Annotated in this window: 51 protein-coding genes; 37 read left to right on the top strand and 14 right to left on the bottom strand. The window is 71.3% G+C overall.

The window, feature by feature from the left end; translation table 11 throughout:
- Positions 1-42: 42 nt before the first annotated feature.
- The 23 genes from ABD691_RS10325 (at position 43) to ABD691_RS10215 (ending at position 25,805) form a co-directional block, all read left to right on the top strand.
- Positions 43-1,011, top strand: coding sequence for a 3-oxoacyl-ACP synthase III family protein (locus tag ABD691_RS10325; protein ID WP_344679338.1), 969 nt, complete (start codon positions 43-45; stop codon positions 1,009-1,011).
- A complete protein-coding gene (locus ABD691_RS10320) occupies positions 1,004-2,356 on the top strand; it encodes a preATP grasp domain-containing protein (protein ID WP_344679336.1) in 1,353 nt (450 codons plus the stop codon). The genes ABD691_RS10325 and ABD691_RS10320 overlap by 8 nt, the downstream gene beginning before the upstream one ends.
- Positions 2,353-3,678: a type III PLP-dependent enzyme gene (locus ABD691_RS10315; protein WP_344679334.1), complete on the top strand. Its 1,326-nt coding sequence runs from the start codon at positions 2,353-2,355 to the stop codon at positions 3,676-3,678. Before ABD691_RS10320 ends, ABD691_RS10315 begins: the two co-directional genes overlap by 4 nt.
- A 61-nt stretch (positions 3,679-3,739) precedes the next feature.
- A complete protein-coding gene (locus ABD691_RS10310; RefSeq protein WP_344679333.1) occupies positions 3,740-4,021 on the top strand; it encodes an acyl carrier protein in 282 nt (93 codons plus the stop codon).
- Positions 4,021-4,827: a hypothetical protein gene (locus ABD691_RS10305; protein WP_344679332.1), complete on the top strand. Its 807-nt coding sequence runs from the start codon at positions 4,021-4,023 to the stop codon at positions 4,825-4,827. The genes ABD691_RS10310 and ABD691_RS10305 overlap by 1 nt, the downstream gene beginning before the upstream one ends.
- A 5-nt stretch (positions 4,828-4,832) precedes the next feature.
- On the top strand, positions 4,833-5,309 hold the full coding sequence (acpS, locus tag ABD691_RS10300) for a holo-ACP synthase (RefSeq protein WP_344679772.1): 477 nt from the start codon (positions 4,833-4,835) through the stop codon (positions 5,307-5,309).
- Positions 5,302-5,736 (top strand): hotdog fold domain-containing protein, encoded by a 435-nt coding sequence (locus ABD691_RS10295; protein ID WP_344679331.1) that lies wholly within the window; start codon positions 5,302-5,304, stop codon positions 5,734-5,736. Before acpS ends, ABD691_RS10295 begins: the two co-directional genes overlap by 8 nt.
- Before the next feature lie 31 nt (positions 5,737-5,767).
- Positions 5,768-7,015 (top strand): MFS transporter, encoded by a 1,248-nt coding sequence (locus tag ABD691_RS10290; protein ID WP_344679330.1) that lies wholly within the window; start codon positions 5,768-5,770, stop codon positions 7,013-7,015.
- The gene (locus ABD691_RS10285) at positions 7,012-7,473 is read left to right on the top strand and encodes an ester cyclase (protein WP_344679328.1); all 462 of its coding nucleotides are present in this window, start codon (positions 7,012-7,014) and stop codon (positions 7,471-7,473) included. The genes ABD691_RS10290 and ABD691_RS10285 overlap by 4 nt, the downstream gene beginning before the upstream one ends.
- 161 nt (positions 7,474-7,634) lie before the next feature.
- Positions 7,635-8,555 (top strand): DUF4331 family protein, encoded by a 921-nt coding sequence (locus ABD691_RS10280; RefSeq protein ID WP_344679327.1) that lies wholly within the window; start codon positions 7,635-7,637, stop codon positions 8,553-8,555.
- Positions 8,556-8,628: 73 nt separating this feature from the next.
- Positions 8,629-9,051, top strand: a complete 423-nt coding sequence (locus ABD691_RS10275) for an SRPBCC domain-containing protein (RefSeq protein WP_344679326.1) — start codon at positions 8,629-8,631, stop codon at positions 9,049-9,051.
- Positions 9,041-9,382 carry an ArsR/SmtB family transcription factor gene (locus tag ABD691_RS10270; RefSeq protein ID WP_344679324.1) on the top strand — a complete coding sequence of 114 codons (342 nt, stop codon included), beginning with the start codon at positions 9,041-9,043 and terminating at the stop codon, positions 9,380-9,382. Before ABD691_RS10275 ends, ABD691_RS10270 begins: the two co-directional genes overlap by 11 nt.
- A complete protein-coding gene (locus ABD691_RS10265; RefSeq protein WP_344679323.1) occupies positions 9,379-10,092 on the top strand; it encodes a DUF899 family protein in 714 nt (237 codons plus the stop codon). Before ABD691_RS10270 ends, ABD691_RS10265 begins: the two co-directional genes overlap by 4 nt.
- A gap of 71 nt (positions 10,093-10,163) precedes the next feature.
- On the top strand, positions 10,164-11,255 hold the full coding sequence (locus tag ABD691_RS10260) for a hypothetical protein (RefSeq protein WP_344679322.1): 1,092 nt from the start codon (positions 10,164-10,166) through the stop codon (positions 11,253-11,255).
- A 230-nt stretch (positions 11,256-11,485) separates the two neighbouring features.
- A complete protein-coding gene (locus ABD691_RS10255) occupies positions 11,486-11,944 on the top strand; it encodes a hypothetical protein (RefSeq protein ID WP_344679321.1) in 459 nt (152 codons plus the stop codon).
- Between the two features lie 8 nt (positions 11,945-11,952).
- Positions 11,953-14,187: a hypothetical protein gene (locus ABD691_RS10250; protein WP_344679320.1), complete on the top strand. Its 2,235-nt coding sequence runs from the start codon at positions 11,953-11,955 to the stop codon at positions 14,185-14,187.
- Positions 14,188-14,189: 2 nt separating this feature from the next.
- Positions 14,190-19,055 carry a CHAT domain-containing protein gene (locus tag ABD691_RS10245; protein ID WP_344679319.1) on the top strand — a complete coding sequence of 1,622 codons (4,866 nt, stop codon included), beginning with the start codon at positions 14,190-14,192 and terminating at the stop codon, positions 19,053-19,055.
- Positions 19,052-19,423 (top strand): hypothetical protein, encoded by a 372-nt coding sequence (locus ABD691_RS10240; RefSeq protein ID WP_344679318.1) that lies wholly within the window; start codon positions 19,052-19,054, stop codon positions 19,421-19,423. Before ABD691_RS10245 ends, ABD691_RS10240 begins: the two co-directional genes overlap by 4 nt.
- A gap of 16 nt (positions 19,424-19,439) precedes the next feature.
- A complete protein-coding gene (locus ABD691_RS10235) occupies positions 19,440-19,952 on the top strand; it encodes a nucleotide exchange factor GrpE (RefSeq protein ID WP_344679317.1) in 513 nt (170 codons plus the stop codon).
- A complete protein-coding gene (locus ABD691_RS10230; RefSeq protein ID WP_344679316.1) occupies positions 19,949-22,072 on the top strand; it encodes an Hsp70 family protein in 2,124 nt (707 codons plus the stop codon). The genes ABD691_RS10235 and ABD691_RS10230 overlap by 4 nt, the downstream gene beginning before the upstream one ends.
- Positions 22,073-22,080: 8 nt before the next feature.
- Positions 22,081-23,784: an Hsp70 family protein gene (locus ABD691_RS10225; protein ID WP_344679315.1), complete on the top strand. Its 1,704-nt coding sequence runs from the start codon at positions 22,081-22,083 to the stop codon at positions 23,782-23,784.
- 125 nt (positions 23,785-23,909) lie between these two features.
- A complete protein-coding gene (locus ABD691_RS10220; protein ID WP_344679314.1) occupies positions 23,910-25,244 on the top strand; it encodes a hypothetical protein in 1,335 nt (444 codons plus the stop codon).
- Between the two features lie 27 nt (positions 25,245-25,271).
- Positions 25,272-25,805, top strand: coding sequence for a hypothetical protein (locus ABD691_RS10215; protein ID WP_344679313.1), 534 nt, complete (start codon positions 25,272-25,274; stop codon positions 25,803-25,805).
- 19 nt (positions 25,806-25,824) lie between these two features.
- Here ABD691_RS10215 and ABD691_RS10210 read toward each other — a convergent pair whose 3' ends face one another.
- The 4 genes from ABD691_RS10210 to ABD691_RS10195 all read right to left on the bottom strand — a co-directional run bounded on the left by ABD691_RS10210 (position 25,825) and on the right by ABD691_RS10195 (position 32,471).
- Positions 25,825-27,054, bottom strand: coding sequence for an epoxide hydrolase family protein (locus ABD691_RS10210; protein WP_344679312.1), 1,230 nt, complete (start codon positions 27,052-27,054; stop codon positions 25,825-25,827).
- On the bottom strand, positions 27,051-27,512 hold the full coding sequence (locus ABD691_RS10205; protein WP_344679311.1) for a MarR family winged helix-turn-helix transcriptional regulator: 462 nt from the start codon (positions 27,510-27,512) through the stop codon (positions 27,051-27,053). The genes ABD691_RS10210 and ABD691_RS10205 overlap by 4 nt, the downstream gene beginning before the upstream one ends.
- 72 nt (positions 27,513-27,584) lie before the next feature.
- Positions 27,585-30,323, bottom strand: a complete 2,739-nt coding sequence (locus tag ABD691_RS10200) for a hypothetical protein (RefSeq protein WP_344679310.1) — start codon at positions 30,321-30,323, stop codon at positions 27,585-27,587.
- A 12-nt stretch (positions 30,324-30,335) separates the two neighbouring features.
- Positions 30,336-32,471, bottom strand: coding sequence for an Hsp70 family protein (locus ABD691_RS10195; RefSeq protein WP_344679309.1), 2,136 nt, complete (start codon positions 32,469-32,471; stop codon positions 30,336-30,338).
- A 118-nt stretch (positions 32,472-32,589) separates the two neighbouring features.
- Between ABD691_RS10195 and ABD691_RS10190 the strand changes: the two genes are divergently transcribed.
- The 4 genes from ABD691_RS10190 to ABD691_RS10175 all read left to right on the top strand — a co-directional run bounded on the left by ABD691_RS10190 (position 32,590) and on the right by ABD691_RS10175 (position 36,110).
- Positions 32,590-33,159 carry a hypothetical protein gene (locus ABD691_RS10190; RefSeq protein WP_344679308.1) on the top strand — a complete coding sequence of 190 codons (570 nt, stop codon included), beginning with the start codon at positions 32,590-32,592 and terminating at the stop codon, positions 33,157-33,159.
- Positions 33,160-33,185: 26 nt separating this feature from the next.
- Positions 33,186-34,814, top strand: coding sequence for an Hsp70 family protein (locus ABD691_RS10185; protein ID WP_344679307.1), 1,629 nt, complete (start codon positions 33,186-33,188; stop codon positions 34,812-34,814).
- Between the two features lie 68 nt (positions 34,815-34,882).
- Entirely contained in the window at positions 34,883-35,239 is a 357-nt protein-coding gene (locus ABD691_RS10180) for a nucleoside triphosphate pyrophosphohydrolase family protein (RefSeq protein WP_344679306.1), read from the top strand.
- Between the two features lie 121 nt (positions 35,240-35,360).
- Entirely contained in the window at positions 35,361-36,110 is a 750-nt protein-coding gene (locus ABD691_RS10175; protein ID WP_344679305.1) for a metal-dependent transcriptional regulator, read from the top strand.
- 3 nt (positions 36,111-36,113) lie between these two features.
- Here ABD691_RS10175 and ABD691_RS10170 read toward each other — a convergent pair whose 3' ends face one another.
- Positions 36,114-36,608, bottom strand: a complete 495-nt coding sequence (locus tag ABD691_RS10170; RefSeq protein WP_344679304.1) for a MerR family transcriptional regulator — start codon at positions 36,606-36,608, stop codon at positions 36,114-36,116.
- A gap of 60 nt (positions 36,609-36,668) precedes the next feature.
- Between ABD691_RS10170 and ABD691_RS10165 the strand changes: the two genes are divergently transcribed.
- On the top strand, positions 36,669-37,493 hold the full coding sequence (locus ABD691_RS10165; protein WP_344679303.1) for a siderophore-interacting protein: 825 nt from the start codon (positions 36,669-36,671) through the stop codon (positions 37,491-37,493).
- A 270-nt stretch (positions 37,494-37,763) separates the two neighbouring features.
- On the opposite strand, the gene ABD691_RS10160 is transcribed toward ABD691_RS10165, so the two are convergent.
- The 6 genes from ABD691_RS10160 to ABD691_RS10135 all read right to left on the bottom strand — a co-directional run bounded on the left by ABD691_RS10160 (position 37,764) and on the right by ABD691_RS10135 (position 44,583).
- Entirely contained in the window at positions 37,764-38,291 is a 528-nt protein-coding gene (locus ABD691_RS10160; protein WP_344679302.1) for a DUF4232 domain-containing protein, read from the bottom strand.
- A gap of 146 nt (positions 38,292-38,437) precedes the next feature.
- Positions 38,438-39,292: a geranyl diphosphate 2-C-methyltransferase gene (locus ABD691_RS10155; RefSeq protein WP_344679301.1), complete on the bottom strand. Its 855-nt coding sequence runs from the start codon at positions 39,290-39,292 to the stop codon at positions 38,438-38,440.
- A gap of 83 nt (positions 39,293-39,375) precedes the next feature.
- The gene (locus ABD691_RS10150) at positions 39,376-40,632 is read right to left on the bottom strand and encodes a family 2 encapsulin nanocompartment cargo protein terpene cyclase (RefSeq protein WP_344679300.1); all 1,257 of its coding nucleotides are present in this window, start codon (positions 40,630-40,632) and stop codon (positions 39,376-39,378) included.
- Positions 40,633-40,669: 37 nt separating this feature from the next.
- Positions 40,670-41,710 carry a polyprenyl synthetase family protein gene (locus ABD691_RS10145; protein ID WP_344679299.1) on the bottom strand — a complete coding sequence of 347 codons (1,041 nt, stop codon included), beginning with the start codon at positions 41,708-41,710 and terminating at the stop codon, positions 40,670-40,672.
- A gap of 28 nt (positions 41,711-41,738) precedes the next feature.
- A complete protein-coding gene (locus ABD691_RS10140) occupies positions 41,739-43,136 on the bottom strand; it encodes a family 2B encapsulin nanocompartment shell protein (protein ID WP_344679298.1) in 1,398 nt (465 codons plus the stop codon).
- 25 nt (positions 43,137-43,161) lie between these two features.
- Positions 43,162-44,583, bottom strand: coding sequence for a family 2B encapsulin nanocompartment shell protein (locus ABD691_RS10135; protein WP_344679297.1), 1,422 nt, complete (start codon positions 44,581-44,583; stop codon positions 43,162-43,164).
- A 28-nt stretch (positions 44,584-44,611) separates the two neighbouring features.
- On the opposite strand from ABD691_RS10135, the gene ABD691_RS10130 reads away from it, so the two are divergent.
- The 4 genes from ABD691_RS10130 to ABD691_RS10115 all read left to right on the top strand — a co-directional run bounded on the left by ABD691_RS10130 (position 44,612) and on the right by ABD691_RS10115 (position 47,415).
- Complete coding sequence (locus ABD691_RS10130; RefSeq protein WP_344679296.1) at positions 44,612-44,905, top strand: hypothetical protein; 294 nt, start codon at positions 44,612-44,614, stop codon at positions 44,903-44,905.
- Between the two features lie 49 nt (positions 44,906-44,954).
- Complete coding sequence (locus tag ABD691_RS10125; RefSeq protein WP_344679295.1) at positions 44,955-45,860, top strand: MBL fold metallo-hydrolase; 906 nt, start codon at positions 44,955-44,957, stop codon at positions 45,858-45,860.
- 87 nt (positions 45,861-45,947) lie between these two features.
- Complete coding sequence (locus ABD691_RS10120) at positions 45,948-46,772, top strand: SDR family oxidoreductase (RefSeq protein WP_344679293.1); 825 nt, start codon at positions 45,948-45,950, stop codon at positions 46,770-46,772.
- Between the two features lie 169 nt (positions 46,773-46,941).
- A complete protein-coding gene (locus tag ABD691_RS10115; RefSeq protein ID WP_344679291.1) occupies positions 46,942-47,415 on the top strand; it encodes a hypothetical protein in 474 nt (157 codons plus the stop codon).
- 17 nt (positions 47,416-47,432) lie between these two features.
- Here ABD691_RS10115 and ABD691_RS10110 read toward each other — a convergent pair whose 3' ends face one another.
- Both ABD691_RS10110 and ABD691_RS10105 read right to left on the bottom strand, forming a co-directional pair.
- Entirely contained in the window at positions 47,433-48,842 is a 1,410-nt protein-coding gene (locus ABD691_RS10110; protein ID WP_344679289.1) for an endoglycoceramidase I, read from the bottom strand.
- 92 nt (positions 48,843-48,934) lie between these two features.
- Complete coding sequence (locus ABD691_RS10105) at positions 48,935-49,552, bottom strand: TetR/AcrR family transcriptional regulator (protein WP_344679287.1); 618 nt, start codon at positions 49,550-49,552, stop codon at positions 48,935-48,937.
- Positions 49,553-49,752: 200 nt separating this feature from the next.
- Between ABD691_RS10105 and ABD691_RS10100 the strand changes: the two genes are divergently transcribed.
- From ABD691_RS10100 to ABD691_RS10090, 3 genes are all read left to right on the top strand, one after another.
- A complete protein-coding gene (locus tag ABD691_RS10100) occupies positions 49,753-50,649 on the top strand; it encodes a TIGR03619 family F420-dependent LLM class oxidoreductase (protein ID WP_344679286.1) in 897 nt (298 codons plus the stop codon).
- Positions 50,650-50,833: 184 nt separating this feature from the next.
- Complete coding sequence (locus ABD691_RS10095; RefSeq protein WP_344679285.1) at positions 50,834-51,259, top strand: DoxX family protein; 426 nt, start codon at positions 50,834-50,836, stop codon at positions 51,257-51,259.
- Positions 51,260-51,388: 129 nt separating this feature from the next.
- Entirely contained in the window at positions 51,389-52,171 is a 783-nt protein-coding gene (locus ABD691_RS10090) for an enoyl-CoA hydratase/isomerase family protein (RefSeq protein ID WP_344679284.1), read from the top strand.
- 10 nt (positions 52,172-52,181) lie between these two features.
- Here ABD691_RS10090 and ABD691_RS10085 read toward each other — a convergent pair whose 3' ends face one another.
- On the bottom strand, positions 52,182-53,393 hold the full coding sequence (locus ABD691_RS10085; protein ID WP_344679282.1) for an MFS transporter: 1,212 nt from the start codon (positions 53,391-53,393) through the stop codon (positions 52,182-52,184).
- Positions 53,394-53,680: 287 nt separating this feature from the next.
- Here ABD691_RS10085 and ABD691_RS10080 point away from each other — a divergent pair, with 287 nt between their 5' ends.
- Both ABD691_RS10080 and ABD691_RS10075 read left to right on the top strand, forming a co-directional pair.
- Complete coding sequence (locus ABD691_RS10080) at positions 53,681-56,617, top strand: AfsR/SARP family transcriptional regulator (protein WP_344679281.1); 2,937 nt, start codon at positions 53,681-53,683, stop codon at positions 56,615-56,617.
- Positions 56,618-56,698: 81 nt separating this feature from the next.
- Positions 56,699-57,269 (top strand): WXG100 family type VII secretion target (locus ABD691_RS10075; RefSeq protein ID WP_486374892.1); only part of this gene is annotated, 571 nt, incomplete at its 3' end.

The following is a 57,269-nucleotide window of genomic DNA, read 5'->3' as shown; positions in this document are numbered from 1 at the left end:
CTGCCCAGCCCCCATCCACCCACGAGCCGAGGAGTTTGTGCGATGAGTTCGTCCGTGACGACGCTGGAGAGGATCGAGTCCTTCGCGCCGGACCGGCGGGTGCCCATCGAGGACCTGGCCGACCGGCTCGGGCTGAACCGGTCGAAGGTCCGGCTGTTCCAACGGGTGCACGGCCTCAAGGAGATCCGGTTCGACCCGGAGCTGAGCCTGTTCGACGTCGTGCTGCCCGCCGCCCGCCGGATCGTCGAGGCGGAGCCCGACGTGTCGCGGATCGCCTACGTCATCTTCGCGCACACGACGCAGGCGCTGACCCCGCCGCACATCGATCCCGCGCTGGAGATCCGCGACCGGCTCGGCCTGCGGCACGCCGAGGCGTTCGCGGTCAGCCAGCAGAACTGCGCCAGCGGGATGGCCGCGGTCGACATCGCCGCGGAGCTGCTGCGCGCGGAGGGCGCCCCGGGCGCCCGCGCGCTGGTGGTCACCGGTGAGCAGGCGTTCTCGCCGAAGGTCCAGCTGATCGCCGACACCGCGATCATGGGCGACGCGGCGGCGGCCTGCCTGGTCGCGGTGGACGGCGGCGGCGACACCGTCCGCTCCTACGTGACCAGGACGATGGGCGACTTCTCCGCGTCGATGCTGCTCGACGAGGAGCGCAACCTCCAGTTCGGCAAGGCCTACGCGCCGGTGCTGGCGGAGGTGGTGCGGGAGGCGCTGGAAGCGGCCGGGATGGACTTCGACGACATCGACCTGGTCATCCCGCACAACGTCAACATGCAGTCCTGGCGGCAGACCATCGGCGAGCTGGGCATCGACCGGGAAAAGGTGTTCCTGGACAACATCGCCCGCTTCAGCCACTGCTTCGCCTCGGACGTGTTCCACAACTACGCCACGCTGCGCGCGCAGGACCGCCTGGTCCCCGGCAGGAACTACCTGTTCGCCACGGTCGGGCTGGGCGCGACGTTCGCGGCGATGGTCATCACTCATCAGGGGGTTGGTGAAAGCGATGCATGACGCTTCCTACACGCGCAGGCTGAAGGAAGCCCTGGTCGGCGACCCGGACGCGCGGTTCGTGTGGCTGTGCAACTTCGAGGTCGAGAACGAGTGGGCGCGCAACTACGTCGGCCTGCCAGCCGCACCGCTGTCGGTGACGACCGCGACCGTGCAGCGCATGGAGGAACTAGGCGCGATGCTGGCCGAGCCGGGTGATCACCTGGTGCTGAGCCAGGGCCTGGACGCCGGTTACCGCGACTACGCCGGGAGCATCGGTTTTCCGCTGCCCACCGAGCTGGTCGCCGAAGCCGAGGGCTCGACCAGCGAAGCCGTCCTGGACTCGCCGGAGGTGATCGCCCGGCTGACCGAGCTCGCGGGCACCGGGGCGTACCTGATGCCGATGGGCAACTCGATGGTCGAGCAGCGGATCTCCGAGCGCACCGGGCTGCCGCTGGCGGTGCCCGACACCGAGGTCTACGAGCGGGTCAACAGCAAGATCTACAGCCGCAGGCTGGTCGAGGAGCTGGGCCTGCGCGCGATCCCCGGGTTCTGCTGCGAGAGCACCGTGGAGCTGCACACCGCCCTGGAGTCGGTGTCCGAAGCGGACCCGGTGATCGTCAAGGACGCCTACGGGGTCTCCGGCAAGGGCCTGGTCGTGGTCGACAGCAGGCGCAAGGCCGACCGGCTGCTGCGCATGGTCGACCAGCGCGCCCGGCGCAAGGACGACCAGACCCTGCACGTGGTCGCCGAGCGCTTCCTGGCCAAGCGCTTCGACCTGAACTACCAGATCACGATCTCGCGCGAGGGCGCGGTCACGCTCGACTTCGTCAAGGAGGCGATGGTCTCCGGCGGTGTCCACATGGGACACATCATGCCGCCGGACCTGTCAGCCGAGCAGCTCGACGAGATCGCCGAGGCGGCCGAGCGCATCGGCGCGCGGCTGCACGCCGACGGCTTCCACGGCGTGGTCGGCGTGGACGCGCTGGTCTCGGCCGACGACGTGGTCTACCCGGTGCTGGAGCTCAACGCGCGGCTGAACATGTCCACCTACCAGGGGCAGGTGACCGAGCGGTTCCAGGCTCCGGACGGGGTCGCGCTGGCCAAGCACTACCCGCTGCGGCTGGCCGAACCCGTGCCGTTCGAGGAGATCCGCGACGGCCTCGGGGCGCTCGCGCAGGCGCCCGCCGACGGGCGCGGCCTGGTGCTGACCTGCTTCGGCACGGTCAACGCGCAGGCCGGTTCCGGGCCGTTCGAGGGACGGCTCTACACGGTGCTGTTCGGGCACGACCGCGACGAGCTGCACGAGCTCGACCGCGCGGTCACCGACGCGCTGGCCAAGATCGAAGCAGAGAGGGGAGCAGCATGACCAGCAGTGAGTTCCGGGTGCCCGGCGAGTCCCGGCTATCTGGCGAGTTCGGGGTCTCCGGCGAGTTCCAGGTCCAGGGTATCGGAGTCTCGGAGATCGCCCGGGAGTTCGGCACGCCGCTCTACCTCTACGACGCCGAGGTGCTGCGGTCGACCTACCAGGAGCTGCGCGACCTGCTGCACCCCGCGGTGGACATCTTCCTGTCGCTGAAGGCGAACCCGAACATCAGCGTGTGCGGCTACCTCGGCTCGCTCGGCGCGGGCGCGGAGGTCTCCTCGCTGGTCGAGCTGCACACCGCGCGGCAGGCGGGGATCAGGCCGGAGGACACCATCTTCCTGGGGCCGGGCAAGAACACCGCCGAGCTGGAGGAGCTGGTCGGCGCCGGCCTGCACGCCATCGTGGTCGAGTCGCTGGAGGAGCTGCGCATCATCGACGAGCTCGCGGTGGAGCGCGGTGTCTCGGACCTGCCGGTGATCCTGCGGATCAACCCCGACTTCCACACCAAGGGCTCGGGGCTGGCGATGGGCGGCAAGCCCCGCCAGTTCGGCATCGACGTGGAGATCCTGCGGCAGAACCAGCGGTTCCTGAAGGGACTGCGCCGGGTGCAGCTCACCGGCCTGCACGCCTACATGGGCACGAGGTTCCTCAAGCACACCGACATCGTCCACAACACCGAGCAGATCCTGGAGACCGCGGACCAGCTCTCCGACGACCTCGGGATTCCACTGGGGACGGTCGACTTCGGCGGCGGGTTCGGGATCGCCTACTTCGACAACGAGACCGACCTGGACGTGCGCGCGCTGGCCGCCGGCATCAACGACGCGGTGGCGAAGTTCCACGACAAGCACCCCGACACCCGGCTCATCAACGAGCTGGGCCGCTACCTCACGGCGATGGCCGGGACGTACGTGACGAAGGTCCTCTACGTCAAGGAATCCATGGGTGAGCAGTTCGTCGTCGCCGACGGCGGGACCAACCACCACATGGCCGCGGTCGGCGTCGGCAGCTTCGTCAAGCGCAACTTCCCGATCCGCTCGCTGACCCGCTACACCGACGAGGCCGAGACGGTGTGCACGCTCACCGGCCCGCTCTGCACGCCCAACGACGTCATCGGCAAGAAGGTGCGGCTCCCGCGGGTGGAGCCGGGCGACCTGATCGGCGTCGAGCGCTCCGGCGCCTACGGGCCCTCGGCATCGCCCGGTCTGTTCCTGAGCCACGGCTTCCCGGCCGAGGTGATGGTGCACGAGGGCAAGGCGCACCTGGTCCGCCGCCGCGACGTGGTGGACGACCTCCTGGGCAAGCAGCACCTCATCGACTTCTGACCTTCTCCGGGCGACAACCGCCCGGAAACCCCGAACACCGACCGGAAAGTGGGAGACTGACATGGAAAAGCACGAGGTCGTGGCGGCTGTCGAGACCGCGCTGACCGAGGTCCTGGAGCGCGAGGTGTCCGGCCTCAGCGCGGAGGACCGGCTCTTCGAGGACCTGCACCTGGACTCCACCTCCGTCCTGGAGCTGCTGATGGCCCTGGAGGACGGGATCGGCGTGGAGATCGACCCGGAAACCCTGGACATGGACGACTTCCAGTCCGTGGGCACGCTGACCGACTACCTGCTCGCCCGCCGCGCCGAGGCGGGCGAAGCGGTCGGCGCGGGCGAGCGCTGATGCAGTCGGTGAGCGCCGCCGCGGCGCTGGTCGCACCGGCGCCGCGCGCCTACCACGACGACCCGTCGGTCCTGGCGTTCTACCACGACCTGGTCGAGCCGTTCGGGTCGGTCGTGGACGAGGAGCTGTTGCGCAACGGCGCCAACGTGTTCCACCGCGACATCGCCGACACGCTGCTGGACGACGAGGAGATCCGCGACCTCGACGCGGATCTGGTGATCGTCACGCACGCGCTGCCCGACGTGCACCCGTTCACCGCGGTGGCGTCGCACATGAACATGCGGCTGGGCGGGAAGGCGACCAGCTTCGCCATCTCCGAGCAGGGCCTGGCCGCACCGTTCACCGCGCTGCGCGTGATGTCGGGTTTCCAGCGCTCCGCCCGCAGCAGGCGCGCGGTGATCGCGGTGCTGGAGCAGACCACGATGCCGACCCACCACCCGCTGGTGCACGACGGCGAACCGCTCGTGGACTCCGGTGCGCTGCTGGTCTTCGGCGGCGACCAGGGGTTGCGCGTCGACGCGGTGGAGTCGGCGGAGTCGGTGGCGTCGGCGACCGAGCGGATCCGGGAGATCGCGGCCGCCGACCCGGGCGGAACCCTGGTGGTCGTCGGTCCCTGGGACACCTGGGCCGATCTCGACGGCACCGCCGAGGTGCGCCGCGTCGAGGCGGGCAGCTACTGCACGAGCGTGTGGCTCGACCTGGCGCGGAACTGGCGGAACTGGCAGGAGAACCACACCACCGTGGTGCTGTGCGACGTCGAGCCGCGCACCGGCCGGGCGCACCTGGCGGCGCTGAAGTTCCGGTGAGCGGGATGCGCCTCGGCGTCGACGTGCTGGGCGCGGGTGAGCTGGACCGGCTGCTCACCCGCCCCTGGTTCCGGCGCTACACCTACGCCGACGCCGAGCTCGCCATCGCCGACACGTTCGGCGCGAGCCGTTCCCGCGAGTTCCTGGCGGGCCGGTTCGCGGCGAAGGAGGCGGTCCTCAAGGCGCTGGGAACAGGAGTGGCAGCGGGGATAAGACCCCGGCAGGTGGGAATCCTGCGCGCGGACAACGCCGCCCCGGTCGTGGAGCTGACCGGGGCGGCGTCGGCGCGCGCGGACGCGATCGGCGCGTCCGACATCGCGGTTTCCATCTCGCACAAGGCGGACTACGTGGTCGCAGTGGCCATCATCACTGCGAACGGGTCGACTACCAGCGGTGGTGCGCACGCGCTCGCGCGCGCCACCGTGGAGCAGATCTCGGCTCGTGGAGCGGGAAACGAGAGAACGAGGAGCAGGGATGGCTGATCTGGTCACCGCCGCGCTCAGGGTCCGGATGGGGCAGCAGGATGCCCACTACGGCGGAAACCTGGTGGACGGTGCGCGAATCCTGAAGTTGTTCGGCGATCTGGTCACCGAGATCACGATCCGCACCGACGGGGACGAGGGGCTGCTGACCGGGTACAGCTCGCTGGAGTTCCTGGCACCGGTCTACGCCGGGGACTTCGTGGAGGCCACCGCGAAACTGGTGCGGCGCGGCCGGTTGCGCCGAACGGTCGAACTGGAGGCCCGCAAGGTGATCCGGGCCCGGTACGACCTCGGGCCCACGACAGCGGAGGAACTCGACGAATCCGTGGTCGTGTGCCGGGGTGTCGGCACTACTGTGGTACCCGTTTCGCTGGCGCGCGGTCGCAGTGGCGGCCTGCCCCTCGCGACGACGACCGGAGCCGAGTGATGCGCGACCAGTTCCTGTTGGAGAGGAATCGATGAGTACCCCAGCACAGCACGCAGCAAGCCCCGGCCGGGTCATGGCGATAGGTGTGTCGAGCGCCTTCCTGATCGGGCTCGACTCGATGGTCGTCGCGCCGCTGATCCCGGCCATCGCCGAGGACGCCGACGCGCCCGCTCGGCTCGGGGGTCTGCTGGTCAGCGTCTACGCGCTGTTCTTCGCGGTGTCGGCGCCGCTTTTCGGCGCGCTGTCGGACCGCCTCGGGCGCCGCCGGATCCTGACCGCCGGCCTGGTCCTGTTCGTCGTCGGAAACGCGCTCACCGGGCTGGGGATGAACTTCCCGTTCCTGCTGGCCTGCCGCGCGCTGTCCGGCCTCGGCGCGGCGATGATCATGCCCAGCGTGTACGCGATGATCTCCGACACCCATCCGTTCGAGCAGCGCGGCAAGGCGATCGGCAAGGTGGTGGCCGGTCTGCTCAGCTCGTCGGTGATCGGTGTGCCGATCGGCTCCTACCTCGCGTTCCTGACCAGCTGGCGGGCCGCGTTCTTCGTCATCGCGGTCGCGACGGCGCTGGTCTTCGTGCTCGTGCTGGTGCTGCTGCCGGAGATGCCGGGTTCGTCGGCGGGCAAGCCGCAGAAGGTCAGCCCGGGCAAGGCGGTTCTCGGCATGGTGCGCAGCGCCGTTTCGACCCCGGCGGTGCTGTTCGTCCTCGTCGGCACGCTGCTGTGGGCCGCGGCGCTGTACGGGATGTTCTCCAACATCGGCACGTTCTACGCCGAGCGGTTCCAGCTCAACGAGGCGCAGGCCGGTCTGACCATCATGGGCTCCGGGGCGGGCAGCATGGCGGGCGCGCTGGTCGGCGGCAGGCTCGCGGACAAGTTCGGCAAGCGGACCGTGATGGTGGTGGCCGCGATCGTCGCCGCCGCCGGGGTGATCACCACGCCCGCGATCGGGAGCAACCTGGTGCTGGTGCTGATCGCGTTCATCGCGTGGGGCACCGCGGTCGGCGTCGGCCAGCCGTGCCTGACCGCGCTGGTGAGCGAGCTGCGCCCGGAGATCCGCGGCACCGCGCTGGCGCTGAACAGCTCCGCGCAGTACCTGGGCATGACGCTGGCGACGAGCCTGGCGGCGCTGCTGCTGGACCGCGGCGTTTCCTGGGTCGTCATCGGCGTGATCTGCGGTGCGTGCGCGCTGCTGGTGCTGCCGCTGCTGGCGGGCATCAAGGGCGTGGCGGGTTCCGTTGCCGCGCAGGAGAAGCAGCAGGCGGCGGAGGGCGCCCGATGACGGTCGGCGGCGCGGCCGGGACGCTTCCCGGCAAGGTCGCGTTCGAGAAGTTCGTGGACCTGTGGAACGGAGAACTGGATCCCGCCGAGACGGAGGCGTTCGTCGCCGACGACATCACGGTGCACTTCCCGCCGCTGGCGAAGTACCTGGGATTCTCGGACTCCGGGCAGGTGACGACCCGGCAGGGCCTGCTGGACTGGGTCGTGTCGATCCGGTCGCTGCTGCACGACCTGCGCTTCCGGACCACGCCGGGCCCGATCCAGGAGGGCGACCTGGTGGCGGGCGGGTACGTCGTGACCGGCACCTACGCAGGCGGCGCCCCGAAGGCCGCGGCCGAGCCGGGAACCCGCGTCGAGTACACGGGGATGTCGTTCACCCGGTTCCGGAACGGAAAGTGCGTCGAGTACTGGGTCCTCTCCGACGCCCTCGGACTGCTGTCGGACCTGAAAGCCATCTGAGCACTCGCACTGGTGGGCGGTGGCGGTCTTCGGACCGCTACCGCCCGCTTGCTTTTCCGGAGATGCGCACTGGCGTTCGCACCTCTCCTGCGATGTTGCCGGAGTTGGCTGACGCTGGTGGCATGTCACATCACCTCAGCGGCCCGAACCTGCGGCCTCCCATGGACGATCCACGCCTGGACCTGACCGACCTGTTCGCCTTCGGCGCGCCGGGCGAGCGCACCGTGCTGATCATGGACGTGCACCCGTTCGCCACCGGGGACGACGCCCTGCACCCGGACGCGGTGTACCGGATCAACGTCGACACCGACGGCGACCATCGCGCCGATGTGGCGTTCAGCTTCACGTTCTCCTGGCCGGAGGACGGGCAGACCGTGACCGTCCACCGCGCGACCGGTCCCGAAGCACGCCGGCACGATGTCGCGGGGGAGCGGATCATCGCCGACGCCCCCGTGCACTTCGGCCCGCGGGCCGAAGCGGTCGAAACGGGCCCGTACCGGTTCTTCGCCGGACTGCGCAGCGATCCGTTCTTCGCCGACCTGGAAGGCATCGGCAACGACTTCCGCTGGACCGGCAACGACACCATGGCGGACAAGAACGTCTTCGGCCTGGTGCTGGAGATGCCCGACGCGGAGTTGGGCCAGGACGCCGAAATCGGGGTGTGGATGCGGGCGAGCCTGCGGCGCGACGGGCAGCTCACGTCCGTCGACCGCGGCGCGCATCCGTCCCTGACCGCGTACTTCAACGAGGAGAACGCCAAGGACGCCTACAACGCGGGAGAACCAGCCGACGACTGGGACACCTACCTGCGCCCGTGGACCGCGGTTCTCCAGCACACCGGCGGCTACGATCCGCAGACCGCCGAGCAGACCCTGCGCACCGTGCTGCCCGACATCCTGCGGTTCGACCGCGGCAAGCCCGCCGCCTATCCCAACGGCCGCAAGCTCACCGACGACGTCACCTCCGCACGGCTGGCGATGGTGTCCGGCGGGAAGATCACCACCGACCACATCGGACCGCACTCGGACCTGCTCGCCGAGTTCCCCTACCTCGGCGCGCCGCACGCCGTGCCGGTGGGCTGACCGCGTTCTCCATTGACGCAACCGATCGGTTGCCATAGAGTGGCAACCAATCGGTTGCTACATGGAGGACGTCATGGGTTTTCCCGATCGCATCGAGCGGATCGTGGAGCTCGCGCATCCGCCGGAGAAGGTGTGGGCGGCGCTGACCACGGCCGAGGGACTGGGGTCCTGGTTCGGCAGCGAAGCCGAGATCGACCTGAGACCGGGCGGGACGGCCCGGGTCCGCTGGCCAGGAGAGCACGCGGTGGAGCTGCGGGTGGAAAAGGTGGAGGCGCCTGCGGTGTTCGGCTTCACCTGGCCGGTCTGCGGGATGCCGCCGGACGACCCGCGCCGCACCTACGTCGAGTTCTCGCTCGAACCGGCAGGGCCGGGCACCCGGCTGCGGATGGTCGAGTCGGGCTTCGCGCAGCTGCCCGGCGAACAGGGCCGCGATTCCCGCTCCGAGGGCTGGGACCGCGAGCTGGGCGAACTGGCCGACTTCCTCGATGCCGCGTGACACCGAGGCGGTCGCCGAACAGGTCTTCGCCGCCCTGGCCGACCCCACCAGGCGCGCCATCCTCGCCGAGCTGGCCTCGGCGGGGCCGGCCACGGCCACGGAGCTGGCCGACCGGCTGCCGATCACGCGCCAGGCGATCGCCAAGCATTTGGCCCTGCTGACCGACGCCGGTCTGGTCACCGCCGAGCCCGGGGAGCGGCGCCGCGTCCGGTACCAGGTGCACTCCGCCCCGATGCGGGTGGCGCAGCAGTTCCTGGCCGTGCTGGCGCGCGACTGGGACACCTCGCTCGACGCACTGTCGGGCCACCTCGACGAGAAGGAGCAGCAATGACCGACGACACGACGAACCCCGCCGCGCCCGCGGTGACCGACCGCGCCACCTGGCAGGCCGAGGTGGACGCGCTCCGGATCCGGGAGAAGGCGCACACCCGCGAAGCGGACGCGATCGCCGCCGCCCGCAGGCGGCTGCCGATGGTCGAGGTGGATCCGGCGACCGAGCTGACCGGGCCGGGCGGACCGGTCGCGCTGCTCGACGTGTTCGAAGGGCGGCAGCAGCTGATCGCCTACTTCCACATGTGGCACGACGACCAGCCGGCCGAAGGGCAGTGCGAGGGCTGCACGTACTACAACGGGCAGGTCCGCGAACTGTCCTACCTGCACGCGCGCGGCATCACCTACGCCACGTTCTGCCAGGGCCCGTACGAGGAAAGCGTCCGCTACCGCGACCTGATGGGCTGGGACGTGCCCTGGTACTCGGTCCGCGGGTCCGAGGAAGCGCTGATGGCGGGCCGGGGTCCGTTCCTGCTTGCGTGCTACCTGCGGCGGGGCGACCGGATCTTCGAGACGTACTGGACGACGGGCCGCGGCGTCGAGGTGATGGCGCCGACCTACGGGCTGCTGGACATGACCGCCTACGGGCGGCAGGAGTCGTGGGAGGACTCGCCCGCCGGATGGCCGCAGCGGAACCTCGACCGCGACCTGCTGCGCACCGGCGGACGCCCGACCGCGCAGTGGTCCCGGCTCGGCGGCTGCGGCTGCTGATCCTCCGGGGCAACCTGATCGACTTCGCCCGCGTCTCCAGGGGGTAGGGATTCGCCGCCTGAGAGGAAGCGATGTCAAGAAGAACCGGAGCGACCCTGGCCGTGGCCCTGGTGGCGGTCGTGGGCACGGCGGGATCCGCGACCGCGCAGGGCACCTGGACCGGCGAGGAGTTCCCGACCCGGCCCGACATGTCGTCCTACATCAGCACGGTGGCCGGCGGCGGCGGTGCGACCTGGGCATTCGGCAGCTACGGCCCGCCGGGCACGCCGACCTCGCTCACCGCGCAGGGCTTCCGCCGCGACGACACCGGGCGCTGGGCCGAGGAGCCGGTGCCCGACATCGGCCAGATCGTCGCGTCCGCGGTGACCGGCCCGGACAACGCGTGGGCCGTCAGCGAGTTCACCAAGGTCAGCCGGGGCGCCACCATCCACTGGGACGGCAGGGCGTGGACCGAGGTCCCGCTGGTGGTGCCCGACGCGCCCCGGATCTCGCCGCACGACGTCGAGGCGGTCGGACCCGACGTCTGGGTCGTGGGCAACGCCTACCGCGACGGTGACCAGCCGCTGTCGCGCAGCTTCGCCAGCCGCTGGGAGAACGGCCAGTGGCGCGGGGTTCCGCTGCCGCCGGCCACCGACAACCAGAACTTCTCCAGCATCGGCGGCGCCGCGCCGAACGACCTGTGGATGGCCGGGATCACCTCCGAGCGGCCGCACCAGATCGTCTCGATGCACTGGGACGGCGCGCGGTGGAGCCACGTGGAGGTCCCGCCGCTGGAGACCGGCGAGTCGGACTACGTGACCGTCCACGGGGTCGCGGCTTACAAGCCGGACGACGTCTGGATCTCGGCGACCCAGACGCCGTACGACACCCCCGAAGCCAGCCAGCCGATCCTGATGCACTGGGATGGCTCCAAGTGGACCCGGGAACAGGCGCCCGACCCGAAGGGCAGCGTGGGAGAGCTCGTGCAGGCCGAAGGCGCGCTGTGGAGCCTCGGCACCAAGGGCCTGCTGCGCTACGACGGCACCTCGTGGCAGCCCGTCGACGGCCCGCAGGAAGGCGCCCTGGTCAACGGGACCGAGCTCCCGGACGGCAGGCTGGGCGGCACCGGCCAGATGGGCGACTCGTACGAGTCCCAGCCGTTCGCCGTCGCGCACAACCGCTGACGTGCTCGCGGTCGGCGCTTGGGAGTGCGGAGCGTCGTCCCCTGTTGCGTGTCTCGGCCGGTGACGGGGTGGTGGTTGCGTCGTCCCGGCAGGTTCGCTCGGCCTGGCTCGGGCTGCGCAGTCGTCGCCGCACGAACTGATTGTCCAAATCCGCGTTGCGAAAATGCGCCACGGGCGGGGTGGTTGTCGGCATAATCGGCGCCGAAGAGCTCGACCTCACAGGCGGGATGGTGGACGCGTTGGTCCGTGCGGAGTTGTTGCTCGACCGCGAGGTCGGTGCTGACCTGGAGCAGGAGCTGACCGGGTTGTTCGGCGGGTTCGGGTTCGAGGTCGAGTGCAGGCGGGAGCTGGCGCATCGCAGCGTCGCCGAGTTCAGCTGGATCGTGCTGGCGGCGCTGCCGCTGCACGCGTTCCTCAGCGGGCTCGGGTCGGAGGCCGTCAAGGACATCTACGGCGGCGTGAAGTCGCTGGCCCGCCGCAAGGGCGGCAAGCAGGACGGGGACCGGCGGATTCCGCTCGTGCTGCAGGACTCCGACAGCAAGCTGCGGATCGTCCTGGAGGAGGACCTGCCGATCGAGGCGTACCAGCAGCTCGTCGGGCTCGATCTGTCCGCGTTCCGGTCCGGGCCGCTGCACTACGACCGGCACCGCGGTGCCTGGCGGTCCGAGCTCGACGAAGCCGGCGAATAACCGCGGCCATGGCAGCCCCCGCCGGGATCGCCGACGCGCGGCGGGCGAACTCCGCCGGTGAGCGGGCGCTGCGCGCGGGCGACCTGGCGGAGGCCGAGGACAGCTTCGCCGCCGCGCTGGAGTGGGCGAGCGGAGCAGGGGACCGGTCGGCCCCCTGCGTCGCGGCGGACGCGCAGGTCGGGCTGGGCCGGATCTGCCTGGCCCGCAACGACTTCCGCGCCGCTGACCGCCGCTTCGCGAAGGCGCAGCGGCTGTGCCCGGAGGCTCCGGACGGCTTCTACTGGGCCGGGTGCGCTGCCGCGCACGACGCCGACTACTCGCGCGCCGAGCGGTTCCTCGGCGCCGCGCTGGTGCGGGATTCCGGGCTGGGCAAGGCATATGTGCAGCGGGCCTACGTGCGGGTGCGGCGGGCGCGGGAGGACCTCGCCCTGACCGACCTGTACGCGGCTGCCCGCTGCGGCCCTCTCGACGACCGGGCGCGCTTGCTGGTCGCGACGTTGCTGTTATCGCGCGGACGCTGGGAGCAGGCCGAGTCCTTCGCGGCCGAAGCCGCTGAGGACCCCGTCGCGGCGGCGGTGCTTGGCACGGCGCAGGACCGGCAGGGCAGGGACGAAGACGCGCTCGCCGCCTACGAGCGAGCGATGGCCGGTGGCGTCCGGGACGACGCGATCCTGTTGCGGCACGGGGTCATTTCCTACGGGCTCGGGCGCCTGGAAGCCGGTGCCGAGTCCTGGAGCGAGCTGCATGACCGCTATCCGCAGCACAGCGGTTTCCGCAGGGCTTCGGCTCCCGCGCCGCGCGTCGCCGCGTTCGCCGCGGCGGAACAGGGCGAGTGGGAGCGGGCTGCCTCGCTGCTGCACCGCGGCGACGGGGAACCGGAGCTGATCGACGCGCTGGTCTGCGGGCTGGGCGGTTACCGGTCGGACGGGCTCGAACGTCTCGGCCGCCTGGTCCGCAACGACCCGACCGATCACCGGATCGGCCACGTCCACGCGGCGATGCTGCTGCACGCGCTAAGCGCCGAGGACGCCCCGGAAGGCGCGAGCTGGGAAGCCTGCATCGGCGCGTGGATGTCGTTGCTGCACAACGAGAACTTCACCTCGGGATGGCGGCGCGACGCGGAACGGCGCTACGGCCGCGAGTTGGACGCGGACACCGTGACTTCCCTGCACGCGAACCTGCGTGAGCTCATCGAGAAGCAGCTGGTCGAGCACGGAACCGGGCGGGATGTGCTGTTGCTGAGCCGGGAGGACGAGGCGGCGCGCGTCCTGGGCGAGCTCGGGGGACTGCCGTTGCCCGGCGCGGGCGGGGCGCGGCTGGTGTGCGGGCCGCTGCGGATCGCCGAACTCGGGCTGGAGCGGCATTTCGGCGAATTCGTCGCGCGGCTGGGCGATTCCGACGAGCGGCTGGCGGATCTGCTCCGCCACTTCTCGCTCCTGGGCATCGCCGGTGCCCAGCTGGCCGCCGGAAGACCGGCGGAAGCTGCGGAGCTGGCGATGGACCTGCGCTGCCCGTCCTGCCGCAAACGCACGCCGCCTGGCGCGTGCGAACCGGGCTGCCCGGAATTCGACCGCCACAACCCGGCTTTCGCCGCGCGGGCCGACAAGCACGCCGCGCTGGCCGAAGCCGGTGCGTCGCTGGCAGTCCAGGCGTTGTTCGAAGCCGCGCGGACTGAGATCACCAAGCCCGGGATGAACGCGGCCGAGGCCGCGAGGTGCTGGCGCGAGGCCGACCGCGTCGCGCGGGAGTTCGGCCGCAGCGACGCGGTGCGGCGGCTGGTGGCCGACACCGCGCTGGGCCGGGCGGAAGCCTGCGCGCGCAAGGAGAACTGGACCGACGCGGTCGCCGTGCTCGACGCGGCGCTGGACGTGGTCGGGACCGGCGACGCGGATCTGCGCGACCGGCTGACCACGCGGCTGGCCGCGATGCTGACGACCAGGGGTGTCGAGACGTTCAACAAGGACCAGAACGCCGCCCGCGCCGCCCACGACGACCTCAGGCGGGCTGTCGAGCTGAGCCCGCACCTGCTGCGGTCGCGGCTGAACCTGGGCCTGATCCTGCGCGCGCGGGCCTACGACGAGCTCCGCGAGCGGGACGTGCGGCAGGCCCTGCACCTGCTCAACGAAGCGATCCAGCAGTTCGAGCTAGGCCTCGCGGGCAGGCCCGGCCACGAGCGGTTGCGCGCGGAGCGGGACCGGACCCGCGAGGAGCGGAACGGTCTGGTGAGGAGGCGGAGCCGGTAGCCGTGCTGGAGATCGGAGAACTGCGGATCCGGGTGCGCCGCGTCGGCACCCGGCGGTACCTGGTGCTGGCCAACGGACCGGCCAACGCCGCGGCCGTGCTCGACATCGGCGACGAGCCCGCCGAGCTGCGCCGCGAGCTCACCGAGCTGATCGACATCGAGCTCGGCCACGCGCCGACCGGCGGCACCAACGTCGTGGCCCGGCTGCGGGAGCTGGGCCGGTCGGTGTTCGGCATCCTGCTGCCGGACCAGATCAGCGCCTGCCTCGGCTCGGCGCGCGCCCAGCCGGGCCCGCCCTGCCTGCGGCTGCGCTTCGACCTGCCGTCCGAACTCCAGGACCTGCCGGTGGAAGCGCTGTGCTCACCGGCGGAACGAGCCGAGCAGACGCTCGCGCTGAACGCGACGCTGTCGGTCACCCGCTCCCTGCCCGGCGACCCGTCCGCCCACCGGCTGCCCGTCGCCGCGGACGAGCCGGAGCACATCGAGCTGCTCGTCGCCGTCGCGTCACCGCCGGGGCTGCCGCCGCTGGAGTACGAACGGGAGCTGGCCGAGCTCGAGCGCGCGTTGCCGGAACTGGCGGTGCGCAGGACCGTCCTGCGGCACGCCACCAGGCGGGAGGTCGAGTCCTGGCTCACCGAGCACTCCGACCAGCCCGCGGCCGTCCTGCTCATCGCGCACGGGCGCTTCGACGAGGCCATGGGCGAGGGCGTGGTCCTGCTCGAATCCGAGGACGGCGGCGGCACCGACCACATGAACGGCCAGCTGCTGAGCGGAATCCTCGTGCAGGCGCGGCGGTTGCGGCTGGTCGTGCTGAACCTGTGCTCGGGCGCGCACAGCGCCCGGGTCGAGCCGTTCTCCGGGGTGGCGCAGGCCCTGATCGGGCGCGGGATTCCGGCGGTGGCGGCCATGAGCGGGGTGGTGACCGACCGCGCGGCGGGCACGTTCGGGCCGCGGCTGCTCGAAGGCATCTGCTCGAACCGGACGGTGGACGAGTCGATGACCGCCGCCCGCCAGCACATCGCGAGCCTGCCCGGCCACACCTCCATCGAATGGGCCACCCCGGTGCTGTTCCTGCACCGGGAGCACGGCCACGGCTGGCTGTTCAAGGCGCGGGAGGTGCACGAGGACGGCGACGAGGTGGCCGACCCGCTGCGCGCGGGCGAGGCCGCGCTGGACCGGCTCACCGCGCCCGGCAACGTGAACATGACCAGCGTGCTGTCGGCGGCGACGTTCCTGCGCTCCCGCTACGACTGGGATGGCGTGCTGCGCACGCTGCGGACCGGGAAGCGGACACCGGAGCAGGACCGCCTCATCACCGAGGCGCGGATCGAGCTGGCCTGGCCGCGGATCGAGCAGCTGTGCGCGGTGCTGGCCGAGGAGGACGATCCCGGCCGCGCCCGCGAACTCCTCGACGAGGTCCGCAAGCTGCTGCCGGCGTCGCTGTTCGACCAGCTCCGCGACGAGGTCGACCGCGCGGCCGGGCTCGCCGCCCTGGCCGACGACGCGCGCCGGGCCGACGCGGCGGGGGACTGGGCGTCGGCGCTGCGGAACTACCAGCGGGTCCTGGACGAACGGCCCGCCGGGTTCGGTGATGTCGACGCGCGGTTGACCGCTGCGAAGCAGCACGCGGAGCGGGCGGGCCAGGAGGCGGAGGAAGCGCAGGACTGGGAGAAAGCCGTTGCGTGCTACGGCGTTCTGCCGATCGAGCAGGTAGCGGGGCGCAAGGAATACGCCGAGGGGCGGGTCGCAGAAGCCGCGGAGGACTGGGCACTCGCTGTCGAGCGGTTCGAGGGCTGCGAGCACGCCGACGCCTTGGTCCGGCTCGACTACGCGCGCGGACGGCTGGCCGAGCAGGACGGCGAGTGGGACGCGGCTTGCGGGCACTACGAGCAACTGCCCAGGCAGCTGCTCGACACGGGTTCGCGGATCCAGTACGCGGCGGGCCGGTCGGCCGACGTCCGCGAGGACTGGGCCGAGGTGATCGCGGGCTTCGGTGAACTGCCGGACGGCTTCGCCGACGGCGAGGTCGGGCGCCGCCGACGGTTCGCGCGGGCCAGGATCGCCGCGCTGCACGAGGACTGGCGCTCGGCGCTCGCGCTGCTCGGCGACGCGCCGGACGCGGAGCGGGACGGCCGGGTCGGCGTGGCCCGCCGGGAGGCGCGGGGCAGGCTGGCCGAGGCGGCCGAGGACTGGGCGTCGGCGGTGGCCGCCTACGCACCGGTGGCCGACGCCGACCCGGAACTCGCGCGGGCGCACCGCTACGCCGGAGGCCGGATGTCCGAACAGGACGGTGACTGGTCCGGCGCGCTGGCGCGGTACGGGGACCTGCCCGGCGACTACCGGGATCTGCGGCACCGGACCAGCTACGCCAGGGCCAGGCTGACCGAGCAGGAGTCGGCGGACTGGGCGCGCCTCGTCGCGGCCTACGCGGCCCTGCCCGACGACTTCGAGGACGCGCGGACCAGGTCGGACTACGCACGGCTGCGGTCGGCGATCTCCCGGCAGGAATGGGAGAACTGCCTCGCCATGGCCGAGGCGCTGGGCGATCACCGGGACACCGCGACCCTGATCAGCTACGCGCGCGGACGCCTGGCCGAGCAGCGCGACGACTGGTCCGGCGCGGTCAGCGCCTACGACGCCTGCGCCGAGCACGCGGACTCGGCTGACCGGCGGGCGTACGCGAACGGCCGGGACCTGGAGCGCGGCGGCCACTGGTCGGCGGCGATCGCGGCCTTCGAGCAGCTGGACCGGCCGGTGCTGGACAGCGACCGCAGGCGTGACCGGCTGGAGCGGCTGCTCGCCGCGCTGCCCTGGGCGGACGGCCTGGCGAACGCGGCGCTGGTCGCCGATCCGGTCGCGTGGCGGGAGGAGACCTTCCCGTACCGGGCGCTGCGTTCGGCCGGGGTGACGCCGGCGTCGCCCACCGAGATCGTCAAGGACGCCATCTACACGCTGATGGAGCGCGGCGGGATCAGCTGGCAGGAGCGGGTCGCCTGGGACCAGTTGCACACCCCTGCCAAGCGGCTGCTGCTGGACGCGCGGCTCTACCGGTTCCGGGATCCCGCCGCCGTGGGTCGGGAACTCGACGACCTCCAGCCGGGCGACGCTCCGGCCCTGCTCGCGCGGCTGTGCGCCCGGCTGCCCGAGGACGCCCCGCTGCTCAAGCTGCTGGCGGGCAACCGGGCGGAGGCCCTCGCGGCCTGGTGGGCGCAACTCGCGGAGGCGCCGGGAGAAACAGCCGTCGTGCACCGGATCGCGGTGGCTTCCTTCTGGCAGGCCGAGGAACTGGAGGAAACCGGAGCCTGGGAGCAGGCCGAGCAGGTCTGGCGCACCGCCCTGTCCTGCTGGGCCGTGGTGCTCACCGACGACGAGTACTGGATCGCCTGGCGCCAGGCGCGGGCGGCCTGCTACGGCCACGCGGTCACCCCGGCCGACTCCGCCCGGCTGCGCGCCGAGCTGGGCCGGTACCTCAACGACCTGCTCACCCGCCACGAGGAGCGCCACACCAGCGCGGGGCGGCCGCAGCAGGCCGAGTGCTACCGGAACCTGGTGTCGTTCCTGGAAGCCGAACTCGGCGCCGCGCAGGCGTTGAAGGAAGCGGGCGGGCTGCCGTTGCCCACCGGGACGCTGGCCTGCGGGCCCGCGTACGTGCGGATGCTGGGGCTGGCCGGGGAACTGGGGAAGTTCGCGGCGAACGCCGACCCGGCCCAGGTGGACGGTGCCGAGTCGGAGGGCGTGGTGCTGCGCAGGCTCCGCTGGTCGTTCTCCGAGCTGTCCGCGGCGTTCGCGCTCATCGAGCACCACCGGTTCGAGGCGGCGCTGCGCGCGTTGCCGGAGTTCCACCGGCAGCGGCTGACCGAACTGCCCGCCGACTGCGGCGGGCCGGAATCCCACGCGGAGCCCGCGGACTGCCCGCGTTGCCAGGACTTCCTGGAGCGCAACCCAGCTCACGCGATGCTGCCGAACCGGCGGTTCCGGCTGCTTCAAGACGCGGTCGAACTCGCCGTGTGGGCGCACCTCTCGCTCGCCCGCGACCTGCTGGCGGGCCGCGACCAGGGTGCGGCGGCGATCGCCGAACTCGGCGCGGCGATCGAGGTTTCGGCCAACGCCGCGATGACGGTCCGCACCAGGGAGGCCGTGCTGCGGATGGTCCTGGGCCGGGTGGAGTCGCTGGTCAGCTTCCGGCGGATCGACCGGCTCGACGAGGCCATCGCGCTGGTGCGCGAGGCGCGGGCGGTGGTCGGTCCGCGCGGTCGGCAGACGCTGACCCGGAAGTGGGCGGACATGCTGGTCGACGCCGGGGTGTGGTACGGATCCGCCTGCCGCGAGCAGGGGATCGAGCCCGACATCCGGCGGGCCGTCGAGGTGCTGCGCGAAGCGCTCCAGCTGAACCCGGAATCCCCGCTGGTGCGCGGACATCTCGCGCGGGCGCTGGTCTACGGCCGGACCGGGCTGCCCGGCGGCCGGACCGCCGCAGGCGGGTTCGCGATCCTGCGGGAGGCCTACGTGATCGTCCACGAGGGGCTCGCCCCGGTGCTGCCGAACAGCTGGCTGCTGGAAAGCCTCGGCGACGTGCTGGCCGAGCTGGAATCCTCGCTGCTGGCCAAGCTCGATCTCGACGAACTCGGCGGTCTGGTGCGAACCTACGGCGACGAGGCGGGCGCCGCGCTGGACGCACCGGGCCGGGCGCGGGCACTGGCCGAGGAGGCCGAACGCAGGAGGGCGGGCAACGATCCGGTCGGCAGCGTGCACGCGCTGGTCCGGGCCACCCGGTTCGATCCGGGCAACGCCGCGGTCCGGGCCGCGCTGCTGACCGCGCTCGACGAGGAGCTGGCCCGGCGCAGGCAGGACGGGAGCGACCACCGATGATCATCGATCCCACGACCGCCTGGAGCGGGCCGTTCCCCTACGACGTGCTCGCTCCTGCCGGAATAACCCCGGAATCCGCGCACTCCGAGGTCGAGGACGCATCGTTCACGCTCATGGCACGGGGTCTGATGAACCAGGCCGCGCACAAGGCGTGGAACCAGTTGCGCGACCCCAGGACCCGGCTGCTGGCGGACCTGCTGGTCTACGACGTCGACCCGGGCGCCGAGATCGGACGCGCCCGCGAGCGGATCCGGCGCGAGCTGGCCGGGCTCGCTCTGGAAGCATCGGAGCCCGCGTCGATTCCCCCCGAGATCGGCGCGTTCCCCGCGCGAGCCCTGATCGACAGCCTGGTCGAGTTCGACCGATGACCGTTGGGAGCCAAGGATGAGCAGCCGGGAAGCACAGCGGTCCAGCGCGGATCCCGGGCCCGCGGACGGCGGGGCCCTTGGCGAGGTGTTGGCCGGGAACCGGACGGCGACGCTGGACCTGGTGCGCGCCCTGGACGCGCACCGCGAGCACACCGAGCACGTGCTGCGGGAGCTTGACCGGGTGGAGCGAGACCTCGCCCGGCTGCTGAGCGGGATTACCGGTGCCCTCGACGCCTTCGACCGGTTGCTCGCCCACGACGACGCAGACTTCGAGTCCTACCGAGCCAGCGTGCACCGCACCAGGCAGTTGCTGATCGACGTGCTGTGCAACAACAGCGAACTGGAACTGATCGGCTGGCCGGGCGAGCTCGCCGATCCCGAGACCCACCACGTGGCAGGCGTCGCCGAGGCCGCGGGCCTGCCGCGGGACGCGGTGGTCAAGGTGCTCAAGCACGGCATCCGGTACCGGGGAGAGCTGGTGTACCGGGCATCGGTGATCGTCGCCTCCGGAGAGGAGAAACAGCAATGACCGCCATCGGCATCGATCTCGGGACCACCAACTCCGTGGTGGCCAGGTACGACTCCGGGGGAGCGGGATCCTCCGTCGTCACCGTCGGCGGCGCGCGGTCGACCCCGTCGGTGGTGAGCATGCGCAGCCGCGACGGCAAGGAGGAGCTGCTCGTCGGATCTCCCGCGTTCAACTGGGCGAAGCGGGATCCGGAGAACACCATCCTGTCGGTGAAGCGCCTGATGGGGCGCGACTTCGCCGACGAGGCCGTGGCCGAGGCCCGCGAACGGCGCAGCTACCGGATCGTGCCGGGCTCCGACGAGGACCCCCGCGCGCACGTGGTCATCGGTCGCACGACCTACACCCCGGCCCAGGTGTCCACCCTGATCCTGGAGCGGTTGAAGCAGGGCGCGACCGAGAAGCTCGGCACCGACGTCACGCACGCCGTGATCACGGTGCCCGCCTACTTCAAGGAGGCGCAGCGGGCGGCGACCCGGGAGGCGGGCGAGGCCGCCGGGCTGGTGGTCAAGCGGATCATCGACGAACCGACCGCCGCGGCCGTCGCGTTCGGCCTGGAGCACCACGACGGCGGCAGGCACCGCGTCCTGGTCTACGACCTCGGCGGCGGCACCTTCGACATCTCGATCCTCAACACCGTCACCGACGCCGACGGCCGCCACCACTTCCACGTGCTGGACTTCAACGGGGACAACTGGCTCGGCGGGGACGACTTCGACCAGCTGATCACCGGCCGGATCACCGAGTGGGTGCGGCAGAACGCCGGGGTGGACCCGTCGGGCGACAGCGAGTTCCTGTTCCACGCCAAGAAAGCCGCGGAGGAGGCCAAGCGGGAGCTGAGCACCGCGGAGTCGACCGACATCATCATCCCGGCCGCCTACCGCAGCGCGGGCCGGCCGGTGGACGTGGAGATGACCCTGACCAGGGCCGAGTTCGAGGAGATGATCACGCCTCTGGTGGACCGCACGATCGCCCTCGTGCGCACCGCGCTGGACCGGCAGCACCTCGCCCCCGACGACATCTCGGACGTGCTGCTGGTCGGCGGTTCGACGCTCGTCCCCAAGGTGTGCGAGGTCGTCGAGGACTTCTTCGGCAGCGGCAAGGTCCGCCGCGACATCGACGCGATGGAGTGCGTCGCGATCGGCGCGGGCATCCTCGCGAGCACGCTGCACGGCGTGGAGTGCGCCAAGTGCGGGACCGTCAACGACGAATCCGCCAAGGAGTGCACGGAATGCCGGGGCACCCTGGTGAGCGCGCGGTCGGTCGGCGAGCTGCAGATCTACGACGTGACCGGCATGGCGCTCGGGGTCGCGGCCGTGAAGGGGTCGCAGGCCGACACCTTCGTGCCGATCATCCCGCGCGGCACGCCGTACCCGATGAGCGAGCCGATGCGGCACACCTTCCAGGCCACCGACGGCAGGCTGATCCGGGTTCCGGTCTACGAAGGCGACAGCGGGATCGCCAGCGAGAACCAGGAGCAGGGGGTGATCGAGTACGAGCTGCCCGAGGAGATCGACATCCACAGCCGGGTGGACGTGAGCTTCCTGTTCGACCGCAACCGGGAACTGCACGTCACGATCAACGTGCCCGGAACCAGCCTGGTGTACCGCAAGAAGCTGCGCTTCGACACCGCCCGCAGCCAGGGCCCGTCCAAGGTCGCGGTGGAGGAGGACGAGGCGACCCACCGGGCCGACCTGATGTACGTCGAGGAGGTCACCAGGCACTTCGTGCGGACCTACGGCCAGTACCTGGACCCCTCGCAGGCGATGAAGATCGAGGGCGACCTCAACCGCGCGCAGCAGACGCTGGTGTTCTCCGATCCGGCCGAGTGCCGCCGGATGACCAGCGTGCTGGAGGGCGACATCTTCGGCTCCGGCCTCGCCTCGCAGCTCTACCTCGCCGAGCGGGCGGCCGACCGCGCCACTCCGGACGACGCGCACCGGATCAACCAGGCGATCGTGGCCGTGCAGCAGGCTTTCCAGCAGGGCAGGCGGGAAACGGTGCTGGAGCAGTCCCAGGCGCTGCGGGTCATGGTGGCCAAGGTCGGGCAGGAGTACGAGGTCAGCGCGATCGGCGACTCGCGCAGCTTCGACGGTCTGCTGAAGCTGCTCGACGAGGCGTAGGAGCCGCAGTGGCCGCGATCAACCTCGGCGTGGACCTGGGCAGCACCGCCCTGCGCGCCGCGTACTCGCCGCCCGGCGAGCCGGTCCGGGTCCGCACCCTGGCCGGGCCGGACTGGCCGTGGCTGCGGTGCGAACCGGCGACCGGCGGTCAGCTGCCGGTCGCCTTCCGGAGCCGGAAGAGCAGGCTCGGGGTGGTGGCCCGGCCCGCCGGGGACGGGCCCGAACCCGAGGAACTGGTGACCCGGGCGCTGGGGGAGGTGCGCAGGCGGATCACGGCCGAGACCGGCCTGGGCGTGGGGGAGACCGTGATCAGCGTGCCCGCGCGGTTCTCCAGCGTCCAGCGGACCGCGCTGCTCGACGCGGCGCGGGGAGCGGGGCTCGACCGGGTCAGCCTGCTGACCGATTCGGTCGCCGCGGTCATCGGCCACACCGGCGGCGAGGGCACCGGGACGTACCTGGTGTACGCGATGGGCTACGACGGTTTCGAACTCGGCCTGGTGCGGGCCGCGCGCGGCCGCTACCGCGCGCTCGGCTACGAAGGCGGGAGCGCGCCCGGCGGTTCCACCTTCGACGAGCAGGTGCTGCACGCGTGGCTGAACCTGTTGCGGGAGCGCGGATCCCTGCCGGACGAGGTGCGGCGCGGCGACGCCGGGTGGCGGGGGCTGCGCGACATCGCCGAGGAGGTCAAGGAGCGGTTCGCGGCGGCCGAACCGGTGGTGTTCCCCAGGTTCGTCGCCGGTCCCGGCGGGGAGCAGAGCCTGACCGGCCAGTTCGACCCGCGGTCCTTCGAGCGGCTGGCCAGGTTGCTGGTGGCCGGCACGCTCGACCGCGCCGACGCGCTGTTCGCGGAGTCCGGGATGAGCCGGGCGGACGTGGACACCGTGCTGCTGGCAGGCGGGACCGCCACGATGCCCCAGCTCCGCGAACTGGTGGCGGGACTGGGATCCGAGGTGGTGGTGACCGACTCCCTGAACATCGCGCGCGGCGCGATGCTGCACGCCCAGCACGGGGCGCGCCGGTCGGCGGACCACGACGAGCAGCTCGGCTCGGCCCAGGACGAGCGGGCGGATCCGGTGCCGGACGCGCCGCGGCTGGCCGCGACCCTGCTGACGGCACCGGGAAGCGCCTCGCTGACCGGACCGGGCGAAGTGACCACAGTGGACCGAGCTCGTCGGCTGGTCAGGGAGGGCAGGTTCGCCGAGGCCGAACGGGACCTCCGGGTCCTGATCGACGGCGCGCAGGAGCTGCTCGACGAGATCGCCGCGAGCCGGTCCCGCGAGCCCGCCGCCGAGCAGGGCGACAACGGCCGGGCGGGCAGCGGTGACGACCTGATGGCCGCCGCCCGCGCGCGGTTCGCCCGCGGCCAGTACAAGGAGGCGATCAGCTACGCGCACCTGGCCTGGCGGCGGGAACCGAACCGGCCCGACCTGTTCGAGGCGATGATCGGGATCCACTGCGACGCGGCCATGGCCAACCCCAGCACCGCGACGTTCGCCCAGGACGAGCGCTGGCTGCGTTGCGCGCTCCAGCACGACCAGACCAACGTCGACATCCGCCGCCTGCTCGCCGAGCGGATCTTCCTGCACGGCAGGGAACTCCAGCGCGCGGGCCGGGACGACGAGGCCAGGCGAGCCCTGCAGCACGCCCTCACCTGGGACCCCGAGCACGAGGGCGCCGAGCAGTTGCTGCACCGGCTCGGCGGGCACCGCTAGCGGAACTCCCGTTTCGGGTCCGCTCCCGGGGCGATGCCCGTATGATCCCCGAAGCGGTTGGGAGCGCAGGGAGAAATCCCTCCCGGCCGCCAGGTCGGTGCCCCGCGCGACGAGGAGGAAGACCGATGCCCGCTGAGGACGAGGCGGCGAGCACCACCGACGAGGGCGGTGAGTTCACCGCCGTCGCGGCGCTCGGCGAACCGGAGGGCAGGGCCGCCGCGGAGGGGCTCAGGACCGTCTGCGGTGAGCTGGCCGACGCCGGGGTGCACACCGCGGTCAAGCGGCTCCACGACGTCGACCGGACCGTGCGGGACCTGCCGTTCCCGGTGATCGAGCGGCTGGTCGCGCCGGAGCGGGTGCTGTCCGAATTCGCCGAGGTGCGGGCGAAACCGGTCAACCGGCTGCACACCCTGCGCAACCAGTTCGCGCTGCTGCCGCTGCTGATCACCTGGCTGTCGCTGGCGCTCGCGGTGTTCGACCGGGACCACCTCGGCGAGTGGCTGGTCGCGACGCTGCCGTGGGTGGCGCTGGTCGACGCCGTGCTGATCGGCTCGATCGTGGTCCTGACCTCGCTGATGCACCGGAAGGAAGCCGAGTGCGCCGCGGACAACGACCGGATCGCCCGGCAGCTCGACGTCGCCATGACGTCGTTGGCGATGGCCGTCGAGCGCAACACCGTCACCTCCCCGGCGACGCCGGAGCAGTGGGCCGAGTCGGTCCAGAAGGTCATCCGGGACGCGATCGAGCACACCGGGGAACTGGCGGAGGCCAACCGGGAGGTCGTCGAGAACGCCCGGGCCGCCGTCGAGTCGGCGCGGGCCAAGGGCGAGGAGATGATCGTCGCGCTCGCCGAGCAGAGCAGGGCCGCGCACCAGTCCTTCCGGGAGAGCGTGGACGACCTGGTCAAGGGGATCATCAAGGAGGCGACGAACGTGCTCAGCGAGGCGGTCGCCGCCGACCGCTCGCTGATCGACAAGCAGATGGCGCCGCTGGTCGACCGGTTCCGGGAGAGCGTCGACGAGTTCACCACGCACTTCGGCTCCTACCAGACCAGCACCTCGACGCTGGTGGGCGTCGTGTCCGAACTGGGCGCGGCGGCGAGCACGCTGGTCGACACCGCCAAGTCCTCGAACGGCACCGCCGAGTCCATCGACGTCCAGCTGCGCGCCCTGGCCGGCACGCAGCAGGAGTTCGTGACCCAGGTGACCGGCAACGCCGCCAGCATGGCGAACGCGGCCGAGGCGATGCAGGCGGTGAGCGCGCTGCTCCAGGAGCGCCTGGAGTCCAATTTGGACCAGATCGCCACCAGCCTGCACTCCTCCAGCGAGCGGATGGCCGAAGTGGACGGACGACTGGTCGGGACGACGGAGGCGCTGTCCACCGCGTCGCGCGAGCTGGAGGGGGCCGCGAGCGCGCTGCGGCGGACCTCGGGATCGCGCTGGTGGCGGTTCGGCCGGTAGGCGGCAGGATCAGGGAAGGCGGACCAGATGCGCTACCGGCGCAACTCCGAGGATCGCGGGAACTCGCTGCCCGGCAGCACGGGGTGGCTGTTCGCCGACCTCATGCTCGCGCTGGTCGTGGTGATCGTCATGGTGGCCGCGGTGCAGGCCGCCCCGCCGGAACCGCCGCCACCCCGGCCGCTGCCCAAACCGGCCCCGCCGACGACGACCACGAACACCCCGCCGCCACCGCCGCGGCTGGCGCGGGAACCGGTCAAGTTCGACGTGTTCCTGGACTACAACGCCCTGTTCGCCAACGACCCGGTCGCGGTCGGTGCCGCGCGGGCCGCGGTCCAGGCCGAGATGTGGCGGCTGGGCGGGCGGCGCGCCGGGCTCGCGCTGAGCTTCGGCGCGGCTTCCAACCTGGCGATCGGCCGCGGCACGGCGGCGGCGAGCCGGTTCAACGAGGTGGTCCTGCAGAGCATGGGACCGCAGTTCCAGGACTGCTCCTACCGCGGCTACTTCCAGGGCTCCAAGGGGCAGGAGATGATCAGCGTGGAGATCTTCGTCTTCGAGAGCTGAAGGACGTCTTGGACGAGGGTCAAGCCGCACGCCGGTGGCGGAAGGTGCGGACCAGGTCGGCGGTCCACTGTTCCGGGATCTCCCAGGGGATGAAGTGACCGCCGTTGGGGTGGGCGGCGATGTTGACGTGGTTGTACCAAGCGGCGCGGTCGCTTGCCAGGAACGACTCGATGCGCTCTTCCGAGTTGTTCACACCCGGAGGGTTCTCGTAGTCGACGAACGTGATCCCGGTCGGTGCCTCGACGATCGGCTTCCGGTCGTGGGAGGGCGCCCAGGGGTAGCGGTTGTTGTTGGCGTACGTGCGGATCGAGCTGGCGATGGCGTTGCCGGTCCAGTAGATCGTCGCGTGGGTGAGCAGTTCGTCGCGGGTGAACACGGTGTAGATGTCCCCGCCGTTGTCCGACCACTTCATCCACCGTTCGAGGATCCAGGCCAGCATACCGACCGGGGAGTCGGCCAGTCCGTACCCGAGCGTGCTCGGAGCGAGCATGTGCGCGGCGAGGTGCACGGCGAACCGGTGCTCGATTTCGACCAGCCGCTGCCGCTGCTCGTCGGGCAGCTCGGGCGGGATGGGCCTGCCGCCGGAGAGGTCCCAGGCGCGGTCACCGGTGAAGAAGTCGAGCTTGAGGGCTGATCCGATGTGGATGCCGTACAGCTCGTCGGCGTATTTGTGACCGAGCTGTCCCGTGACGAGGGCGCCGACGTCGCACCCCGCCGCGGCGTACCGGGTGTGGCCGAGAGTCCCGGTCATCAGCTCGTGCCAGACGTCGGCGATCTTCCAGAAGTTCATGTCCGGCCGCGTCGGAGTCGAGTACCCGAAGCCCGGCAACGACGGGACGATCACCTCGAAGGCGTCGGCCGGGTCGCCGCCGAACGCGGCCGGGTCCGCGAGCCGGTCGACGACCTTCGACCAGTGCCAGAACGTCCAGGGCCACCCGTGGCTGAGGATCAGCGGGGTGGGATCGGGACCGGCACCCGCCTTGCGCATGAAGTGAACGCGCGTGCCGGACACGTCAACGAGGTAGTGCTCGTAGGCGTTCATCGCTCGCTCGGCGGCTCGCCAGTCGTACTCCTCGGCCCAGTACCGCGCCAGCTCCTGGAGCAGTGCCCTGGGGACGCCGTACCGCCCGTCCTCGTTCCCTTCGTCCTCCGGCCAGATCGTGGCCCGCAGCCGGGACCGCAGATCCTCCAGAACCCGCTCCTCAACGGCGATCGGCGTCGGCGTCAGCGCATCCACGCCTGTGCTCACTGCCCGCTCCTCTCATCAGGTTTTCCGTCTTGCTCGCCGGCGAGCTGAACGATCCGGTCGAGCACGCCCGCGATGCCCAGCAGCCGCGTGCGGTCAGCGGGCGGGAGCCGGTCGATGAGGCGGCCCAGCTGCTCCGCGCGATCGGCATGGCGCCGGGACACGATCGACCGGCCATCCGAGGTCAGGGACAACATCGAGGCCCGCCCGTCGGACGGATCGGGGCTGCGTTCGACGAGCCCGTCGCGTTCCAGCTTCGCCATCGCCGAGGTGAGCGCCGGTTGCTTGATCTGCTCGGTCCTGACCAGGTCGCTCAGCCGGCACGGCCCCCGCCGCGACAGGGTGTGCAGCACCGACAGCGCGGAGAAGTTCAACCGGTCCGAGGCCGGGAGCCGGATGAACAACGAGTTGAAGTCCTCGATGGAGCGGGTCAGCCGCTCCACGGCACGAACCGCGTCCACGCCGGAACTATATCGATATTCGATCTAACTTGGGGATGGGAGCCCTGTTGCGCCGCTCACGACCTCCAGGAACTAGCCCATCCACCGCCGCTTGGCCCGGCGCGCCCGGCAGCGCACGCCGGACGAGACGAACTCTTCGTCGTCCTGCCGCAGCAGCGAAGCGACCACGAAGAAGCAGTCGGCTTCTCCGGTGCCGCGCCCGATGTGGACGTCGTGGTAGCCCAGCCGTTCGTACTCCTCGCGCTCGACCGTGAACCGGTGCGCGGCAACGGTCGGGTCGGCCGGTTCGCCGGACCGGTCGTAGCCGACCAGAACCGCCGTGCAGCCCTCCGGCCAGCTCCACTGGAGGCGGACCGCGCCGCGCCGGGCTTCCGCGGTGAGGTCGCCTACCTCCTCGACGGCCGCGTAGCGGCGGACGTCGCCGACGTAGCCGAGTTCGTGGCGGACCAGGACCGGGGTGAAGTAGCAGGCGCCGGATTCGGTCAGGGAGTGACCGAGGGCCGCGTCCGCGTCGAGCACCGTTCCGCGCAGCCGGAGGTCGTCGGCGAACAGCGTGTCACCGGACCGCACCGGCGGCGGCTGCCAGGTCTTGAGGACGACGATCCGGCCCTGTTCCGGAGGTTCCCACCCGAGCCGCACGTAGCGGTAGGCGAACCCGAAGCCGGGCCGGGTCGTGACGTGGACGGTTCCCACCGGAGGGGGCGGCGGGCCCGGGGTCAGCGAGACCGTCCTGCCCGCCGAAGGCAGGATTCCGCCGCTGCCGTCGCGGAACCGGGCGCGTAGCCGGTAGGTGTAGGTCACGTCGTTGCGGAGACCGCCGTCGAGCAGTCGGGTCGGCTCGACGGCGGCGATGTCGGTCCACGTTCCCGCCTCCGCCGAGCTCGTGCGGCTCACCTGCACGCCTTCGGCGTTCGGGGGCAGCGCCCACCGCAGTTCCACCGCGCCATCGTCCACGCTCGGGGAGGTGATCGTCACCTCCTGGGTCAGCAGCAGGGGATCGGTCGTCGTCGTCGCCGCCTGCTGCGAGGCGGTTCCGTCGCGATCGGCGAACACGGCGTAGTGCAGGGGAATTCCGGTCTCCGGCGACTCGTCGTCGTAGGCCAGCGACGCGACGGTCGCGAGGCGTTCGCCGTCGGTGGCGGAGGCGGGCCGGCTGCCGGACTTGCGGACGACCGCGTAGCGGACGCCGCCCGTCGCCGACGGCTGCCACTCCAGCCGGACCAGTCCGTCCAGCGCGGTCACCCGCAGATCCCGCGGTGGCGCGGGCGGCGTGCCCCGCAACGCCCTGCGCGCCTCCGCGTGATCAGCGCACTCCTCAAGAGCTTTCCCGTAGAGCTCGGCCTTCTCCTCCGACGTCGCGGCCTGCTCCGCGTTGCGGTACCAGCGATCGGCGGCGTCGACGCGGCTTGTCACTTCGCCGAGCAGGCGCTCGCGATCCGGAAAACCCGCGTGCGTGGCGGAAAGCAGGTGCCGCGCGGCCCGGTACTGCCGCGCGTCCATGTGCGAGCGGATGTTCCTCATCCGCTGGGCATCCGACTTCCGCTGCTCGTCCCGCACATCGGCGATCCGCCGCGAGCACTCCTTGATCCGCGCGGCAAGGGCGTCTTCCGCGCTCCCGGCCGGAAGCGACCAAGCTCGCCGCGCGCTGTTCAGCTTCTCGTCGGCGCCCTTGAGATCACCGGCGGCAAGCAGGTCCTCGCAGTCGTCCAGGAGCGCTTCGACCCAGTCGTGGTCGGAGACCGGGAAACCGCAGAAGCCGCAGATGTCGTGCGCGGGCACGGTCCTGCCGCAGGAGGGGCACGTGACCTCGAACGGCGTGCCGCAGTCGCGGCAGAACTCGTGCTCGGGGTCGTTGAACGCCTGGCACACCTCGCAGCGCACGAAGGCGCCGATGGCCGTCGCGGGCGGCAGCGCGATCGTCCACTTCAGGTTGGAGAAGTAGGCCACGAGCGAGTTCCGCGCCAGCTCCTCCTCGATGCCGAACCGGGCCGCCTCGCGGATGAACCTGTCGGCCTGCCTGCTGTCGATCCCGCGGACCGGGTCCAGCGCCTTGCGGTACTGCCTGCACAGCCGGTCCAGGGGTTCGAGCTGCAACGTGTTGTCGTACTGCCTGCGCATGTCCGCGGAGTCGAAGATCGCCATGGCCTGTCCGGAAAGCTCCTGCCGCGCGGAAAGCCCCGGCTTGGTCTTGTCCGCGGTGGCGGTCGTCCTGGCATAGAGCTCCTTGGCCGCCCGGCGCAGCAGGTCGAGCCCGGACGTCGGTCCGACCGCGGGATCGACCTGGGCCAGCAGCGTGTAGAGCGACTCCTCGCCGAGCTCGTCCAGCCTGCCGCGGATGGCGTCGGCCTGGGACGCGTCCAGCCGGTCGGGACCGTTGCGCTCGGCTTCGAGTGACCGCTTCTGGGCCCCGTCGAGCAACCGGGAGACGTCGGGGTGGTCGACCAGAGCACCGTAGTTCTCCCGCAGTTCGGCGTACTCGACGTCGTAGACGAAGCCCTTCTCCAGGATGAGGTCGACGGTCTGCACCAACTCGATGCGGCGCCGGTTCTGCTCGTCGGCCAGGTACTGGCGCGCGGCCGCGCGTTCGTTCTCCCGCAGGACGACGTCGGCCATGACGTACTTGATTTCCTTGAGCAGGGTGAGCGCGCGGCGGGCCTTCACGGCGGCCGGGCTCGTCTGGACGCCGCTGCTCAGCTTGTACCAGCGGAAGCGCATGCGGCGCAGCTGGTTCTCGTAGGCGCTCTTGTCCCACGGCTGGTCGGGATCGATTTCCAGCAGGATGAAGAAGTTCGGCCGCTCGTCACCGGTCATGGGATTTCCGCCCTACGCCTCTAGGTCCCGCACCTGTAGATGCTGGGTCCGCACACCGGCGCGCCGGTTCTCGGTCAGCTCGCGCGCGATGGTGCTGAACGCGTCGGTGAGGCGGTTGAGGTCGGTGAACAGGCTTTGCTCCGACGACGAGGCGATCCGCTCCAGGAACGTGCGGTCGGCGCTGCCGAACCCGATCGCGATGGTCTCGATGCCGTCCTCGTGGCACCGGCGCGCGCTTTCGACGGCGCGGTCCTGGCAGTACCAGACGCCGTCGGCGAGCACGACGGCGTAGCGCGCGTCGTGGGTTTTCGCGAGCAGAGAGCGGATTTCGTCGAACGGGTGCGCCCGGTTCCCGACGCCGGTCTGGCAGACGCGCAGCGCGCGGATCGCCGCCCGGATCTCGCCGTCGTCCCGGGTCGCCCGCTGCTGGAGCTGGACTCGGTCCGAGAAGGCGATCAGCCCGACCGAGATCCGCGAGAGATCGCACTGCGAGACGAACGCCTCCGCGGCGCGTTGCGCTTCCTCCAGAGGCTCGCCGCTCATGCTGCCGGACAGGTCGAACGCCAGGTAGATCGTGACGCCGCCCGGTGCGCCGTCGTCCGCGGGCCGCCCGAGGAACCGTTCCGGAACATCGTCGGGGACCTCCTCGACGGCGAGTTCCAGCGCGGTGCCGGTCGCCCGCTCCACGGCCGAGACGTGCACGACCCCGTTCTGGTCGTAGGAGTAGCTGATGTCGACCACGGCGGGCCCGCTGCTGCCGGAGAACCCGGTCACGACGTACCGGCCGAGGTAGACGCATTCCTGCGGGGACTCGGTTTCCCCCTGCACCAGGAAGATCTCCAGCAGGTTCTCGGCGTCGTCCCGCAGGCGGAACTGGTACGGCCGCCGCTGCTGGGCCGGGATGGGCTGGTTCTTGCGGATGAGCACGCTGTTGACGTAGCGCGACCGGTCCTCGCTCTCGGCGATCATGCCGAGGCTGTGGGCGATCGCGTCCCGCATCACGCGCGGGACGCGCGAGCGCGCGGTGCCGGACGCGGGCAGCCGGAGGAGTTCCCCGCTGCTGTCCCGCTCCCACCGCGCCTGGATCGCGGCTCCGAGCGCCACTGCCTGGTCCGGGTGCACCCCGCCCAGCGGCGGCCGTCCCGACATGTCCCGGACGCACTCGCGCACCATCGGCATGCGGGTCGAGCCGCCGACCGGGACGACGCCCTCGATCTGCTCCCAGCCGAGGCCCGCGTCGTCGAGCACCTGCTGGGCGAGTTGCCTGGTGCGCTCGACCAGATCGCGGGTGCAGGCTTCGAATTCCTGCCGCGTCACCGAGTAGCGGCCGGACCGGCCACCGGACTCGATCCGGATTTCGCCGTCCTGGCGCGCCGACAGCGCGTGCTTGAGCTGTTCGGCGTGCACCAGCAGCGCATCGTTGTCTTCGTCCTGGACGTCGACGCCGAATTCCCGCGCGAACCGTTGCCGGAGCAGCACGACCAGGCGGTCGTCCCAGTCCCGGCCGCCGAGCTGGTGGTCGCCGCCGGTGCCGATGACCCGGAGTTCCTCCGGTGTGATCTCCACGAGCGAGACGTCGAAGGTGCCGCCGCCGAGGTCGTAGACCAGCACGCGGCGCGTCTCCGGGCTCGGGCGCAGGCCGTAGGCCAGGGCCGCCGCGGTGGGCTCGCTGATGATCTTCAGGACGTCCAGCCCGGCCTGCCTGCCCGCGGCGATCGTGGCGGTGCGCTGCGGGTGCGTGAAGTACGCGGGGACGGTGATGACCGCCCGCGTCACCGCCCGGCCGAGGAACCGTTCGGCCCGCGCCTTCAGCTCGGCCAGCACCAGCGCGGAGAGATCGGTCGGCGTGTAGTCGTGATCGCCGAGCGGTTGCAGGAAATCGGGATCTCCCATGCTGCGCTTGAACAGCGCGGCCACCTCGATCTCGCCCTCGGCCTGCGCCGCCTTGGCAGCAGCGCCGACGACCGGCGTCCCACCGGCGAAGCTGACCACCGACGGGACGAGCGCAGGCCCGTCGGAATCGCCGGGGACGACCGCCGGAACGCCCTCGTCATCGACGTGGGCCACCACCGAGTACGTCGTTCCGAGATCCATGCCGACCGCGTCGCTCGACCGGTCCGCGTCGTGGCCCGTGGCCGCATCGCCCATCGGGGAACCCCCTGCTTCCCGCAATTCCACCCCGCACCGCGTTGCGCGCACGCTAGCCTACTCTGCGTTCTGATCGAACCGCAGCAGTCTGATCAGCGAACTCCGGGAGGATGGGGTCTTGCCGATGGAGGACGGTGCGCCGGTGTCCGCGGACCCGGCATCCCGCGACGAGGACAACCCACAGCAGCCGGATCCGACCGGTCTCGTCGGGCGGCTGCTCGACGAGGTCGCGAGCCTGCGCCGGGACTTCGACGAGAAGATCCGCTACGACGCGGTGAAGGAACAGCACATCGCGAGCATGTCCCAGGAGTTGGAGGGGTACCGCGCCGGTCTGCACCACCGGCTGCTCCGGCCGCTGCTGTCCGACCTCGTCGCGCTGCACGACGACGTGTCCGAGGCGCTGGACGGCGCCGAGGAGGCCCCCGGCGGGGCGACGCTGCGGTGGATCCGCGACTCGATCCTGGAAACGTTGCTGCGCAACGGGGTTTCGAGCTTCGAACACGACGCGCCCGACGTCGACACCTCGCGGCAGAAGGTCATCGAGGTGGTGCGCACCGCCGACCAGGAGCTGGACCGGCGGATCGCCCACCGCCTGCGCCCCGGGTTCGAGCACGACGACGGCAAGGTGCTCCGGCCCGAGTGGGTCGCGGCCTACCGGTATGCGCCGCCCGCGGACGGACAAGCGTGACAGGCACACTTCGAGGAAGGACCACAGTGGAATCCAGCCGGGTTTACGGGATCGATCTGGGCACCACGCACTCCTGCGTCTCCTACGTCGACGAGGCGTCCGGCCGGCCGACGGTCGCGGCGAACGCGGAGGGGGAGCTCACCACGCCCTCGGTGGTGCTGTTCGAGGACGAGGAAACGCGCGTGGTGGGCCGGGAGGCGAAGAACAGCGCGACGCTGTCGGCCGACCGCGTCGTGGAGATGGTCAAGCGGCAGATGGGGGTGCCGGACTGGCGGTTCCCGTTCGGGGACCGCGAGTTCTCGCCGGAGGAGATCTCCTCCTACATCCTGCGCAAGGTCGCCGGTGACACCGGGACCCTGGTCGGCGGCGAGGTGCGGGACGTGGTCATCACCTGCCCGGCCTACTTCGGGATCTCCGAGCGGGACGCTACGGCCAAGGCGGGCGAGATCGCCGGGCTCAACGTCCGGGAAGTGATCAACGAGCCCACCGCGGCGGCGATCTCCTACGGCGTGCACGACTCCGAGGACCAGGTGCTGCTGGTCTACGACCTCGGCGGCGGCACCTTCGACGTGACGATCATCGAGATCAGCGGCGGTTCCATCACCGTGATCGCCACCGGCGGCGATCACTGGCTGGGCGGCCGGGACTGGGACGAGAAGATCGTCACTCACCTCGCGAAGGCGTGGCAGGAGGAGACCGGTTCGGCCGACGACCCGCTCGATTCCGAGGAGACGCAACAGGATCTGTGGCAACGGGCGGAGGCGGCCAAGCGCGCGCTGACCGCGCGTCCCGAGACGAAGGTTCCGGTCAGCCACGCGGGCCAGCGGGTCTCGGTGACGCTGACCCGCGAGAAGTTCGACGAGCTCAGCCGGTCGCTGCTGAACCGCACCGTCGAGTACACCAAGGACGTCATCGCCACCGCGAAGGAGCTGGGCTCGGACCGGCTCGACAAGATCCTGCTGGTGGGCGGTTCGACCCGGATGCCGCAGGTGGGCGAGCGGCTGGCCGAGGAGTTCGGGATCGAGACCGTGGTCCACGAACCGGACCAGGCGGTGGCCAAGGGCGCGGCGATCTACGGGCAGAAGCTGCTGCTCGGTGAGCGGATCGAGATCGCCAGGAAGAAGCACGGCACCGAAGCCGAGGCCGCCAAGGCCGTCGCGGACGATTTCGGCATGCGGCGCGAGACGGTGGAGAAGCTCGCGGCGATGAGCGTGACCAACGTTGCCAGCCACAGCTTCGGGATCGTCGTGGTCAGCGACGCCGACGGCGAGCGCAGGCAGTTCATCTCGAACCTGGTGTTCAGCCAGGACCGGCTGCCCGCCAGCCGGAACAAGACCTACTACACCGAGGAAGCCAACCAGCCCGTCGTCGAGCTGCGGATCATGGAGAACACCCACCGCAGCGAGCTGGTCGACATGGAGGAGGGCAAGGAGGTCGGCAGCGCCGTGCTGGGGATGAAGGCGGGGCTGCCGGAGCTGGCGCCGGTGGAGGTCACCTTCGAGCTCCAGCGGGACGGACGGCTCCAGGTCACCGGGCGCGACCTGTCCGAGGGCGGCGAGACGACCACTGCGAAGATCGAGACCAACCGCAGCCTGTCCGCGGAGGAGATGGCGCAGGCGAAGTCGGATGCCAAGGGCATCAAGGTCAGCGGCTGAGGTCCGGCGCGGGCCGTCCCGTCCTCGGCGGGGCGGCCCGCGGCCACGACGATCGGTGAGGAGGCCCGGTGGCGGGTGAGCAGGCACCGGCGACGAGCTGGGAGCAGTTCCACGCGGCCACCGCGATCACCGCCCGGTTCACCGGCTGGCCCGCGTCGCAGGTGCTGCTCTACGCCGCGCTCGGGCTGACCAACGAGGCGGGCGAAGTCGCGGGGGAGATCAAGAAAGCCGTCCGCGACGACGGTGGGGAGATCACCGAGCAGCGCCGCGAGGCGGTCATCGACGAGCTCGGCGACGTGCTCTGGTACGCCGCGCGCCTGGCCGAATCGGTCGACGCGACCCTCGAAGACGCCGCGCGGGCCAACATCGCCAAGGTCCGCAGGCGCCTGGCGAACGGAACCCTGTCCGGCAGCGGCGAGCGCTGACGCGGGGTCCATTGTGGACATGGTGGTCCAGGGGTCCGCACGGGTAACAATTCACGGGCATGCAGGGGAATTCGGGCAATCGGTTTGACCTCAAGCCAGGTTCAAGGAGCATCCTGAACCGGTGACCGCCGAAGGACTCATCGACACCACCGAGATGTACCTGAAAGCCCTGTTCGAGCTCGCCGAGGACGGCGTGGTGCCGCTCCGGGCGCGGATCGTGGAGCGCCTGGGGCACCGCGCTCCCACGGTCAGCGGGACCGTGGCGCGGATGGAGCGCGAGGGCCTGGTGCGGGTGCGCGACGACCGCCGGATCGAGCTGACCGGCGCCGGATTCCGGCAGGCCGTCCGGGTCACGCGCAAGCACCGGCTGCTGGAGGCGTTCCTGCACCAGGTCGTGGAGCTGGAGTGGGACCAGGTCCACGTCGAGGCGTGCCGCTGGGAGCACGTCGTGTCCGACCGGGTCGAGCAGCGGATCTTCGAACTGTGCGGCAGACCGCGGACGTGCCCGCACGGCAATCCCGTTCCCGGCTTGGAGGAGCTGTCCGCCGGTGCCGGACCGGCTGACGTGCCGGAGGCGTTCCCCGTGGCGGAGGCCGTGACGACGGGCCGGACGAGCGTGGTCGTCAGCCGGGTCAGCGAGCGGGTGCAGGAAGACGTGGCATTCCTGCGATCGCTGCACGAAATCGGCGCGCTTCCCGGAGCCCGGGTCGAACTCACGGTCCTGCCGGGGGCGGGCATCGCGCTGGATTCCGGCGGAGGGACGGTCGAACTGACGCCGCGGCAGGCCGAAACGCTCATGGTCGCCGAGGACGCGGCCTGCTCGCCGGCTGACGGCGGGACCAGGCCGCGGGTCATCGGAGCCGCTTCCTGACCGCTACCCGGCGCCGTGCGCGGCGCGTTTCCGCTCCACGTCGTTCTCCAGAGATTCCCGCAGGCTGGGGCATTCGCTGATCGGGTGGGAGTACGAGCACATGGCGAAGTGCCGCAGGTACTCCTTGGCCGCGTGGGCGCGTTCGATCTGCTCGTCGAGCCGGGCGATCTGCTGGAGCAGCACGGTGCGCCAGAGGTCCTCGGCTCCCGCGTAGGAGCCTTCGATCAGGGCGGCGACGTCGTCGAGGCTGAGCTGCCCGGTGCGCTGGCAGAGCTGGATCAGCGCGAGCCTGCGCAGCTCGTCCGGGCCGTAGAAGCGCCGGTTCGCGCGGCGTTCGGCCGGGACCAGCAGCCCGAGTTTCTCGTAGTAGCGCAACGCGGACGTGCGGACGCCGAAGATCCGCGCGACGTCGCCGATGGACAGGAGTTCCGGCGCGGGCTCGGCGTCCCGGCACCGCGTTTCCGGTTCCTCCTGTCGAAACAGGATGGCATCGACCATGTAATTAGGTTAGGTTAACCTAATTACATTGATCAAGATCTGCTCGCGAAGGAGTTGTCGATGTCCAGTTCGTCCGGTGTCCGCAGTCGCGCGCAGGTGCGCCCGTACGGGCTGTTCCTGGCCGAGGTCGTGGCCGTCCGCGAGATCACGCCGAACATGGTCCGGATCAGCCTCGGCGGACCGGGTCTGACCGGCATCACCAGCGGCGGCTACGACCAGCGGATCAAGGTCCTGCTGCCGCTGCCGGGCCAGACCGAGCCCGCGATGCCGGACGCGGAGAGCTGGTTCGAGAGCTACCGCGCGATGGACGAGACCTCCCGGCCGGTCATGCGGACCTACACGATCCGCGCGCATCGCCCGCACACCAACGAGATCGACGTCGACTTCGTCCTGCACGGCGACGTCGGCCCGGCCTCGCGCTGGGCGCGGCGGGCGGTGCCGGGCGACGTGATCGGCATCGTCGGGCCGAACGAGGGGCGCGCCACGGACTCCGGGGTCGAGTACCGGCCGCGGGCCGCGGACTGGCAGCTGATCGTCGGCGACGAGACCGCGCTGCCCGCCATCGCGTCCATCGTCGAGTCCCTGCCGCCGGGAGCGCTCGCCCGGGTCTTCGTCGAGGTGCCCACCGGGGCCGACGTGCAGCGGATCGACACCGCGGGCAGTGCCGAGATCACCTGGCTGCCGCGCACGGGCCACGGCTCGCGCCTGCCCGCCTCGGTGCGGGCGGCGGAGTTGCCGGGTGGCACGCCGTACGCCTGGGTCGCCGGGGAGGCCGCGATGATCCGCGAGCTGCGCAGGCACCTGGTCGGCGAGCGCGGCTGGGACAAGGAGCGGAGCTACTTCGGCGGGTACTGGCGGAGGGGGATGGCCGAGGGGGCCAGATGAAGGTGCCCAGATGAAGGTGCCCAGATGATCTCTCAGCGCCGTCGCGCGAGGCGCACTGGTGCCCGGCTTTGACGCGGCAGCGATCAGAAGTGCGGCCGTGCCACCGGGTGAAGGCCGCTCGTGGAGCGTTGTCCTGTGCCAGGCCGGGATTGTCCTCCGGGCGGAGGTGCCGCCGCAGGCGGCCGGCGGGCGCCCCGCGATCCGGAAACCGGCCACTGTGGACGGAAAGGGCCGCCGGAGGTCTCCGGCGGCCCCTTTTCCTCCCCGTTGTCAGCGGGAAATGACCGGCGTGACGTCGACCGGCCCCGGGACCTCGGCCTTGGAGTCCCACGGGAGCTCCACGGTGTAGGCGCCGACCGGGGCGGGCAGCGCGACCTCGACCGACGCCGGCGTCGGTCCGTGCAGCACCTCGCCGGTGTTCATGTCGACGGTCCGGAAGCTGAACGTCGCCACGCCCGGACGGCCCTCGCTCACCTCGATCGGCTCGGTCGGGCCGCCCGGGGTGTTGTTGCCGATGCCCAGCGGCTGCCCGGCGGCGTCCCGGAAGGTCAGCACGGGCGAGCCGTTGAGCAGGCAGCTCTGGCCCGGCTTCGCGGTGAACGACACGTCACCGCCGGTCTTGCCCATGGCGTGGTCCAGCGGCGAGATCGCGACGTCGACCTGCTCGGGCGTGCAGTACCGCTCGAAGTCCGGGTGGTCCCCGGGCATCGCCTGGGCCGCGCCGCCGAAGGCCAGCCCCGCGAGCACCGCCGCCCCGGCCAGCACACCGGCCCCGCGGAGGTTCCTGCGCTTGCTCATCGTTTCCGTCTCCCTTGTCTCGCGTCGGATTCGTTCGGGGATCCGTCCGTGAGACGCCCAGGGCGACCGCAGGTTGACCGCTGTAACTCAGTTCATATCGGTTTCCGGGGGATTTTCCCCGTCTCCGCCGGTTTTTCCGGGTTCGGTCACACCCGGTCGGCGGCGATGAGCAGGTAGTGGAAGCTGCCCTCGCGGTAGGCGGTCAGGAACGGGTCCTCGATGCCGGTCGCGACCGAGGACTTCGCGCGCAGCTCCCAGTACGGGATGGTCTGCGCGGTCAGGTCGACGACCTCGATCGGCACCAGGTCGTTGGCCGCCAGCGCCTTGAAGTAGTAGCTGCGGGGGTGGATGTTGCAGGTGTAGTGCTCGTCGATGCGGCTGACGGCCTTCGAGCGCATGCCGGTCACGTCGTTGGAGCAGCCGGTGATGCACACGTAGCGCCCGCCGTGCTCCAGCAACCGGGAGAACTCCCCGAACAGCTCGAACAGGTCGACGTACATCGTCGTCTCGTTGGTCCAGATGCCCCGCATCGACGAGGTCTGGAAACCGGTGTCGAGCATGTTGCGGAAGTGGTACCGCACGTGGTCGCCGACGCCGAGCTTCCTGGCCTGCTCGTTGGCGAACTCGACCTGCGTCTGGGAGATCGTGACGCCGTCGACCTCGCAGCCGAAGTACTTGTGCGCCATCACGCTGGTGCCGCCGCGCCCGGACCCGGCGTCGAGCAGGTGGTCCGACGGCAGGACGCGGCCGAGGTGCTTGAGCAGGAAGTCCGCCTGCGCGGTCTCCAGCCGGTGCATCTCGTTGATGATCGCCTCGTCGCGGCGGTCGGCGGGCTCCTCCAGCACCGCGGGGTCGTAGTCGCCGATCCCGTAGTGGTGGTGGTAGAGGCCGTCGATGTCGCCCAGGCGCAGGTTCACCGGATCGCGCTCGCGGTTCCAGTACTCGGCTACCGACCTCTGGTAGTCGGTGCGCAGAACCGGCTGCTGGCTGGTGGCAGTCATCGGATTGCTCCTTTCGGTGATGTGACGGGGAACCTTCACAAACGTCCCCGGATCCGGGGACGGGCCACGCCGCTTCCGCGGGGTCAGTCCGAAGTGGACGAATCGGTGCGCTGGTAGCGACCGGTGGTGGAGTGCCATTCGCGGCTGCCGCCCAGCCACGCCCAGGTGTCGGCGAAGAACCGCCGGAGCGCGGGGGAACCGACGGCGCACAGCACCGCCGCCTCGGCCACGAACGCGTGCATGAGCTCGTTGTGGATCCGGACCGTGCGCCGGATCGCCTCCTCGTGGGAGCAGCCGTCCTCGCGGGCGATCACCCGCGGCAGGTTGAAGTCGGTCTCGGACTCGAAGGCCGCCGAGTGCAGGTCGTTGAGCAGGACGTTGGCGTCCCCGGCCATGGTGAACGCGCGCCGGACCCGCGGGTGGTAGAACTCCTCCGCCGACAGGTGGTAGCCGGCGACCGCGTCGACCAGGATCATCGGCGGCAGGTAGCTGTTGAGGTGGCGCTGCACCAGGTACTCCCACACCGGCGGGGTGCGGCCGTTGGAGTGCCAGTCCGCCTCCTGGTTCCACGCCACGAACAGGATCGACATCTGGTGCTGGAACCGGCCCATCTGGCTCGCCGTCGTGTACTGCGCGAGGTGCTCCATGGCGGTGCGGAACGCGGTCGCCAGCGGCTCCGTGGTGCGGAACTCGTCGAGCTGGCGGACGTAGCGCTTGGTCAGCGGCGCCGGGTCGACCACGGCGTGCAGCTTGGCCAGCCGCGAGCCGACGACGCGGGGATCGGCGCCCAGCTCGACCTCGTCGACGAAGTAGTCGTCGGTGGCCCACTCGGCCACCACGCACTTGGTCGCGGCCAGCAGCCGGTCCGGGTCGTCGGTGCCGGGGTGGGCGAGCATGATCAGCCTGCCGAAGCCGTACCGGGCCAGCTTGTCCAGCCGCCCCGGGTAGATCCCGACCTGCTCGGCCCACTCCACCAGCCTGCGGTCGACCTCCGCGCCGAGCGCGGGATCGTCGCGCAGCGGGCCGGGGCAGAACAGCTCCGGCTCCGCGTCGTCGTCCTCGTCGTCGTCATGGCCGCTGGGCACTGATGAGACGCCGGGCACCGACGAGACGCCCGGCACCAGGTCCGCCAGGTCGACGGCGGGCGGCCGGGGGAACCGCAACGCGGCGGTGCCCGGGCCCGTCGCGAACCGGCGCACGCTCGCCAGCGAAGCCGGCTCCCCGGAACCGCCGCCCAGCAGGCGGGTCAGGTCGGCGGGCGGTGCGCCGGCCATGTCGCTCAGCACGGACACCGCCGACCGTCGCGGGCCGATGGTGGTCTGTTCGCCGATGCCGGACATCTGCACTTCCTCGTTTCCTGCTCTCAGTGGTCGCCTGTCAGTGATCGCGCCGAACGACGAGCTCGGCCATCGCGACCAGTTCCGTTTCGGCTTCCCCGCGCGGTGCGGCGGCTTTCAGGTGGCGCAGGGCCCGGGCCAGCTGGGTGTCGGCCTGCGCGCGGCTCCAGCGGCGCCCGCCCGCCTGCTCGACCAGCGCCCCGGCGCGGGCGAGGTCGCGCTGCCCGTCGGGACCGCTGTGCTGGAACAGCGCGACGAGTTCGCGGCCCGCCGGGGTCCCGGACGTCATGGCGTACACCACGGGCAGCGACTTCTTGCGGTTGCGCAGGTCGGAGTACACCGGTTTGCCGGTGACCTCCGGTGAGCCCCAGATCCCGAGCAGGTCGTCGGTGTGCTGGAACGCAAGCCCCAGGTGCTGCCCGAACCGGCGGAAGTGCTCGACCTGCTCGGCGGTCCCACCGGCGAGCAGGCAGCCGAGCGCGCAGGCGCACCCCATGAGCGCACCGGTCTTGCCGCACGCCATCGCCTCGCAGGCCGACAGGCTCGCGTCGGACCGGCGTTCCAGGTCCAGGTCGGCGCACTGGCCGTCCAGGAGCTGCTGGACGGCGTCGCCGAGCATCCGCAGCGCGGGAACCACCTGCGCGGAAGCGGCGCCCGCGAGCACGTCGCAGGCCAGCACCTGCAGGGCGTTGCCCGCCAGGATCGCTTCCCCCGCACCGAAAACCGTCCACGCCGTGGGCCGGTGGCGCCGGGTGGTGTCGTTGTCGATCACGTCGTCGTGCAGCAGCGAGGAGTTGTGGACCAGTTCCACCGCCACCGCCCCGGGCACCGCCGCCTGCGCGCTCGCCTCCCGGGTCGCCTGCGCCGACGCCAACACCAGCGCGGAACGGATCGCCTTCCCGCTGGGACCGGCTCCGCCCGGATCGCCGTCGCGGCCCCACCACCCGAGGTGGTACCCGGCGACGCGGCGGGTCGAGGCGGGCAACGTACCGACCGCCGCCCGCAGCGCGGGCTCGACCAGCGGCCGGCAGTCGGCCAGCACCTCGTCGGCGGCTCTCGGTCCTGGCTGGGTGATGGTCACGGTGCCTCCGCTCCCTCCCCCGCGGTGGTCACCGTCCGATCCGGACGGAGTCGAGGACGCCCAGCGCGTCCGGGACCAGCACCGCGGCGGAGAAGTAAACGCTGACCAGGTACTGCCTGATCGCCTTCTCGGTGATTCCCAGGGACCGGACTCCGACGCCGGGCTCGTACTCGTCCGGAACTGCCCGCTGCCGCAACCCGATCACCCCGGCGTCGTCGAGCCCGGTGCGCATGCACAGCACCGGGGTCGTGCCGCGGCTGCTGACCGGGAGCTTGTCGGACGGGAAGATCGGCACGTTGCGCCAGGTCAGGACCGGGCTGCCGTCGACGTCGGCGGTCCCCGGGTAGATCCCGCGCTTGTTGCACTCCCGCCCGAACGCCGCGATCGCGCGCGGGTGGGCCAGGAACAGCCGGGACTTGCGGCGGCGGCCGAGCAGGGCGTCGAAGTCGTCCGGCGTCGGCGCCCCGGTGCGCGACCGCACCCGCTGCCGGGGATCGATGTTGTGCAGGAGCCCGAACTCGGGGTTGTTGATGAGCTCGTGCTCCTGGCGCTCCCGCAGCGCCTCGATGGTGAGCCGCAGCTGCTGCTCGGTCTGGTCCATCGGGTCGTTGTAGAGATCGGCGACCCGGGTGTGCACCCGCAGCACGGTCTGCGCGACGCCGAGCTCGTACTCGCGGGGTTCGGTCGCGTAGTCGACGAACGTCCCGGGGACGGAGACCTCGCCCTCGTGCCCGGAGGAGAGGTCGATGCGGGCTTCACCGCGCTTGTTGGTGTCCGGCCGGGGAGCCGCCGCGCGGGCACGGACGTGCTCCCGCAGGGAGCCGTGGGCGTCCGCGACGCCCTCGACCGCCGAACGCGGCAGTTCCAGCACCGTGCAGGGCGTGGTCGTCCGGTACGTGTGCTCCCAGTGCTGGCCAGAACTGGCGAGCACGCCGTCCCCGAAGAACTGCCCCTCGCCGAGCACGTCGGCCACGATGTCGTCGCCGTACTCGCCGCGCAGGACCTTGTTGACCCGGCCGCGCACGAGCAGCACGATCCGGTCCGCGGCCCCGCCCGGCTCGGCGATCACCTCACCGGACCCGAGTTCGCGCTGCTCGAACCGGTCCGCCAGCGCGGTCAGCGCGGCTTCGTCGTCGAATCCGCGCAGCAGCGGGAGTTCGCGCAGTTCCCCCGGGACGACCCGGGCCCGCTGCCCCTCGGTGGTGAAGGTGACGAGCCCGTCGCCCACCGGGTAGGTCAGCCTGCGGTTGACCCGGTAGGCCCCGGCCTCGACCTCCTCCCACGGCAGCCGCCGCAGCAGCCACCGGGGGGAGATCTCCTGCATCTGCGGCGCCGACTTCGTGGTGGTCGCCAGGTTGCGGGCCGCCGCGGTGCCGAGGCTGACCGGCCGGTCCCCGGCGCCGGAAACCGCAAATACATCCGTCATGGTGCCAGTCCTCCGAAACGCTGTTTCAGTCTTCGCGCCCGATTTCGACGTGGTCGAGGATCGCGAGTGCGTCCGGAGTCAGCACGGCGACCGAGTAATAGGTGGACACGAGATAGGAGATGATGGCCTTCTCGTTGATGTTCATGAACCGCACCGAAAGGCCGGGCTGGTATTCGTCCGGAATTCCGGTCTGGTGCAGTCCGATGACGCCCTGCTTCTCCTTGCCCGCCCGCACCAGCAGGATGCTCGTGCTGTTGTGCTGGGTGACCGGGATCTTGTTGCTCGGGAAGATCGGAACGCCGCGCCATGCGGGCACCTTGTGCCCATTGACGTCCACGCTTTCCGGCGACAGCCCGCGCTTGTTGCACTCGCGGCCGAAGGCGCCGATCGCGCGCGGGTGCGCGAGGAAGAAGCCGGGTTCCTTCCACACCAGCGAGAGCAGCTCGTCGAGGTCGTCGGGCGTCGGCGGGCCGGAGCGGGTGTGGACGCGCTGGCGGAGGTCGGCGTTGTGCAGCAGGCCGATCTCGCGGTTGTTGAGCATCTCGTGCTCCTGGCGCTCCCGCAGCGCCTCGATGGTCAGCCGCAGCTGCTGCTCGACCTGGTCCATCGGCTGGCTGTAGAGGTCGGCGATCCGGGTGTGCACCCGCAGCACGGTCTGCGCGACGGCGAGCTCGTACTCTCGCGGCGAGAGCTCGTAGTCGACGTAGGTCCCCGGGATCACGGGCTCGCCCGAGTGCCCGGCGGCCAGGTCGATCGCGGCCTCGCCGTGCTCGTTCTGCCCCTTGGCCGCCCACTCCCGGAACTTCGCGAGCTGTTCGCGCAGCGTCCCGGACTGGTCCAGGACCTCGTCGAAGGCGGGCTGGCGCAGGACCAGCGCGGTGACCGCGGTGGCGGCGCGGGCCGTGTACTGCCAGACGGTGGTCGAGTCGGCCAGCGTCTCGTCGCCGAAGTGGTCGCCGTCGGCGAGCACGCCCAGCACGGTCTGCTCGCCGTACTCGCCGGGACCGACCTTGTCGACCTTGCCGTGGGCGATCAGGAACGACTGGTCGGACGGGGTGCCCGCCTCCACGATCACGTCGCCGGGCTGGTACTCGCGCTGCTCGTAGCGACCGGCCAGCGCGGCGAGCACGTCGGAGTCGTCGTAGCCGCGGAACAGCGGCAGCTCGGTGAGTTCATGGGGGATGACCGAGATGTCGGCGCCGGTGTTGGTGAAGGTGACCCGGCCGTCGCCGACGTGGTAGCTCAGCCGCCGGTTGACCCGGTAGGTGCCGCCCGACGCCTCCTCCCACGGGAGCAGCCGCAGCAGCCAGCGCGACGAGATCTCCTGCATCTGCGGGACGGACTTGGTCGTCGTCGCGAGATTGCGCGCGGCCGCCCTGCTCAGGCTCAGCTGCTGCTCGGCGGCCTCGGCTGCCGACGGCGACCCCGTTGAATCCCCAATAGTCACGAAGAACACCACCTGAATAAGGAAATGAATGCGGTTGAAAGCTTTCGAACTGACTGCCGGCGGGCAGTGCGATATCCGGTCGCCATTGGTTCGCAATTGTTGTCGGCCGGTCGTCTGGTCGAAATCCTATTTCTCGTTCGGAGCAGGTACAGCCGCCAATTGGGTGACGCGATCATCCGCGCTCGGCCTGATGAATCCGGCTCGAATTCGCGATTATCTCGATTGTGGTGAAGTGATTTCGGGAAAGCTGAGTTGCGGCGTCGCGGTCGGGTCGCACCCCGCGGTGCGTCCGGTGCAAGGGGGCGCGCGCCCGAACGGCTGACGATCTTCGGCGCATTGATGTTCGCGTTGGGCGTACATAGCATCGCCGGATGGACAGCTTCCGCCTGGGCGAGGTCGAGGTCAGCAGGGTCGTCGAGTGGCAGGGCGAGATCGTCGCGGCGCGCACGATCCTGCCCGGCGGCGAGCCGGAGACCTGGCGCGCCAACGAGTCCTGGCTGGTTCCCGACCACTGGCGCCCGGACAACGACAACTGCCACGGCGCGATGCAGACCTGGGTCCTGCGCAGCCGGGGCAAGGTCGTGCTGGTCGACACCGGCATCGGCAACGACCGGACCCGGCCGCAGGCCCCGATGTTCGACGGGCTGCGCACCGGGTTCCTGGACCGGCTCGCCGAGGCGGGCGTCCGGCCGGAGGACGTCGACGTCGTGGTCAACACCCACCTGCACTACGACCACGTCGGCTGGAACACCCGGGGGAGCGACGGCGGATGGGAGCCGACCTTCCCGAACGCGACCTACCTGATCCCGCGCGCCGACAAGGAGTACTTCGACCCCGGCAACGCCCACCGGCGCCCGGCGCCCCGGAGCGAGCACGAACGCGTCCGGCTGGAGGGCAGCCACCTCGTCTACGCCGACAGCGTGGCGCCCGTGCTCGACCGCGCCGTCCTTTGGGAAGGCGGACACCGCATCGACGACAACCTCGTCCTCGAACCGGCGCCCGGGCACACCCCAGGATCCACCGTCGTCCGGCTGGAATCCGGCTCCGACCGCGCGGTCTTCGTCGGGGACCTGCTGCACACCCCGGTCCAGATCCTCGAACCCGCCCACAGCAGCTGCTTCTGCGAGGACCCGGGGAAGGCCGCCGAGACGCGCCGGGCCGTGCTGGAACGCGCCGCCGACAACCGCGAGCTCGTCGTCCCGGCGCACTTCGCGGGCACGGGCGTGGTGGAGATCCGCCGGGACGGCACCAAGTTCGCCATCAGCCGGTGGGTCTAGGGCCGATTCCATGACGGTGCCCGGGAACGAGGCCGCCAAGTGGCCTCGATGCCGGTTAGCTTCGCGCCCGTGACGAAAGGGGAATCGATGACTGTTCTCGTGTCAGGGGCCACCGGCAACGTCGGTCGTCGGCTGGTCGAGCAACTGCTGGCGGCCGGGCACCGGGTGCGCGCCCTCACCCGCGACCCGTCGCGGGCGGATCTTCCCGCGGGCACCGAGGTCGTCGCGGGCAACCTCGCGGACACCGCGAGCCTGGCCGGGGCGTTCACCGGGGTGACCGCCGCGCACCTGATCAGTTTCGGCGGCGACGACTACGCGCCGCTGACCAACGGAGCGCAGATCATGGAGCTGGCGGTGGAAGCCGGGGTCGGCAGGGTGACCGTGCTCAAGGGCGAGCCTGCGAAGACCGCGCTGGACGAGGCGGTCGAGGCCAGCGGCGTGCAGCACACCTACCTGGCGCCGGTCGAGTTCATGTCCAACACCGCGGAATGGGCGGAGTCGATCCGGCAGGAGGGCGTCGTCCGCGACGCCTTCGCCGGAACTCCGAGCGCGATGGTGCACGACGCGGACATCGCGTCGGTGGCGGCCACCGCGCTCACCTCGGACGGGCACGCCGGCAAGCAGTACTGGCTCACCGGCCCGGAAGCGCTCACCGCGCCGGAGAAGGTGCGGACGATCAGCGAGGCGCTCGGCCGCGAAATCCGGTTCGTGGAGCTGAGCCGGGACGAGATCGTCGCGCGGTGGCGGGAGGCGGGCTTCTCCGAGGAGGACATCGGGTTCTTCGTGTGGATGCGGACGAATCCGCCCGAGGAAGGCCGTACCGTCCTGCCCACCGTGGAGGAGGTGACCGGAAGACCGGCCCGGACCTACGCCCAGTGGGTGCGGGAGAACGCCGAGGTGTTCGGCGGCTGAGCCCCGGCCGGTGGAGCGGGCCGGCACCTGCTCCACCGGCACTTCTCTCGGCGGACCTGTGCGAAACCGCCTTGCGCGCGATCGTCCTGACCTAGGCTCGGCGCCCCAGCACATGATCATCATTAGGGGGTTGCGCATGGGTGGAGGGCGCAGAGGTCCAGCGGCGAAGGTGTCGGTCCTGCGGCTGGTGCCGTGGGTCGCGGCGGCGTACGCGCTCTCGGCGTGCGCGAGCGGTGCGAGTTCGACGGTCACTCCCAGTCCGCCCACGTCGTCACCGCGGCCCGCTCCTCCTCCGATCACACCCGCTCCCGATCCCGGCGATTACCAGGACTACGTCGCCGTGTGCGTCGATTCCAGCACCCAGCAACGGATCGACGACGAGGAATGCCAGGACTCGCCCACCGAGGTGAGCGATCCCGGGAGCCACCCGGGCGTCGGCGCGTGGTGGTACTACTACTCCACCATCGGCGGCGGCTACGCCGCGCCGGTGGGATCGAAGGTCTTCGGCGGCAGCTTCATCACCCCGACGTCGAAGTCCGGTGCGCAGCCGGTGATCGGCCGTCAGGGGAGCGTTCCCGTTTCGGGCGGGACGATCGCCCGGGGCGGTTTCGGCGGCAGGCCGGGGACCACGACCGGAACCTGATCCTCCACTGTGGACGATCAGCGCCGGTGCACGGCCACCGTGACCGGACCGGCTCCGCCGGCCCGCACGGTCACGACCGGTGCTCCGGGTGCGGACGTGACCTCGCCGCCGTCGACCGAGACCTCGTACCCGTCCGGGTAGTGCAGGTCGGAGACGTAGATCTCGGTCAGCGCGGTGCCCGCGGGCCGGTAGGTGTAGCGGAAGTCGCCGGTGGCCGGGTCGAAGTCCATCGCTTCCGGAGTGCCCGCGGTGGCTCGCGGATAGGTGCGCACGAGCTGGCGTCCGGCCTCGCTCAGGAAGGGGTCCTCCTCCGGCTGCGGCCCGGTGATGCTCTCGTAGTGCCAGTACTGCCATCCGGTGAAGCGGTCGTCGGCGCGGGAGAGCGTGTGGCCGAGCACTTCGGGGTCGACGTCGCCGAACTCGGTCACCAGCGCGGGCAGGCCGGTGCGCCCGGTGAACGCGTCGGCGTGGCCCCAGGTGAGGTCGTGCTGGACCGGGCACAGCCCGATCAGTTCCTCTGGCATGCCCAGGTAGATCGCCGACTGGCTGGCAACGCAGTAGTCGTGGAACGAGAACGCGACCTGCTCGTCGTCGATCGCCGGGGTCAGCGGCGGTTCGGCGAGATGCGTGGGCATCATCTGGTTCCACGTCACGTTCGGTTCCCAGAACACCGGCAGATCCGGGGCGACCTCGCGGATCCGGGAGGTCAGGTCCTCGTGCACGGCCTGGTACTGGCGGTCGAACAGCGGGCAGCCCAGCGGGTAGCAGGTCGGGAAGGCGGTGCCCGGCCAGGGTTCGTTCAGCAGCTCGATCCCGAGCACCGACGGGTGGTCGCCGACCCGGGAGGCCAGCGCGGCCAGCGCGTCGCCGAGGTGGTCCACCGCGCCGTGGTCGTTGTTCCAGACCTCGTTCCACGCCGCGTTCATGCTCGGCATCAGGTAGTAGAGCGGGAATCCGGGGTTCGGCTCCCACGGCTGCGGTCGCGCCCGGATCGCCCACTCCGGAAAACCGTTGCCACCCCAGCTCTTGCTCAGCCCGTCCTGGTGGTTGTCCAGCAGCACGTGGATCCCCGCCGCGCCGAGGACGTCGACGACACCGGCGAGCCGGTCGAGGTAGGACTCGTCGACGTCGCCGGGGGAGGGCATGAGCCCGTCGAAGGAAACCCCGAGCCGGACCGTGTTGAAGCCGTGCCGGGCCAGCAGCCGCGCATCGGCCGCGGTCAGGGTGAACCCGTCACCGGGCTCGACGTACGGGGCCTGCTTGTCGACGTTGTTCACCCCGTGCAGCAGCACGATCCGGTTCTGCTCGTCGACGAACCAGCCGTTGTCGACGCGCAGCCCGCCGGTACCGGCCGATGCCGGCGTCGCGACCCCGAGCAGGGACGACATCAGGGTGAGAGCGAACAACAATCCGGCCAGTCGCCGCATGGCGCCTCCCGCTGGTCGCAGCACCGGCCACCGATCATATGAATGATTCTCATGTTTGGCCAGACGTCATGCGGGGCGCGTCCGGACGCGCTCTACGGCCGCACGCCGGTGAACGCGAGCAGGTCGTCGATGCCGGCCTTGATCTCGGCGACGCTTAGCCCCTCGTTCGACCGCTGGTGGGTGATCAGGCTCGCGGACAGCGGAGCGAGCAGTGCATGGGCGAGGTAGTGCGCGTTCGCGCCGGGCCGGAGCTGGTTCAGCAGCGTCACGAGGTGCAGGTGCAGGAGCGGGTAGGGGCCGTCGTGGTAGCGGACCTCCGGGCTGGTGGCCTCGGCGACCAGCAGCAGTTCGGCCTGGTCGTCGACCCGGTCGACGTGGGCGTGCAGGAACGCGCGGACGCGCTCCGCGGGCGGCGCGCCCGGGCCCAGCGGCGGTGGCCCCTGCATGAACGCCTCCTGGAACCGGAGTTCGCGATCGTCCAGCAGGGACTGGACGAGCCCGGCCCGGTCCCCGAAGCGGCGGTACACCGTGCCGACCCCGACCCGCGCCACGTCGGCGACCTCGTCCAGGGACAGGTTCTCGGGGCCGCTCTCGGCGATGAGCCGCGAGGCGGCCTCCAGGATCTTGCGCCGGTTGCGCGCGGCGTCGGCGCGCTCGGCCGGTCGCTGGCCGATGATCGGCAACGCGCCGTTGCGGGTTCGTCCTGCCATGACCGCCAACCTCTCTCTCCGCGCTGCCCTTCGGCGCCGAAAGGTCAGACCAGAGCCATCGTAGGTTCCGCCCGGAACCGCCTGCCGACCGTCCTGCCAGCGGTTCGGGACCTAACTGGAGAAGTCTCCGCTTTTGCGTGTAGCGTCGTCCCCGGCAAAGCAGCTACCGCGGAAACGTCTTTTCCGCCAAGGAGGTCTCCATGCGCATCGGGTTCAGCCTTCCGCAGCTGGGCGCGCTGGCTCATCAGGCCGACGGCATCGCCGGGTTCGCCCGCGAGGCCGAGGGGCTGGGCGCGGCCAGCCTCTGGGTCGGTGACCGGCTCCTCGCCCCGGTCTCCCCGGAGGTCGGGTACCCGCCCGGCGCCGACACGATCCCGGACGAGTTCCACCGGATCCTCGATCCCTTCGCGCTGCTCAGCGCCGCGGCGGCCGCGACGGAGAAGGTGCTGCTGGGCAGCAACGTCCTCAACGCGCCGTGGTACCCGCCCGCGCTCCTGGCCCGGTCGCTGACGACCATCGACGTGATGAGCCGGGGGCGGCTGCTCGCCGGGTTCGGCGTGGGCTGGTCGCCGGAGGAGTTCCGGGCGGCGGGAATTCCGTTGCGGGAGCGGGGTGTCCGGCTCGACGAGGGCCTGGAGGCGCTGAAGCGGCTCTGGACCGACGACGTGGCCGAGTTCGACGGCGAGCACTGGAGCGTGCCGCCGACCCACGCCCGGCTCAAGCCGATCCAGCGCCCGCACCCGCCGGTGTACCTCGGCGGCTTCGCGCCCGCCGCGCTGCGGCGGATCGCCCGCTCCGCGGACGGCTGGCTGCCGATCCTGCCGGTGCCCGGCGACGTCGACCCGGCCGCCGCCGTCGCGGCGCCGATGCGCCAGATCCGCCAGATGGCCGAGGAAGCGGGACGCGATCCCGGTGGGCTCGGCCTGATCCTGCGCGTCTACCCCGACCACACCGCGACGCTCGACCAGATCGTCACCACGATCCGGCGGGCGCGGGACGAGGCAGGCGTCGAGCACGCCCTGGTGGACCTGATGTTCTTGGGCACCGATTTCGACCACGTGCTGGAGATGGCGGGGTACATCCTCCGGCGCGTGTAGTCCGCCCTTGCGTTGTGCGCTGCGGATTTCCGGTCAATGGGAGCGATATCGGACATCACTGGTATTCGCGACAGGCATCTGCTTATGATCCGAACGGCATGTCCGATTCTCCGGGCTGCGCTGGGACGACGTCGTCCGCCGGTACCGCTCAAGCCGTGCGGACCTTGATTCGAGGAGTTCGACCGTGACCGCCAACGCCAACACAGGACCCGCCGCCGCATCGGGCGCGTGGAACGTCGTCCTGTGGGTGCTCCAGGTGCTGATCGCCGCGCTGTTCCTGTTCGGCGCGTACGGCAAGCTGACCAGCGATCCGCTGACCGTGGCCGGTTTCGAGGCCATGGGGGCCGGGCAGTGGCTGCGCTACGTCGCCGGTGTCGCCGAGCTGGCGGGCGGTGTCGGGCTGCTGATCCCGGTGCTGTCCGGCCTGGCCAGCGCGGGCCTGGTGCTCCTGCTGGTCTTCGCGACCGTCATCAGCTTCGCGCAGGCGCCGGTCATGGCGGTGTTCCCGGCGGTGACGCTGCTCGTGGTCGCCGTCGTCGCGTGGGGGCGCCGGGACCGGACGGCGCAGCTCCTGCGCCTGCTCTCCGGGAGGAGCGCGCAGACGGCATGACCTGCGCCCGGTCCGCCGGGCCGGGCGCCGGTTCTGTGCACAGTGGACAGAGGAGTGGCGCCGCGTTGCCCGCCGGTACCGGCGGGTAACGTCCTGTCGGACCCACCGGTGTCGAAAGGACCGCACGGCATGGACACGCCAGCCTCCTCCGTGGCCGTCAGCGTGGAGGCGAGCGTCGCCACGCTCGTGCTGCACAACCCGGCCAGCAAGAACGCCCTCACCCGGCCCATGCGCGACCGCATGGTGGAGGTCTTCGCCGAGCTGGCCGGCCGCGCCGACGTCAAGGCCGTCGTGGTCACGGGTGCGGCCGGGGACTTCTGCGCCGGGATGGACCTCTCGGAGTTCCGGCCGGGAACCGAGACCGCCGCGACCGGCGACTTCGTCCGGGTGGAGGAAGCGCTCGCGCACTGCCCGGTCCCGACCATCGCGGCCATCGACGGCTACTGCGTCGGGGGCGGTGTGCAGCTGGCCATCGCCTGCGACATCCGCGTCGCCGCCCCGGGAGCCCGGTTCGCGGTCACCCCGGCCAAGCTGGGGATCGTCTACCCGGCGGCGTCGGTCGCGCGCCTGGTCCGGACGGTGGGACCGGCGGTGGCGAAGCGGCTGCTGTTCACCGCGGACCTGATCGACGCCCGCACCGCCCTGCGCCACGGGATCGTCACCGACCTCGCGGACGAGGGCGGGGTGCTGGCGAGCGCGGAGTCGGTCGCCCGCACGGTCGCGTCCCGCTCGTCGGTGAGCACCGCCGCGGCGAAGGAGATGATCGGCTTCGCCGCGGCGACCGGCGAGGTGCCCGCGGAGGTGGCGGACCGGTGGCAGGAGGCCGAGAACGGCGATCTGCCCGTCGGTCTCGAAGCTTTCGCCGCCAGGCGGGCGCCCGTCTTCCCGGACCGGGCCGTCGGCGGCCGCTGATCCCGCGGCGTCACGCCGGAACCAGCACCGGCCCGCTCTCGGCCGGAACGGCAGGCCGCGGAGCAGCCCGTCGGGCCCGGCGATCGAGACCGCCGGACAGCAGGGCCAGACCCAGGCCGACAACGGAAAGCAGCGAACCCACCAGGCTCGGACCCACCAGGCCGAACCCGTGGGCGATCACCAGACCGCCCAGGCAGGCGCCGATCGAGTTCGCGATGTTGAACGCCGACTGGAGCGCGGCCGACACGAGCATCGGCGTCCCGCCGGCCTTCTCCATGATCATCGCCTGCATGATCGGCGCGACCATGAAACCGCCGACGCCGATCAGGAACACGGTCAGCACCGCGGTGATCGGGTCGCCCGCCGTGACGGTGAACGCGCCGAGCACGGCGGTCAGGCCGACCAGCACGACGAGCAGTCCGGGCACCAGCGCCCGATCGGCGACCCGGCCGCCGAGGAAGTTGCCCAGCGTCATGCCGAGACCGGCCACCACGAGCAGGACCGTCGCGCCGGACGGGGAGAACCCGGACACGTCGGTCAGGACCGGGGTCAGGTAGCTCAGGCACGCGAAGGTCCCGCCGAGGCCGAAGGTGACGATCGCCAGCGCCAGCCACACCTGCGGGAGGCGGAAGGCGGCGAGCTGCCCGCGCAGCGAGACCTGCTCCGGCGCGGGCCCGCCGGTGGCGGGCACCAACCGCAGGACGGCGGCGACGGCGACCAGCCCGATCCCGGCCACGACCGCGAAGGTGGCCCGCCAGCCGAGGTTCTGCCCGAGCAGCGTCCCCAGCGGGACGCCGACGACGTTGGCCAGCGTCAGGCCCATGAACATCATCGAGACCGCCTTGGCCCGGTCGCCGCGGCCGACCATCCCGGCGGCCACCACCGCGCCGACGCCGAAGAACGCGCCGTGCGGCAGGCCGGACAGGAACCGCAGCGCCACGCCCGCGCCCGCGCTCGGGGACAGCGCGAACAGCGCGTTGCCGACGGTGAACAGGCCAAGCATCGCCACGAGCATCGTCCTGCCGGGCAGCCTGGCGCCCAGCACCGTCAGCGTCGGCGCTCCGATCACCACGCCCAGCGCGTAACCGGTGATCAGGTTGCCCGCGGCCGGGATCGAGACGCCGAGGTCGGCAGCTGCCTGCGGCAGCACGCCCATCATGACGAACTCGGTCGTGCCGATGCCGAATGCGCCGAGGGCCAGCGCGAGCAGCGCGATGGGCACGGTTCTCCTCTCGGGGGAAGGAAGCGGGTGTGGTGGCCGCCGTACTGTATCGATACAGAATCGCGGCACAAAGAAAGACAGTCGGTAATCGGCGTCGTCGCCATCGACTGTCTGGTCTCCAGTCTCAACGCCCGTCCGGGGGCATGTCCAGCTGAGCCGGAGTGAGTCGGGACACTGCGTAGTCGCGACTCACTCACACGCGTGAAGGAGGCGGTGGGCTTCTTTTTCGTTTCGCGGAAGCATGATCGGCGGTTGTCGTATGCTTCGAACGTGTTGTCGGGGGGCAGATGAGCGATCTGCGGGTGGCCGGTTCGGCTCAGCGGCTCAGGATCACCGTCCTCGGTCCGCTGCGGGCCTGGCGCGGTGACGAGCCGCTGGACCTGGGGCCGGTCCGGCAGCAGGCCTTCCTCGCCGGTCTGGTGCTGCGCCCGGACGTGACGGTCAGCCAGCAGGAGCTGCTCGACGGCGTGTGGGGCGCGGAGCCGCCCGGCACGGGCCTGAAGGTCGTGCCCGGCTACATCTACCGGTTGCGCAAGTGCCTCGGGACCGGTGACGGCCGCCCGGTGATCGGCGGCGACCGGAGCGGCTACCGGTTCCTCAGCCGCGGGATCTGGGTGGATGCCGCCAAGCTGGAGGAGTTCTCCCGCGAGGCGCGGGAAGCGCGGCGTGCCGGTGACCTCCCGGCTTCGGTCGAGGCGTGCTCGCGAGCCCTCGCGCTGTTCGAGGGCGAACCGCTCGCCGGGCTTCCCGGGCCGTTCGCGGAGGGGGAGCGGCGCCGGCTGTCCGAACGCCGGATCGCGTTGTCGCAGCAGAAGCTCGAATGCCAGTTGCAGCTGGACCGCCACGTCGAAGCGGTGGGTGAGCTGTCCGCGCTGACTGCGGCGCACCCGCACAACGAGACGCTGGCCGGGCTGCTGATGCGCGGCCTGTACGCCAGCGGCAGGCGGGCCGACGCGCTGGCGGTGTTCACCGAGCTGCGCCGCCGGTTGGTGGAGGACCTGGGAGTGGAGCCGGGCGACGAGTCCCGCCGCCTGCAAGAGGCGGTGCTGCGCGGTGACGACAACGCCCTCGGCGTCACTCCGCGGCCGTCCAAGCCCGCAGCCCCGCAGCCCGCCCCGCGCGACGAACTTCCCGCCGACGTCGGTGAACTGGTCGGCCGGGACGGGGAACTCGCGCAGCTCACCGCTCCTGTCGGTCCTGGCGCGGTGTCGGTCGCCGCGGTTGACGGCGTGGCGGGATCGGGGAAGACCGCACTCGCGGTCACCGCCGCGCGCGTTCTTCGCGAGCAATGCCCCGACGGCTGCCTGTTCGTGGATCTGCACGGGCACAGCGAGAGCCGGGAAGCGCTGACGCCGCAACGGGCCCTGCGACGGCTGCTGCGGGCCGTCGGTGTCGACGACAGCAACATTCCGGACGATCTGGACGAACTTTCCGCGTACTGGCGGTCGGCGACCGCTTCACTTCGGCTGCTGCTGGTGCTCGACGACGCGACGCGCGCCGACCAGGTGCGCCCGCTGCTGCCCGCCGGAGCGGGCAGCCGGGTGCTGGTGACCAGCCGCAGGCGGCTCGCCGGGCTGGACGCCGAGCCCCGGATTTCCTTGGGGCCATTGGATCTCGACGCGGCCGAGGGCCTGCTCACCCGCGTTGTGGGCGGCTCGCGGCCGGACGGCGCGCATGCCGAGGTGCGGCAGCTGGCGCAGCTGTGCGGCAGGCTTCCGCTGGCGCTGCGCATCGCCGGGGCGCGGCTGCAAAGCCGTCCCATGTGGACGTTCGCGGACTTCGCGGCCAGGCTGTCCGACGACGCGGACCGGATCGGCGAGCTGGCCGTTGAGGACCGCAGCGTGGAGGCGGCCTTCCGGCTGTCCTACCGCCAGCTCCCGGTCGCCGAACAGCGCGCGTTCCGCGCCCTGGGCCTGTCGCCGACGTCCGATGTGGACGTCCTCGCGGCGGCGGCGATGCTGGCGTGCCCGGCGCGCGAGGCCGAGCGCACGCTGGAGCGCCTGGTCGACGCGAACCTGGTCCAGCAGCCCGCGACCGGCCGGTACCGGCTGCACGACCTGGTCGCCGTGTACGCGCGGCGGCTCGCCGCCGAGCGGCCCGCCGAAGTCGCAGCCGCCCGCACCGGGCTGTTCCGGCTCTACGCCGCCGCGGGCAGGCGCGCGAGCGACTGGGGCGCGTCGAGCTACCCGACCGGACCGGCACCGGACGAGGCGCCGTTCGGCGGCCTGGAGGAAGCGGTCGCCTGGCTGGACGCCGCCGGTGACTTCACCGACGTGGTCTCGTACGCCGCGGCCACCGGCCACGACGACGACGCCTGCTGGATCGCGGAGTCCGTTGTGGACCACCTGGTCCGGCGGGGCCGGTTCCACGAATGCCGCGCGATGCTGGAGATCGCGCTGCCGTGCCTCGGCGGGACCAGCGACCAGCGGATGATCCCCGCGTTGCGGTTCTGCATGGGCTTCGCCTACGGCATGCAGGGGCATTTCGAACGAGGCCGCAGCTGGCTGGAGGACGCGCTGCACAGCAGCAGGCAGGTGGGCGACCGCCGTGAGGAGGCCCGGGCCCTGGGGGGCATGGGCGTGGTGTGGGCGGTGTCCGGGGAACACGCCAGGGCGCAGGAGGCCCTGACCGAGGCGATGGCGATGGCGGGCGAGGCGGAGAACAACTGGCTCGTCGAGCGGGCCAGTTCCAGCCTCGGCTACCTGGAGCACGTCCAGGGGCGGCACGAGGAGGCGCTCCAGCGCTTCGGCGAGTTCCGGGTGCTGGGCGAGAAGATCGGCAGCCCGGGGATGGCGGGCCGGACCCTGTGCTTCACCGGCAGCATCCAGCTCTCCCTCGGCAAGTTCGCCGATGCGGCGGTGTCGCTGCGCGAGGCGGTCGCGATGGCGGAGCAGACCGCCGACATCGTGCTCATCGCCGCGTCGCTGACCAGGCTCGGCACCGCCGAACAGGAACTGGGCAACATCGACACCGCGATCGGACTGCACCGGCGGGCGCTGACCGTCGTGAACGAGGAGACCGCGGCGCTGGTCGAGCCGGAGATCCGCAACCGGCTGGGCGCCACCTACCTCGCGGCCGGGCGCGCCGACGAGGCGCGCGAGCAGTTCGAGTCCGCCCTCGGCGTCCCGCGCGGACGCGGTGCGTTCCCCCACGGCGGCGGTGCGGACGCCGAACGGGCCCGCGCGCTCGAAGGTCTGGAGCTGGTCCGCAGGCAACGGCTCTGACCTGCACTTCATCAGGATTTCATCGCTGCCCGATAGCGTTTGCGCCCCAGCCGCATCGCGCAGGAAGACGGAAAACAGGAAATGACCGACCAGGGCGAGGAAAACCTGATCGACACGGCGTCGGCCGGGGTGCAGGGCCTGGCGCAGGCCGCCACCTCCGTGCTGGACCAGGGCGGGCCTGCCGGAGAGCTCGGCAAACCGGTCGTGAACGCCTTGCGCAACGTGTGGGAGGGCTACTTCGGCTCGCCGATCCCGGAGGGCGCGACGAACTGGAACGCCTACTCCCACGAGCAGCTCTACGAAATGCTGTGGCAGGGCGCCGACGTCGCCGACGTCAGCGATGTCGCCGCGGAGTGGGACCGGCACGGGACCGAGCTCAACGGTCACGCCGAAGGTCTGCACGGCCAGCGCGACGCCCTCCAGCGGAACTGGAGCGGGCAGGCGGCCCAGGTCGCCGCCGAAGATCTCGGCAAGCTCGGGAACCGGACCTCCGAGATCGGCAGCCGGGCGGGCACCGTCTCGCAGGCGACCCAGAACGCCGGTGACGCGGTTTCGGCCGCGCGCAAGGCGTTCGGCGGCTGGTCCGGCGCGACCGCCTACAACCGGGGCCAGGTGCTGTTCCGGGTGGCCGAGGTGATGGAGGGCCGCCGGG

It is taken from the genome of Saccharopolyspora taberi (assembly GCF_039534165.1).
Classification (GTDB): domain Bacteria; phylum Actinomycetota; class Actinomycetes; order Mycobacteriales; family Pseudonocardiaceae; genus Saccharopolyspora_D; species Saccharopolyspora_D taberi.
The sequence above is the reverse complement of the archived record's forward strand: the minus strand, read 5'-3'. Positions and strand labels throughout refer to the sequence as shown.

Excerpts from the sequence above, each read along its gene's own strand:
- ABD691_RS10275 (WP_344679326.1), top strand. The coding sequence starts at position 8,629 with ATGGGTTTTCCCGATCGCATCGAGCGGATCGTGGAGCTCGCGCATCCG.
- ABD691_RS10195 (WP_344679309.1), bottom strand. The coding sequence starts at position 32,471 with ATGGGCGATGCGGCCACGGGCCACGACGCGGACCGGTCGAGCGACGCG.
- ABD691_RS10170 (WP_344679304.1), bottom strand. The coding sequence starts at position 36,608 with ATGGTCGATGCCATCCTGTTTCGACAGGAGGAACCGGAAACGCGGTGC.
- ABD691_RS10265 (WP_344679323.1), top strand. The coding sequence starts at position 9,379 with ATGACCGACGACACGACGAACCCCGCCGCGCCCGCGGTGACCGACCGC.
- ABD691_RS10140 (WP_344679298.1), bottom strand. The coding sequence starts at position 43,136 with ATGACGGATGTATTTGCGGTTTCCGGCGCCGGGGACCGGCCGGTCAGC.
- ABD691_RS10130 (WP_344679296.1), top strand. The coding sequence starts at position 44,612 with ATGCGGTTGAAAGCTTTCGAACTGACTGCCGGCGGGCAGTGCGATATC.
- ABD691_RS10125 (WP_344679295.1), top strand. The coding sequence starts at position 44,955 with ATGGACAGCTTCCGCCTGGGCGAGGTCGAGGTCAGCAGGGTCGTCGAG.
- ABD691_RS10230 (WP_344679316.1), top strand. The coding sequence starts at position 19,949 with ATGACCGCCATCGGCATCGATCTCGGGACCACCAACTCCGTGGTGGCC.
- ABD691_RS10200 (WP_344679310.1), bottom strand. The coding sequence starts at position 30,323 with ATGACCGGTGACGAGCGGCCGAACTTCTTCATCCTGCTGGAAATCGAT.
- ABD691_RS10285 (WP_344679328.1), top strand. The coding sequence starts at position 7,012 with ATGACGGTCGGCGGCGCGGCCGGGACGCTTCCCGGCAAGGTCGCGTTC.
- ABD691_RS10080 (WP_344679281.1), top strand. The coding sequence starts at position 53,681 with ATGAGCGATCTGCGGGTGGCCGGTTCGGCTCAGCGGCTCAGGATCACC.
- ABD691_RS10260 (WP_344679322.1), top strand. The coding sequence starts at position 10,164 with ATGTCAAGAAGAACCGGAGCGACCCTGGCCGTGGCCCTGGTGGCGGTC.
- ABD691_RS10235 (WP_344679317.1), top strand. The coding sequence starts at position 19,440 with ATGAGCAGCCGGGAAGCACAGCGGTCCAGCGCGGATCCCGGGCCCGCG.
- ABD691_RS10270 (WP_344679324.1), top strand. The coding sequence starts at position 9,041 with ATGCCGCGTGACACCGAGGCGGTCGCCGAACAGGTCTTCGCCGCCCTG.
- ABD691_RS10120 (WP_344679293.1), top strand. The coding sequence starts at position 45,948 with ATGACTGTTCTCGTGTCAGGGGCCACCGGCAACGTCGGTCGTCGGCTG.
- ABD691_RS10110 (WP_344679289.1), bottom strand. The coding sequence starts at position 48,842 with ATGCGGCGACTGGCCGGATTGTTGTTCGCTCTCACCCTGATGTCGTCC.
- ABD691_RS10090 (WP_344679284.1), top strand. The coding sequence starts at position 51,389 with ATGGACACGCCAGCCTCCTCCGTGGCCGTCAGCGTGGAGGCGAGCGTC.
- ABD691_RS10160 (WP_344679302.1), bottom strand. The coding sequence starts at position 38,291 with ATGAGCAAGCGCAGGAACCTCCGCGGGGCCGGTGTGCTGGCCGGGGCG.
- ABD691_RS10150 (WP_344679300.1), bottom strand. The coding sequence starts at position 40,632 with ATGTCCGGCATCGGCGAACAGACCACCATCGGCCCGCGACGGTCGGCG.
- ABD691_RS10155 (WP_344679301.1), bottom strand. The coding sequence starts at position 39,292 with ATGACTGCCACCAGCCAGCAGCCGGTTCTGCGCACCGACTACCAGAGG.
- acpS (WP_344679772.1), top strand. The coding sequence starts at position 4,833 with ATGCGCCTCGGCGTCGACGTGCTGGGCGCGGGTGAGCTGGACCGGCTG.
- ABD691_RS10295 (WP_344679331.1), top strand. The coding sequence starts at position 5,302 with ATGGCTGATCTGGTCACCGCCGCGCTCAGGGTCCGGATGGGGCAGCAG.
- ABD691_RS10310 (WP_344679333.1), top strand. The coding sequence starts at position 3,740 with ATGGAAAAGCACGAGGTCGTGGCGGCTGTCGAGACCGCGCTGACCGAG.
- ABD691_RS10305 (WP_344679332.1), top strand. The coding sequence starts at position 4,021 with ATGCAGTCGGTGAGCGCCGCCGCGGCGCTGGTCGCACCGGCGCCGCGC.
- ABD691_RS10280 (WP_344679327.1), top strand. The coding sequence starts at position 7,635 with ATGGACGATCCACGCCTGGACCTGACCGACCTGTTCGCCTTCGGCGCG.
- ABD691_RS10105 (WP_344679287.1), bottom strand. The coding sequence starts at position 49,552 with ATGGCAGGACGAACCCGCAACGGCGCGTTGCCGATCATCGGCCAGCGA.
- ABD691_RS10100 (WP_344679286.1), top strand. The coding sequence starts at position 49,753 with ATGCGCATCGGGTTCAGCCTTCCGCAGCTGGGCGCGCTGGCTCATCAG.
- ABD691_RS10325 (WP_344679338.1), top strand. The coding sequence starts at position 43 with ATGAGTTCGTCCGTGACGACGCTGGAGAGGATCGAGTCCTTCGCGCCG.
- ABD691_RS10290 (WP_344679330.1), top strand. The coding sequence starts at position 5,768 with ATGAGTACCCCAGCACAGCACGCAGCAAGCCCCGGCCGGGTCATGGCG.
- ABD691_RS10315 (WP_344679334.1), top strand. The coding sequence starts at position 2,353 with ATGACCAGCAGTGAGTTCCGGGTGCCCGGCGAGTCCCGGCTATCTGGC.
- ABD691_RS10240 (WP_344679318.1), top strand. The coding sequence starts at position 19,052 with ATGATCATCGATCCCACGACCGCCTGGAGCGGGCCGTTCCCCTACGAC.
- ABD691_RS10320 (WP_344679336.1), top strand. The coding sequence starts at position 1,004 with ATGCATGACGCTTCCTACACGCGCAGGCTGAAGGAAGCCCTGGTCGGC.
- ABD691_RS10250 (WP_344679320.1), top strand. The coding sequence starts at position 11,953 with ATGGCAGCCCCCGCCGGGATCGCCGACGCGCGGCGGGCGAACTCCGCC.
- ABD691_RS10165 (WP_344679303.1), top strand. The coding sequence starts at position 36,669 with ATGTCCAGTTCGTCCGGTGTCCGCAGTCGCGCGCAGGTGCGCCCGTAC.
- ABD691_RS10215 (WP_344679313.1), top strand. The coding sequence starts at position 25,272 with ATGCGCTACCGGCGCAACTCCGAGGATCGCGGGAACTCGCTGCCCGGC.
- ABD691_RS10220 (WP_344679314.1), top strand. The coding sequence starts at position 23,910 with ATGCCCGCTGAGGACGAGGCGGCGAGCACCACCGACGAGGGCGGTGAG.